This window comes from Ruegeria sp. CDSA193 (genome assembly GCF_059611885.1).
In genome coordinates, this window is record NZ_JBXWPN010000005.1 from 1 (window position 1) to 56,978 (window position 56,978).

Sequence of the window (56,978 nt, forward strand, 5' to 3'; positions counted from 1 at the left end):
CGCTGACGGCCCAGCTCGGACGTGATCGAGCCGAACAGCTCTGGGTCGCGCGCTGAGAGAGACTGGGTGAAAAAACCTTGAGTGCGTTGCGGGGCGTTCACTTTGAAACCTCCTAAAAGGGTTAGCCGGTCCAGCCAAGGCCAGCGGAAATAGCGTTCATCGATTGCAGCAGGGGAACAGGAACCGATCCTGCCTGAGGCTCGGTTCGAGCTTGTCGCAGCAATTCGACCTGCAGCGCGTGAATGTGGGCCAGTTCAGACCGTTTGCGATCAAACCGCTCGCACAGGCGAGGGAAACGGTGTCCGATAGTTTGTCCTCCCGTCAGAAATTGCACTGCACCGCAGGCGCTATCGTATTCCGCTTTGATTGACTGAAAGACGATTTGTCGGGTGTTCTCATCGTGCACTAGTTCGCCGTATTGTGCGGCGATGCCCATATCCGCCTGATAGAGCGATTTCTCCATCTCATCGACGGCAAGGCGGAACAGCCGGGAGTGCTGAAACATATCCTGCAGCACTTCATCACCGCGCGCGCCACGAAATTTGCGGAAGCTGGCCATTGCGGCCCCGAAACCATACCAGCCCGTGATCAGGTGGCGGTTCTGCGACCAGGCAAAAACCCATGGAATGGCGCGCAGATCATCCAGACTGGCCGCGCCAAAGCGACGTGCCGGACGAGATCCTATTTTCAGGCGGGCTAATTCCTCGACCGGGCTGGCCTGCTGGAAATAGTCCAGAAAGCCTGGCATCTTCAAAAGCGAGACATAGGTTGTCTGTGACAGTTCCGACAGAGCATCCAGCGCGTCGTCGAACTCGGGCCGTGCCAGGGTTTCGCCGGGATTGGCGGTATGACGCAACGTGCTTGAGAGGAGCAGTTCCAGATGGGCCGCGGCTGTTCCGCGGTTGGCGTATCTGGTCGAAACAACTTCGCCCTGTTCAGTTACGCGCAAGCGCCCGGAAATTGTTCCGCTGGGCTGCGCAGCAATCGCCCGCCCAGTGGGAGCGCCGCCCCGACTGACTGAGCCGCCGCGTCCATGGAAAAACGTGACCTTGAAACCTTGCGAAGCCAGTGCCGTCACGATGCGACGTTGGGCGCGCTCCAGCTCCCATGTTGAGCAGAAATACCCGCCATCCTTGCCGCTATCTGAATACCCCAGCATCACTTCGATTTCATTTCCATCGGTTTTGAGGCTGCGGCGGGCAAGCGGTACTGCCAAAACGTCCAGCAGGATCGCAGGGGCATTGCGAAGATCTGCAATCGTTTCGAATAATGGCACAACTGAGATATCCAGTGTCTCGGACCCGAAACCGGAATAGCGGGCCAGCAGGTACACACCGAGAATATCATCGGCAGACCGGGTCATGGACAGGATAAATGGCCCAATTGCCTTGGGGTCCGGCCCCGAGCGAACACTATGAACAAGCGCTAAAAGCGCCAGCATTTCCTGCGCCTGATCGCTCAGCGCCTCGCGGTTTTGATAGGGCAGGTTTTGATCTGCCAGCTCTGATCGCAGACGGGTAGACCAGTCGGGCGTGCCATATTCCGGTGCATGTCCGGATTGCGACCAAAGTTCCGTCAGAACGTCATTCGTGACGGTTGAATTCTGACGAATATCCAGGGTTGTGGTTCGGAACCCGAAAACCATAGCGGCACGGCACAGCGGACGGATATGCCTCTGTGCTAGGACGTCGGCGTTGACCGCGCACAAAGCCGCATCAAGTGCCCCAAGATCGCTTACGAATTGTGAAATGTGATCATAGCCGCCATCGGTCAGCCGATAGCGAATGGCATTGAGAGCTTGCCGGAACGGTTCGTTTCGATTGCGACCGCCGTCCGGAGTCCGGTCGATAATTTCTTGTACACGTGCACGGTTTGACTCAGGAAGCGGCAATATGAGCGCGCTAATGCTCAAACGGCTTGCAGCTTGATCGATGGCCTGACGATAAAGATCCTGAACCGTTTCACGGCCGCGTTGCAGGGCCAGTGCGGTCATCTCGGTTGTGACATTCGGATTGCCATCCCGGTCGCCGCCAATCCAGCTGTGAAAGCGAATGTTGGGTGTTTTGGCTAGAGTCTGACCCAACACATGCAGGCAGGCCTGATCGAACCGATCCATGACCTGCGGGACGGCGTCAAAGATTGCATCCCGGAAGAATTGCAACCCCCACTCGATCTCGTCGCGCAGGCTTGGGCGCGACAGGCGAAGTTCGCCTGTCAGCCACAAAAGATCAATCTCGCCTTCCAGACCATTCAGCAATTCGGTGCGTTCGGTCGGGGTCCATCGTTGCACTTCAAGACTGACAAGATTGCGGTAGATCCGCCGGTGAATTTCCAAAACGGTGACCCGTTTGGCCTCGGTCGGGTGCGCGGTTAGGGTGGGACCGGCGCATAGGTCAGCCGTCAGTTTTTTTGTCTGGCTGTCCGTTAATTGCAGTTCAGACAACACCTCGGCAAACCCGCCTTCGACCGCTTCCGCGCCGCTTAGGGTCTCGGTCAGGCGCCGGTCCCGGACATGGGCGTTTTCATCAATGATGCGTAACAGTTGGAACCAGATCGATAGGGCTTGCAGATACGGCGTTGCCTCGAGCCCTGTAGGGATGGGTTGCAACGGCATGGCCTCGGCCCATGTCGCCACATGCGGCGCCCGCTTCGACAGAATATTCCGCCACAACGCCCGCAGTTCCGAGCGCAATTCCTCGGCATAGCCCGAAGGGTCCGGGGTGGACGGAATATTGCGGGCCAGCGCTTGCATCAGATCACCTGGTCCCGCGGGGTGCGACCTGCGAAGAAGTCGGCCAGATTGTCGAGTACGCGAAAGCCCATGGCCTCGCGCGATTCTTTTGTGGCGCTACCCAGATGGGGTAGCATCACCAGGTTGTCGCATTGCAACAGATCCGGGCTAATGCGAGGTTCGCCATCGAACACGTCCAAAGCAGCCCCACCGATCGTGTCGAACATCAGCGACTGCACAAGCGCGTGCTCATCCACGACCTCACCGCGCGCAGTATTGATGAGGAAGGCGTTGGGCTTCATCAGATCCATTCTGCGCCCGTTGATCAGGTGCCGGTTTGCGGCCCCACCCGGGCAGTGCAGTGAGACGAAATCGCAGTGCGGCAGCAGATCGTCCACGGTATCGACCTGAGTTGCGTTGAACTGTTTCAATACCTCGGACGAGACAGTGCTGCGGTTCTGGACAAGAATATTCATGCCGAACCCATGGTGCGCGCGACGGGCCATTTCCTGACCGATGCGGCCAAAACCGATGATGCCCAGAGTCTTGCCGCTGACCTTGGTGCCGACCAGATGGGTCGGACGCCAGCCGGTCCAGCCGCCCGCGCGCAGCTCACGTTCGCCTTGGCCGGCGCGGCGGGCTACCATCAGCAGCAATGTCATGGCCAGATCAGCCGTGCATTCGGACAAGACATCCGGCGTATTGGTTACGGTCATACCAAGGCTGCGCGCAGCGGGTTCACAGATATGGCTGTAACCAACTCCATAATTGGCGAGGATTTTGGTTTGCGCCGCAGATACGTCCAGTGCCTCGGCGCTGAGCGTGTCGGTGACCGTGGGCAGAACCGCGTCATAGCGTTTCAACGCGTCGCGGATCTCGGCCGGGGACAATGGTTTGTCCCCGATGTTGAGTACGGTGTTATAGTTTTCGGCCAGTTGCGCCTCGACGGCGGCGGGCCAGCGACGGGTGACAAGGACCGAAGGTTTGACCATCACGCAGCCTCTCCCATGACGCGGGCGATGGTCTCGCCAATTACCGCAGGGTTTTCAGCAACAGTCACACCTGCCGCCGATAGGATTTCGACCTTTTCCGAGGCGCTTTCGCCAAATGCCGAGATGATAGCCCCGGCATGACCCATGGTCCTGCCTTTGGGTGCGGTCAGACCGGCGACATAGGCCACGACGGGTTTGGTGACGTGGTCTCGGATATACTCGGCCGCCTCGGCTTCCTGAGGGCCGCCGATTTCGCCGATCATGGCGATGACCTCGGTGTCCTCATCCAGTTCGAACCGCTCAAGGATATCGCGGAATGACGAGCCGTTGATCGGGTCGCCACCGATACCGACGCTGGTTGAGACGCCAATGCCACGCTCCTTCAGCTGCGCCGCAGCTTCATAGCCCAGCGTGCCCGAACGACCGATGATGCCGACATTGCCCGGCAGGTAGATATGGCCCGGCATAATCCCCAGCAGGGCCTTGCCAGGACTGATGGTTCCAGCACAGTTCGGGCCGGTCAGCACCATGCGATTGTCCTTGGGATAGCGATACATATAGCGTTTGACGCGGATCATGTCCTGCGCCGGGATGCCGTCGGTTATGCAAACGCAATAACGGATACCGGCATCTGCGGCCTCCATGATCGAATCCGCCGCAAACGGGGGCGGCACGAAGACAAGGCTGGCCTCTGCGCCGGTGGCCGTGACCGCCTGTTTGACAGTGTCGAAGACAGGCACGCCTTCTACGATTTCGCCGCCCTTGCCAGGGACGACACCGCCAACAACATTGGTGCCGTATTCCAACATATCCTTGGTGTGAAAGCGCGCCATACGTCCAGTGATGCCCTGAACAATAACGCGGGTGTCGCGGTCCAGAAGAATGCTCATTACACAGCCCTCATCTTGGTGTTTTGGGTCAAATCGTTTTGCCACGCACCAACGGCGCGTTCGGCAGCTTCCATCAATGTTGTTGCACGAATAATCGGCAGGCCGGACTTGGCGAGTATTTTCTGACCTTCTTCAACATTCGTCCCGGCAAGGCGCACGATGACTGGGATGTCGATATCCAGTTCCTTCAGAGCCTGCACGACGCCTTCGGCTACCCAGTCGCAGCGGTTGATGCCGGCGAATATGTTGACCAGAACCGCTTGGACGTTCTTGTCGGACAGTACCAATCGGAAAGCTTTGGCAACACGTTCTGGTGACGCGCCGCCTCCGATATCGAGGAAGTTTGCAGGCTCTCCCCCGGCCAGCTTGATCGTGTCCATCGTCGCCATGGCCAGACCGGCACCATTCACGATGCAGCCGATATTGCCGTCCAGCCCGACATAAGACAGGCCACGATCCGCCGCGCGGCTTTCACGGGGGTCTTCCTGGCTTTTGTCGCGAAGCTCCGCGACCTGCGGGTGGCGGAACAAGGCGTTGTCATCAAAGCTCATCTTGGCGTCCAGCGCCAACACGCGATCGTCACCGGTGATGACGAGCGGATTGATTTCAACCATGGTCGCGTCCAGCTTGTTGAAAGCGGCGTAACACCCTTGGAGGGTGCGGACCATGTTTTGGATCAGACGGGGCTCCAGTCCCAGATTGAAGGCAATCTCGCGCGCCTGAAACTCCTGCAGACCTACCGCAGGTTCGACGATGGAGCGGACAATGCTTTCAGGGCGTTCTGCGGAAATATCCTCGATCTCCATTCCGCCCTCGGACGAGGCGACGATCATCACGCGTTGGCTTGAGCGGTCGAGCACAAAACCCAGATAGATTTCCCGATCGATCGGAACGGCAGATTCGACGTAGACGCGATAGATGCCTTTGCCATCGGGTCCGGTCTGATGCGTCACCAGCTTGCGGCCAAACATCTCCTCACAGGCTGCGTATATTTCGCTTTCCGAATTGCACAGCTTTACGCCCCCAGCTTTGCCGCGGCCACCTGCGTGAACCTGAGCCTTTACAATCCACTTGTCGCCGCCCAGCTCACGTGCACGATAGGCAGCTTGCTCGGGGCTGTAGGCCAAGGCCCCCGAAGGGACTTCGACGCCGAAATTCGAAAGAAGTTCTTTCGCCTGATATTCGTGGATATCCATCTGCATTTCCTCCCGTTTATGCAGCGATAGATGTGCCGTAGCGGCTTTCCAGAAGCGCTTCGATCGCTTCGAGATTCACCGAACCACCCATCTCGCGGATTGCTTCGGCAAACAAATGCACGATGCGGCCGATCGACTGATGATTCAGTTGGTTCAGGATGCCGATGCGGACCTGAACAGGTGCGCTGAGGGTTGGCCAGATGCCAAAGCCCCGGGCCCGGCAATTCTGCACCAGCTCCATTTCGCGGCCTGCAAGTTCAGCGGGCAGGTTCAGCACCACAAGGCTGGACATGTCCGAGGTGACCTCGCAGCCCATCGCAATGACGGCATCGCGCAGCACGGCCTCGTGCGTTTTGTAGGCATGCGCGCGCTTCGCTAGCCCCTCCTGCAGGGTCAGGCGTAACGATTCATGAAAGGCCGCGACGGCATAGCCCGAATGTGTTCGGTGATATGTGCCTTTTTCAACATCCTGGCCATCGACGATGCCCCAGTGGCGGGCCTCGAAAATGGGATTGTGAACATAGCTGTAGGCACCCGTTGCTTTCAGGCTGTCGATATATGCGTCGGTAAAACTGACGGGAGCATAGGTAAGCGGCAAGCAGCACAGGCCCTTTTGCGGACAAGAGGCCCAGCCCGCGATGCCCGGATAATCATCAACCCGGAAATCTTCGACACCCAAAGACGAAACGGCGTCGATCAGACCCATTGCACCATGGTGCTCGCAGGCATCCGAGAAACCGCGCAAATCATTGATGCGTCCTGATCCCGTTTCCCAATGTGCCATAAACGCCCATTTGGGCTTGTGTTCAGCCAGTGCGGCTTCGACCATGTCACCGGTCACCGACTGACCATGCGGCACGTCGATGATCGTGACACTGGCGGCCTGCGGATCCAAGGGGTTGGCAGCATGTTCGTCCGGTGTCGCTGCCTTGATCCGAAGGGTCAGTGTATCGATGCCCGAAAAGGTCCCGTTGTTGAACGCAACAACCTTGTCACCGGGCATGACAGCCGAGAACATGGTGTCCAAAGCGCTCCAACCAGTGCCCGCGACCGCAAAGGTGTATATGTTCGTGGTGCCCCAGATTTCGCGCAGCATGTGCTTGCATTCGATCATGCCGCGCAAAACGTCGCCCTGCATGTGATCCGCAACTCCGGCGCTGGAAAAGGCTTGTAGAACGCGCGCGTCTGTATTGCCTGGCCCGGGGCCTGCGGCCAGCGTCTCGGGGATTTCGAGCGTTGGATAAATCTGGAAAGTCATTGCGATCCTCCTTGATCGTTGGGGTGGTCAACCACGCCCAGACATCTCGTTGTGGATCAGGAAAGCCTTGCTTGCGTCATCGCGCAACGTAACTTACTACTGCTTTAGGACTTCTAATGGGATGGGGAAAAACCTACCTGTATTGGCAAGAATACCGAAGTATACCAAGTTTTGCCCTATACGAATGGGTAGTTTCTTGAGGATTTGGATGTAAAATCAATGACAGAGCCTTCACAACAACCGATTGACGTCATGCTTGCCGACAACAATCCGCTGGTCTTATCGGCCATGTCAGAGATTTTTGAACGTGATCCGCGATTCTCTTTGGTTGCCACATCGGCGACTGCTGAAGGGTTCCTGGGCGCGGTCATGAGAGTTCCGGTCCAGGTGTGTGTGATCTCCTGGAGCTTGCCGGTTCTTGGCGCGGCCAAATTGATCGAGGTTTTGCGAGAACAGGAAGGCGCGCCCCGTTTTGTCATTTACGGCGATGATGTCGGAGATGTTCCGCGCCTTGCAATGCAGGCAGGAGCTGCGGGGTTCTCATCCCGGTCTGGTGAAGTTGAAGCGTTGCTGGAAACCTGCGCGGACGTGGCTGCTGGCAAGATGGTGTTTCCCTTCATCGATGTCCGCCAGATGCAACAGAATCCGATCCACAGCCTGTCGCGGAAAGAGCGCGCGATTCTGGAAGCTCTAGCCAAGGGCATGTCCAACCGCGAGTTGTCCAAAGAGCTTCAGATATCGACCAATACCGTGAAATTTCACCTGTCAAACATTTACGAAAAACTATCGGTTAAAAATAGGACGCAGGCCATCGCGTATTACTATTCGTCTAATGCGGCCTCACATTAGATAGATTTGCCCAAATGCTCCAATGGTGTGGTCATTCTGTTGGTCGCGTGATCGGCCTTTCTTAGGGACCCGTGGGGAATTGGGTGGCGGTTTCGGAAAAGCTCTGATCGACGGCGACGGTCGCAATGCAAACCTGAACATGTTCTTCGATAGCTCTGCGCGCGAAAGAGGTCACGGCTGTGTCCGACGCGGAGGCATCGTAGATTACAGTTGGTTGAGCTTCGATACTATATCGAGTTGGAAACAGAAACACGTCAATCTCATCATATAATTGCTGCTTTTTTTCGCCATATAGCGGGCCGTCCCATCTGATCTCGTCTTTGGCGACGGCGGCTTTGATCGAGGTCAGGTCTTGCTCCAGTGGGCCGGCCCGGCCAGGATCATTTCGACTTTAACCCCGAGAGAGAGTGCAGAGATCCGGCTGCTTCAGGAAAATCGTACAGCCCTTTCTCGCGGGACAGGTTGCTTAGAAGCCCGACCCGCAAATGGCCAGGAGACTGCAGGCTGGTCTGTGTTTGGGGGAGAAAAACGCGTTTTCGGCGACGTGCCATTTTTGATTGCTTCGGTAAGCGTGTAGGCGCCAAACAAGGTCAGGATAGTCGGAACATAGGCCATAATGGCGTCTGTTTCACGATGAGCATCCAATTGGGTCAGCTCGGTGCAGTAAGGTGCTGATCCAGTTTCTTCAGGCCAAAAGTAAGGAGCCAAGTTCAGGATGGATGATTTGGCCTTAGCCATATGGTTCCCAAACTTCCGTGCCTGCTTCTGGGTGGTTCTATGGGGTTCACATGCTCGCTTGAAAGTTGCAATGGCTCTGGGCCCGCTAGGCCAGATTTTGTCCTTCACGGGCGTGATGACTGAACAACAGCTTGTTTGATTGGACATCGGACAGAAAATCCGCAGTGCGCCCAGACAGCGCTCGATAAAAGGTTAGAAGACCGGGTTCGATTTCTTTGGCAATGTCGATGCAGTTTTGGCGTAGCTCATCGGTGCGCTCCAGCGGTTCACGCGCACGTATGGCCGACAAAAGTTGAGCATGCGCATCGCGTAAGTTCTGGAATGCCTCGCTGTCGAGCATGTCCTGATCGCCAATCAATATGTAAACGGGCTCCAGGTTCTTTTTTCCTTTCAGGTCCACAAACCCAGCTTCCAACATCGCCAACTCTTGTTTGCCTAGAATGTAAACTGAATTCGAAACCAGGATGTCATAGTCGACATGTCGGCAGCTTTGTTCGATCCTGGCGGCGACGTTCACCACATCTCCGATCACAGTATAATTGAACCGCCGCCGCGACCCGATATTGCCCACACAGGCCTGTCCTGTCGCGCAGCCAGTGGCCAGCGCAATGGGTGGCCGTTCGCGCATGATTTCGGACCTATTGAACTGTGCCAATGCACCGCGCATCATCAAGGCTGCCCGTGCAGCGCGACAGGGATGATTTTCGACCGGAAGCGGAGCGTTCCAGAACGCCATGACTGCGTCGCCGATGAATTTGTCGATTGTGCCTCGCTCGTGCAAAATCTGATCTCCGACCTGTGAAAACAGCTCATTCAGAATGGCGACGAGCTCCGTGGCCGAAACCGACTCGGATAACGGGGTAAATCCACGGATGTCGGCGAACATGACGGTGATCTCTTGTGTTTCTCCACCAAGGACCAACTGATGGTCCGAGCCTTCCATTTCATCCAAAATTTCAGGAGCGACATAGTGAGAAAAAATCTTTCGGATCGCTCTTTTCTCGCGCTCGGTCGAAATGAATAGATATCCGGCCAACAGCCCGAAATTCGCCATCCCACCAGCAAGTGGGAAGGTTGCATCAAATAATACGAGTTGATTTTGAAAGGCCATCCAGCTGATCAGCACAACTACGGCTGCAGATACGCCACCCGCAATGAAGGATGCGACCGCACCAAAGCTGGACATGACGGCGACGACCACTAACCCCAGTAAGACGAATGAGACCAACTCAAGCGCAGCGGTCACATCGGATCGGCTGAGCATTTCGCCCGTTAGGACCTGTTCAAGTAACTGCGCGTGGATCGAGACGCCGGGCACGGATTCTCCGAGCGAGGTCTGGTGCATATCAAACAGACCCGCCGCAGAGGTGCCAACAAGAATAATCTGGTTTTCGATCCGGGACCGCAGCGCAGGATCATCCGGATTCGTCATAACGTCATTGGCAGAAACATACAGTTCAGGCTGGTCTCGCCTGTACCGGATCCAGACTTCGCCGTTCTGAGTTGTTGGCAATCGAAAATCGCCCAGTTCAAGCGCCAGCATGACACCGGATTCATCGGGCGCGCCCTCGGCGAAAATGACTGTTTCCCCCATGGCCACCCTAAGGGCCTCAATTCCCAGGCTTGGCAGGGCGCCATCCGGTCCCCCCCAAAGTACCGGGACCCGGCGGACCACACCGGTCCCACCAAGTGGTGAGACATTCACGCCCCCAATGCCTGTTGCATCTGAATAAAGTGGCGGAGCAGGTGGGGTCCAATGCGGAATCTGGACGAGCCCTGAGGTCGGAGACTCACCGATCTCGATGATCCCCGCCTTGGATATGACGGGCTGACCATCATCGGCCACACGGGCCGCTACACCCAGAACAACCGGCCATTTGGCGATTTCGGCTCCGAAAAAAACATCGTTGTCCAGGTTTTGGGCGTCTTCATCTACCGAGAGCACCTCGGCCAACGCAGGGTCTTCCAATAATCGAGCAGGCGAATAGCGGTCGGGTTCGACAAACAGCATGTCAAAAGCGATGACCGCAGCGCCATTTTGGCCGAGGTTTTCAACCATCTGAGCCATGAGATTGCGCGGCCATGGCCATTGCCCCCAGTTGGCCAGTGACTGTTCGTCTATGTCGACAACACGGATTGGCAGGTCGGGGGTGTAATCGCGTGGGGCCATGCGCTGAAGGATGTCGAAATATATCAGCCGAGTCATGCGCACGGGAAATGGATCTATGACCCTGACAAAGCATCCAAACAGGATCAGGCACAAACCCACAAGGCGAAAACCCCTGCGGCGAGTGCTCCGTTCTTTCGACTTAACCGTCACGGTTGCCTCCGAAGACAGTGGTCGCTTTCACTGCCCGACATTACCGATTACCCATATCAGCCGATGCTCAGTTAACAGGTCTATTCGGTTTCGTATCCGGCGCTGCACCGCCTTCTATACTGGGCGCCTCAACGGGTGCAGATGCTACCGAAGCCTTCACCGCTTGCCGCTGCGGGGGCGCTGGGCGGGGCTCGGGAGCGTCGGATTTTTCGATGGGCTGCACTGGTGCTGATTCTCCGGCGCAGCCTTCGATATTCACGCGCAGCGGACTGAGAAGCCGTTCCTGAGACTGAATGAACGGAAATCCATTTTTCACTGCTTCGTCGTACTGTGCCTGATCGGCCGGGCGGCCCACCTTGCCTTTTTGACTGGTGGCAAACAGGCTGCATTGACGTCCAGTTGATCTGCAGCCGCCTTTCAGGCCGCACATCTGCACGGTGCCTTCCAGCACCAGCATCGAGCTTTGGGTGCCAGGCACAACCCACATGTCGAATATGGTCCCACGCACAGCCATTGTCGCAGTGGGGGTCTGGATGGAATAGGCACGTTTTCTGCTGTTGCCCGAGATGAAACGAAAGCTTCCACCCAAGGCCTGAACGGCAAAATTCTTGGCCTTCTTCTTGTTTCGCAACATGGTCACATCCAGCGCCATCTTTGCATTAGGCCCTATCGCGATCTTCGTTTCGTCAACAAAGATCAGCTGAACTACCCCTCTGCTGTCTGTGGATATGGAATCACCCGAGGCAACTTCCATGCCTTCAAGCAGTGGCCGGGAATTCCCGGCTCGGGTAATTTCTGCGCCTTGTTTGACGCTTACGACAGTACCAATGTTGGCCAGGATCTGCGACGGCAGTATCAAAACACAACAGGAAACACACAACACTCTTAACCAGACCAAACTAATTATCCCTTCCCCAAGGTTATTCCAGAGCGCAATGCGCCCGCTGCCCGGTCTGTGCCTCGTGGAATTTATTTCTTTGTATTATTTGTAAAAAATCTAAGCAAATATGCCTTAATGCCTATGTGTTTGGCAAGTTTTCTATGAAGCTGGAGAAAATTCCCACCTAATTGGGCTGACCCGGAGCTTCGGAAACTCTCTGTTTGTACATTGCCGGTGTCTCGGACAGGGCCCTTTTCAAATCAGTGTTTCGTTGGGCCGTCGCTCGCTTTCCCAGCCGATGTCTCTTGGGTCTGATCGCCTTATGGAAGGCCCGGCAGACACGCATTGCGGGTGACGTTTCGCGGCTGCCTTTGATCAAGCCAGAAAGCCATAGACATCATGGATTTGACTTTTTGAAGATTTTTTCACGAGGTCCCTTGTATTTCTTGGCGCTTATCGAATACACCGGCCAGCGGAGACGTGGCCGAGTGGTCGAAGGCGCTCCCCTGCTAAGGGAGTAGGCCCGGAAGGGTCTCGAGGGTTCGAATCCCTTCGTCTCCGCCACCAAATCTTCATATGATGTTTTTGTGATGGCTTACACGTTTTGAAGGCTTTACCCGCCACATCCGCCAAGAAATAACGTGATCGGAAGGTCGGGTGTTCCGTTTCCAGCACTCAATGACCCGGCCCTTCGAAATCCTCGCGGGACGCGGTAGGTTCGAAGCTTGCTCTCGTGATCGACCATTGGTGCCTGGATTGTTAGCAAATCCGCTTATACCACCGAAACCGGTACCGTTGGTGTTGCAAGAGCCGGCACTACTGGGGTGTTTCTGAATTCGGATGACTGTTCGGTATGAGGCTGCTGGCGCTCGAAAGGTTGACCGCCGGTAAAGTTGATTCAGCGGACAGGTCCTATTTGCCGATTTGACTGCCTTGGAACAGACTGCGGATTATCCGCTCAACTCCAAACTGGCCAATGGAAAACTCTGCAGAATTCTACGCGTCCATTCCTTTGGGGCGGCGCAAAGGGCTGTGGACAGACCGTCAGCTAAGGCTGCATTGGGTGCGGAAATGGAAACAATGTGGTTGCTTGGGCTTGGGCCGAATGGGTTCAGGATATGGCCGTGGTCGCCCGGCAAGAGCGTGCCTGCAACCGATGATGTGGCTACTGAGCGTTCTTGCAAAGTGATCTTCTTGAGGACTGTATTATTGTGACCCGCAAGGCCGACCCGCCAGTCTTGCCCGTCACTTCGCTGACCCATTGCCGCGATTTCTCCCATGTTAACCAGAACATCGCGTAAGCCAAAGGACCGTAACAGCGCCGCAATGCGATCGGTGATTGCGCCTTGTGCGATACCGTTCAATGTCAAGGCTGAGACACCGGGCTCCGGCAACTGGATAGCATCAGCGTCATATCGGACTCGGTGCCAGCCGACAGTTTCTTGGGCGGCAGTCAATTCAGATGCGCTGGCGCGCGCGGCCATCGCCCGCCAGACGGGTTGTATTGTGGGGTCAAAAGCCCCGTCTGATGCACTGTGAAGGGTCGAACACAGGCTCAGTACATTCAACAGCTCGGGGGCCGGCTGCTGCAGCAACCCGCTTCGGTTCAGCTCTGAAATCTGTGATCGCGATCGGTACAGACTAAAGATATCTTCCAGCCGGTTCAGTTCAGCTTCGATTGATGTCAGCAGGGGCGCCGCCTCTGCCTCAGAAAGGCCAACAAGGTCAAGGCTGGCCCTGGCCCCCAGCGCGATGCCACGCCAATGCGCGACTGGTGCGCCAGATGCGGCCGCCGGTAGCGCGGCGCATGCCGCAGACATGATCAGAAAACGACGTCGGGACAAACGGCTCATGCTGGTGTCTCCAGTTTCAAGTCCAGATCGACGGGGCCAAGCACTTCGGCGTCGGGTATGTCAGTCAGGGGCAAAGCGGACCCTCCGTACAGGATGATGAAGCTGTCCGCATCGGTCGGGTCGGCAAAGGGCACGACCTCGCGCGCGCCCATGCCGCCGGCGACATTGGCTCCGACGACGAAAGTCGCACCTTCGGCATTGATCCAGTTGGATTGACCTGGTTGATGCCAGCTTGGGGCGGTTCCCATATCGCTGACATAGATTGCAACAATGGCTGCCTCGCGTTCGGGGCTCTTGAGATAGGCAACCATATCGCGAACCTGTGCAAAAAACAGTGGTGTGGGATAGCCGTCGAGGTGAATCTGCCCTTTTGGACCGCCATGTTCAGCAATATTCATCTGGCAAAAAAAGCTGAGTGCGTCTGGCGTCAAATCGACTGGGTCAGGCGCGGCAATCTGTTCTTCCTTACAGGCAGTCAGGGCGAGTAGAGCAATCAGGAAAAGACGCTTCATGGCTCGACCCTTCGGAACGCGAGCCGGGCAAGTGCAAGGCCTAGCAGGGGCCAGATCAGCAAAGACAACGGGGCGGCCCAGACGGGCAGAGCCTGCGCAGCGCCGGTCATGCCGGATGCCATCGCGACGCCCTCGGTTGCGGCGATATTCCACAGACGGAAAGCGTCGGCCGGGTTGGCCACCATCACCCATGGAAAGACGGATTGAGTGAAGGTGCCGCCCTTGTCCATGACGACGGCCCCCAACAGGCCCAGATCATAGAGGACGACAAAAACCAGCCAGAGCCCGGCCGACAGACCTGCTGCCGCCGTGGCCCCCTTTGCCAGGGCGGACAGCAAGTATCCCAATGCCAGAAACACGGCGCCCAGCACGATCGAAGTGAGGATAAGACGGACCAGAGCCAACAGGCTTTCTGGACCGGCACCACCGAACCATGCTGCCACCGCGCCAGCCGTGCCAAATCCGATGGTCATCGCAAAGGCAAGCGCCGACAAATGGGCGGTGAATTTTCCCAACAGGATTTCTCCGCGCCCGGCGGGATAGGACAAGAGCAGCGATAAGCTGCCCCGATCCACATCGCCTGCGATGGCGTCAAAGGCAATCATCAGTGCCAGTAGGGGGGCAAGATAGACCGACAGCGTCGTCATCGAGGCAACCGAGACAGTCAGCATATCAACGCCAAGCGTGCCTGTGGGTGCACTGCCTGCAAAGGTAAGTGCCAGCGCGAATAACACCATGATCAGTGTCGCCATCAGCAGCCAGCGGTTGCGGCGCAAGATCAACATTTCAGTGCGGGTGATGGCGAGGAAGCGGGTCATGGCCTCTTCTCCTGTGCATAGTAGCGATAGAGATCTTCCAGCTTAGGAGGTGTCATTTCCACATCTGCCACCGCATCGCCCAATCCGGCGATCCGGCGCAGGGCCTCCATCTTGTCGTCGACGGTGCAGAGCAACTCAACGGACGCGCCATTGATCCGGCTGCCGCCCAGTTTGGCGGCCAAGGCGTCAGGGTTAGAGCTGGCGCGCACCTTCAGGCGGATTGGCAGACCCGCCAGCGCCGAAAGGTTGTTTAACGTGTCATCGGCCACCATCCGGCCCCCGCGCATGATTGCGATCCGGTCTGTGCGGGCCTCGACCTCAGTCAGGGCATGCGATGCGATCAGGACGGCGGTGCCTTTTGCGGCCAGTTCGTCGATGATGGCGTACAGATCCTGCCGAGAAATCGGGTCCAGTCCGCTTGTCGGCTCGTCCAGCAATGCCACTTTCGGCTGGCCCAGCAGCACTTGCGCCAATCCCAGACGTTGCCGCATCCCCTTGGAGTAGGTCCCGATCCGTCGGTCCAGCGCGTCGCTGAGGCCAACACGTTCCAGCAGGCCGGGCACATCGGCCTTGGATCCCGAGAGCTGCGCGAACAGAGTCAGCTGTTCCCGGCCCGTAAGCGCCGGGTGGAAGGACACCGCCTCGGGCAAATACGCCGTATCCCGTCGCGCCTGCGCACTGCCAGGAGTGGCGTTTCCGATCCGAATGGCTCCGCCTTCAATCGGGATCAGACCAAGGATGGATTTGATCAGGGTCGATTTGCCGGCGCCGTTATGACCCAGTAGCGCCACGCGCTGACCAGGGGCAAGAGACAGGGTGATGTCGTCAAGAACGCGGGTTTTGCCTCGGTCCTTACAGACGTTGTTTATCGTCAGGGCCTTATCCGTCATGAGGCACCTTTTTCATAGCTGAGGGTTCAGGGGCTCGCATCAATGGATTGCTGTCCATCACACCCCCCGGCAATAGTGCCGGGAAGGCTGATTGCGACCAGCGCACCAGCTGCACGGCAGGGGAGCCGAGCAGCAGCTTGGCTGCGGGTTGGGTCCACAGCACATGGTCCATCGAGTCATTGGGGCGATAAGGGGCATCAGCGACGCCGTTGCCATCCACATCATAGGCGGCGAAATCGGACCAGTAATTGCCGCGCCCATCTTCAGACCACTCGACCCACTTGGTCGAAACGTATTTCACCTGAGTCCGGTTTCCGACAAAGGCGTTGCCGACGATACGGTTACGTTCTGACCCAGCAGTGAAGTGAATGCCGATGCCGCAACCCTCGAACCAGTTGTCGGTGAATTCGTTCTTGTTCGAGTTATACAGGAAGGTGCATTTCTCCTTTGCACCCTTAACGACATTCCCGGAAATCACGCTCTTGTTGGCATAATTCAGCATCACACCATGTTCGCGATCATCAATCGACACATTGCCGGTGACTTTGACATTGGTCGTGAACATCACCGCATAGCCCAGATCATTGCCGATCGAGACGTTATCGCTGACCACCGAGTCGTCGGCATACATGTAGTGCACCGCAAACCGCAGATCGCGGAACAGGTTTCCAGTAAAGGTGTTCTTCTTGGACGAGTTCACAAAGATCCCATCGCGCCCGTACCGGATATCATTGTCTTCGACCCGCGCACCCGGTGCGTTCCAGACATAGACGCCGTTGCCGCGGTCATTCATCCGCTTGTCCTGACGCCCTTCGATCCGGTTGCCGCGCACGACGCTGTCCTTGGCGCCGTGGATGTCGATGCCATAGAGATTGCCCAGCAACACATTGCCTTCGATCACCGGCGCATGGGCCGTTTTGACCAGCTGAATGCCACTGTCGATCCCATCATGGCTCGAGCCCGAACCAATCACGGTCAGACCGCGCACGGTCACGCCCGGTCCGGTCACGGTGATGACGCTGCCGACGCCTTGTCCGTCAATGGTGGCCTGCCCCAGCCCATCAATTGTGACGGGCCGGTCCAGAACCAGTGTTTCCGAATAAACGCCGGGGCTCAGGCGAAGGGTGTCTCCATCCGCCGCCTGCGCCAGTGTTTCATTGATGGCCCCCGCCCGGTTGGGCACATCCCAATCCGCCGCCCAAAGGGGCGAGCCGAGCAGGAGCGGTATGAGCAGTGGCCAATGCATGGGTTATGCTCCCTGCGGCTCGACCAGCATCCGGCCGCGCATTTCCATGTGCAGCGCGTGGCAGAACCACTGGCAATAGAACCAGTGCACGCCCGGACGGTCAGCGGTGAAGGTGACCGAAGCGGTCGCCATCGGCGCAACTTCCATCGCGATGCCGTAGTTGCCAAGACAGAAGCCGTGGGTCACATCGTCCACGTCATCCAGGTTGGTGATGTAGACTGTTACCTCATCACCCTGTTTGACGGTGAACTTCTCAAGGCTGAAGGTTGGGGCCTGCGAGGTCATATAGACCCGCACCTTGTTGCCGTCCCGGATCGGTTCCTCGGCACCATCTTCCAGATCGATGCCATCGGCCTCAGCCTGTTTGCGGGCGTCCTCCCAGGTGATGTCGTTACGGTCCCAGACGTTGACCGGGTTGACGATGTCAGCGCGCACCATGATCGAGTCATGCGGCTCCGCAAAGGTCGGTCCGTCGTGAACCACCTTCATCTCGTTGGTTGAGATATCGATCAGTTGCTCGTTCTCAGGCTTAAGCGGACCCGTGTTCAAGAACCTGTCTTTCGAGAACTTGTTCATCGAAATCAGCCACTTGCCATCAGCCTCCTTGGTTTCACCCATGGTGGTCGAGTTATGGCCCGGCTGATAATGCACATCGACCTTCGAGATGATCGGATCTACATCGGCGCCGCCGTAAGCCTCGATTGCCTTGTCGAGGTTCCACTTCACGATCTGACTGTCCAGGAATAGCGTGGTGAACGCGTTGCCCTGGCCGTCATAAGCAGTGTGAAGCGGGCCAAGACCCAGCTGCGGCTCACCCACGATGCAGGACCGTGGATCGGCATCACTTTCGAACAGGGCGTCCAGTTTGGTGACATCCATGATCGATACGGTCGGCGACAGTTTACCGTTGATGCAGACATGCTTGCCGTCAGGCGCAGTGTTGATGCCGTGCGGTGAGTTCGGGATCGGGATGTAACGGGTGTATTTCTTGTTCTGACCCTTACGGCCGTCCAGAACCTTGACGCCTTTCAGCTCCTGATAGTCACCTGCTTCGATACCTGCTTCGATTTCGGCGAGGTTGAAGACAACAACATGGTCCATCTCGTTCTCGGTCATCTCGGCCAGGTTCATACCCATTTCCGAGTTGTACGAGGTCGAATAGGCGTACTTACCCTGATAGTCGCAGTCGGTGTTGTCGAGGTTACCCGACACGATCACCTGCCATGCCACTTCCATGGTGTCGCCGTCTAGCGCGGTGAAGATGTTCACGTATTGCGACGGATCGTCCAGCACAGTGCCGTCATTGACCAATGGAGTTTCATCTTCGCCATTGGCAAAGACATAACCAGTGCGCGGGAATTTCTGCGGACGCAGACCATGAATCGCCTTGGCGTTCGGGATTTCGGTGATCTTGTCGCATTTCATCACGTCGCAGCGTACGCGAGCAACGCGCGTGTTGGCTTTGTCGTTCATGAACAGGTAACGGCCATCGTAGGTGCCGTCGGTGAACGACATATGCGGGTGGTGCAGGTCACCGTTATCGTAGGTTTTCATGCCGCGCTTGGCGAGGAATTCCTTGGTTTCCGGCAGCAGGCCATCGGTCATGATCTTCAGCGATTCATTGGTCTGACCCCAACCGGTGGCCGAACAGCGGTTGAACACCGGCACCCGCATCAGCTCGCGCATGGACGGGAAGCCCAGAATGCGCAGCTCACCGGTCTGACCCGAGGACCAGAAACCGTAGTATTCGTCCAACTCACCAGGTTCGAGATTGGCATTGGCCGCAGCGCTGGCCTGTTTTGCGGTCATCAGGGTTGATCCCAGACCGGTTCCGGCCAGCACGGCGCCAGTGGCGGTCGCCCCCAGCATACCGCGGCGTGTGACGGTTAGTTTGTTGTCATGTTCCGACATGATCGTTCCTCCTTTTAGGAAACGGTTTTCGGTTTGGCGTTTGGATGGTTCGCCGGTGGTTGTCCGAGTGGGGTCTTGAGATCGACCGACCCTGTCTTGGCCCGCCGTTTCAGTTGGCGGATAACGACGGGACATTTGTCCTCGGACTGGTAGAGCACCTGACAATGCAGGCAGGTGACGCACTCGTTCGGATTGATCTCACCTGTGGGGTGGATCGCCTGAACGGGGCATTCATTGGCACAGGTCTGACAGGGGGTGCCGCAGTCCTTGTAACGGCGTAGCCAGTCGAACATGCGCATGCGGGCCGGGATCGCCAGTGCTCCGCCCAACGGGCAGAGATAGCGGCAATAGAACCGCTCAACGAACAGGCCGATCCCCAACAGGGCCAGCGCAAAAACCACAAACGGCCAGTCGCGCATGAATTTCAGAATGATCGCGGTCTTGAAAGGCTCGATTTCGGCATACTTCTCGGCCAGCGGGATGGAGACAAAGCTGAGGCCGAAGAGACCCAAGAAGATCATGTATTTCGCGGGCCACAGCCGTTCATTCAGGCCCCAGGGCAGGGTCCATTGCGGCACGCGAAAAGCCCGCGCGATCTTGTTGGTCAGTTCTTGCAGCGCGCCAAACGGGCACAGCCAGCCGCAATAGGCACCACGTCCCCAGAACAACAGGGCGGCTGCCACGGCGAACCATTGGATGAACACCAGCGGGTCCAGTAGGAAGGCATCCCATGAGAAACCCGTGCGCAAACTGCCCGCCAGTGCCATCAGGTTCACCACGCTCAACTGGGCATTCGCGTACCAGCCGATGAAGAACAGGGTCATTGTCAGATAGCCGATGCGGAACCAGTAAAAGACCCGCGCGTTCATCGTGGCATGGAACTGGAAAAAGAAGGTCGCCGTCAGTATCAGCAGCATGACGCCCAGACCGGCAATCTCGACTGTGCGATCCTTCCAGATACGTTTCCAAAGAGCGGCTTTGGCGGCGGCTTCACCTGCGGCGTCATCCACAACGGTGGGGGCTACGACTGGCAACAGGTACTGCTCAGGCAGTTTGTAGCCCAAATCGAAGGTCAGGAATGTCTTTTCAACCGCACCGACGGCGCGTTGCACCAACAGTTGCAGGCGGAAGGGTTCGGCCGGATCAAACTCTGCCTCAGCGGGGATTTTGAAGATATCCAGCTCGGTGAAACTGGGCGCATCGGCGGCCGCCACTCTGCCCAGACGCTCTTGCTGTTTATCAAAGAAGCGTACCGAATTATCACCTTGAATCAGCTGAATACGGTCGAAAATCCCGCCACGCACATAGCCTGACCCCTTGAAGCTATAGGCGCCACGACCCAGCACCAGGATGGCTTGCTCGCCCTCGCCCAGCCACTCGGTCAGGTTTTGATACTCGGCCTCGCCCAGCAGCGACTTGCCGATCGACGGGACTGAAACCAACGCCAGATGCATGTCGATGAAGGTGTCGTCGGGCGCGCCCCGTTCACGGCGCCTGATGGCGCGCTGGTCGCCGGTGGCCTCGAACGCAGCGTTGACCTGACCGACATCCAGTGTCAGGCGTCGGACCGAGCCGTCACCCGAAAGCGTTGTCCAGTCATAAGTGGCGTCTTGTGCCATATCGACTTCGCGCTTCGGCCCGTCGGCCTGCAGCGGTGACAAGCCACCCAGCCCCAGCGCCCGCGCTACCTTGATGCCGCCACGCACGAGACTGTCGTCGATCACCATGATTGTGACAGTCGCGCCCGAGATAATGTCGAGGTCATGGCCCTCACCGCCTGTTTCAGCCTCAACCCTAAGGTCCAGGCCGGCATAGCCTTCGGTCAGTTCGACCATGCGCGCGTTCGGGATCCCGATCAGTACGATGGGTTCCGAATGCTTGACCAGCTTAACGCCAGTAAGCACTGCATCATTGTCGATCGCTGCAACGACGTGAATGGGTTTGCCGGAATAGCCTGTGGTGCCCACGAAATCCGAGGTCAGAAAGGCCCAGGCAATCGTTTTGCCCCCTTTCAGGATCGGCGCAACCGGAATGTCTTTTCTGATCGGGCCAAATGCCTCGGCGCCGGGGATCAAGTCCGCGGGCTCAAGTTCTGGCAGAAAGCTGGCTAGGCTGTCGGCATGTGCGCTGATCGCCATCAGGCAGGACAGAAAAAAGGCCAGCAGGAAATGGATTGCGCGACTTACGACCACGACGCACCTCCGATGATTGGGGTGGACGCCATGGACGCGCGCGGGGCGCGTTCGGTTTTAAATTCTGGTGCAGGGGGAGGACCCCGGGTTTCTGGCCACAGCCGGTCAGAGCCATTTAGCTCGAAGGACCTGTTGTTTTGGCAAGATAAGAATTGAACCCTTCCTCGTTGCGTCACTTCCAGCGGCATGGGCAGAGGTGCGGCACCGGTCACGGCGCACAGCGCGCAATCGGCGCATTTGGGGCAAGGTGCGGTCGGGTCTGCATCGCCTTTTTCAAGATCAACCTCGACCCAGACCGCGCCGCCCTCCGAGCAGATCTCAACCCACATGCTTTGTCCGGGACTCGCCAGCGCCGGGCTAAGCAGCTGCAAAAGCAGAAGGATTATACCTGCCACCGCACAAGCTGCGCGGGACGCGCAAACAGCTGAAATGTGCAAAGGATTTTGGGCGGGCATGGAGAATCCAACTCGGTGATCTTTCCCAAGTCCTAAGAGATTCCCGAAAGCAGATACTTGACTTCGGTTAGGCCTTTGGAGAATCCGACCTAGCCGTCTGCTTCGTCCATCAAACTGCGTACCCAGCGCCCTGCAAACCGGCAGGCAGGTACACCCAATGGGATTGACCACAGGATGGCGGTGACAGGCTCAATCACTCCGAATCCGGCGCTGTTGGCGATCAGGCCAGCCAGAAAAAGGTTTATGGCCACGGTCAGCGCAGACGCTGGATACAGCAACATGGCCAGTTTCCACACCGGCCATTTGCCCTCAGTGGCTGGTTCCTTCCGAGAAGGTGATTTTGTTCCAGACATTGTACTTTCCCGAAGGTTTGCGCATCGGCAGACGGCGGACCTCTTCCAGTGTTTTTGCATCATAGATGATCACCGCGCCGTCATCTTCCCAGATCGAAACCAACGCATGGCTTCCGTCCTTGGTGAATTCCACATGGGCCACGGTTTTGCCCGGCGCTGGGCGCAGGGTCCGCACGATCTCAAGGCTTTGCTTGTCGATCACATGCATCACATCCTTGTTGGGCCCAAAGAAAACATCGGCCCAGACATATGGCGAGTTTTCATGGCTGCGCATGAAAAACCCCGGCCCTTCGGTCTTGATCCGCTTGACCGTTTCCCATGTCTCCATATCGATCACCGAGACGGTGCCATCAGTCAGGTGCGGCGTTGCCATCACAGTTGTATCGCCGCGCCGCCAGGTAATCCCGGAACCCAGATGCGGCATGCCGGGCAGATCCAGGTCAGCCACTTTTTGGCCAATGACCAGATCAATCACCTGACCGCCGTTCCCGTCGCGAGATGCGCCCATGACGTATTCATAAGTCTGGTCGAAAAAGAAATCGTCCAGATAGTCGGGCGTAGTGATCTTGCGTACTGGGAAAGGGTTAGGGTTCTTGAACTGCCCTTCGATACGAAAATCGTGTGCCAGCCCGGATTGGGGTGGATTGGCGCCATAGAAGACCTCCCAAATCTCTGGCACATCCTTCAAGGCCAGCACAAAGCTTTCCCGTGGCGGAGCTTGATAAACGGCCGAAACGCGGCTGGGATTACCTTTCCTGCTTTTAATCTCGATCACTTTTGCCACCGAAAGATCCCGGGTGGACAAAAGGGTCAGGCTGTTGGGTAGGTAATTCGCCACCGCCAGCCATTTGCCATCGCCTGACATGGCAATGTTGCGGCTGTTTAGTCCCGCCCGCACGCGACCCACCTGTTGCAACGCCCAGATGTCATATTTCTGGACCCAGCCATCGCGGGACATGATGAACACGTAACGTCCATCGGGGCTGAACTTTGGGCCGCCATGAACGGCAAAAGGAGTTTCAAATCTGTCCAAAACCTCAAATGTGTCACCGTCCAGAACGCTGACATGGTGGTCTCCGGTTTCCACCACCAACGTGATGTTCATCGGATCACTGGACCAGACGGGCGCATCAATCTCGACATAGTCTGCGTCCAGCGTTCGGCTGGCCATGATGTCCGCCTCGGCCCAGTCCGGGGCGGTCTCGAGCGGGGATTTCAGCCAACCTGCCAACTCCTCGATCTGCAGGGTGTTCAGATTATGCGCAAAGGCTGGCATCTGGGTGGCGGTGCGCCCTTCGGCGATCACGGCGGCAACCCGCGGCCCGCGCATGCGTTTTAGCGTTTCGGGTATCAAGGCCGGACCAACACCGCCCAGCCGGGTGTCACCATGGCAGGACGCACAATGTTCGGCATAGTCGGACTGGGCGTCGGCCCATGCGGCGCTGGTCAGCAGAAGCGCGCACAGTGTTCCAAGCGTCCGAGCCCTAAAAGAACTGATGCGCCGGATCATGGCTTTTCCCCCGGAAAGGTGTGACCTGCAGGCGTTTGCCCGCTTTATCCACGCCAATTTCATCGTTTGACAGGTAGCAGGCCGGGTCCTCGGCCCAGGGATCGCCCGTCAGCTGCAGGGCCCGAATGCGCGTGTTGCCACCGCAAACATCCCTGAGCTGACAAACTCCACAGCGCCCTTTCAGCGGACGCGGGCGAGTGCGCAGCATGGCCAGCATCTTGTCGTCCCCGGTCCACAACTCGGAAAACGGCGTCGTTTTCACATTCCCGACCGTGTAATCTGACCAGTAGGTGTCGGGATGGACCCGACCAAGATTGTCGATATTGGCCACCCCCAACCCGCTGGAGTTCCCGCCCCAGGCCGCCAAATGCGCACGTATATGCGAGGTCTTTTCGGCATCAAAATGCGTCCTGACCCAGTTCAGAAAATATCCGGCGTCGGCATCGTTATTGCCGGTGACGATATCCAGCGGGCGCCCGCCCGAGGCAGCCTCCCACGCACGGTCCAATAACAGATCCAGACCTTTGCGCGTGCGCAGATGCTCGGCATCCTCGCCCCTGTTCTTGTCGCCGCGACCGGCGTAGACCAGATGAGACAGGTAGAATTTGTCGACCCCCTCATCATCACACAACTGCAGGAGATCGGGCAGATGGTGCTGTGTGCCCTCGGTCAAACAGAATCGCAAACCAACCTTGATGCCGCGTTTCTTGCACTCGCGCACGCCGCGCAGGGCATCTGAAAAGGCGCCCTCGACACCTCGGAACCAGTCGTTTGTGGCCCCGATCCCGTCAAGTGATATGCCGACATAGTTAAAGCCGACATCAGCGATCATATCGGCGGTTTCATCGTAAATCCGCGTGCCATTCGTCGACAGCGCCAGCATCGGCACCAATTTGCGCGCCCGGTTGGCGATATCAAAGAAATCGAACCGATCCAGCGGTTCCCCCCCCGAGAGGATCAGGGCCGGGACGCGAAATTGGCCGAGATCCTCAAGGGTTACCATGGCTTGCTCGTGGCTGAGCTCACCCGGGAACGCGACATCCGCCGAAACAGTATAGCAATGGCGACATTTCAGGTTGCAGCGCCGGGTCAGATTCCAGATGACCACCGGCTTAACCGGGCCGGGGCGGCGCTTGCGCACGGGGGTCGGGGTGACCAGTTGCTGCATGTATTCAGTCAGGCGGAACATGGCGTTTGGCCTTTCGGTTTCAGGCGCAGCCCGGTCTTTTTCAGGATGCGCGTTGAATACAGGATGTCCTTGGCCCGGCAGGCACTGCCCAGAATACCGGCAATCTCGGCCCGTTTTTCTTCGACTACACCCCTGTCTTTGCCATGCACCATGGCGAACAGGTTGTAAGGCCAGTCGGGCAGGGCACGTGGACGTTCATAGCAATGGGTGACAAAAGGCAGACCGCCAATATGTGCCCCCAAATCAGCGATTTGACTGTCATCGACGTCCCAGACTGTCATGCCGTTCGAAGTCATGCCCAGTTTGTAGTGGTTCGGGGCTGCGGCGATACGACGTATAACGCCGCGCGCCTTAAGTTCTACGAGGCGATACAGCAGCGCTTGTTCGTCCATCCCAAGGCTTTCAGCGACCCGAGCGTAGGGCGAAGGCACCAGGGGCAATCCGCCCTGCAGAACCTCGATAATCAGTCTGTCTTTTGCGTCGATCATGCCGCCACCCGGAAGCCGATGAAGAATTCCTGCAACTTGGGAAATCTGAGAACTTCGATCCCCGTCTCTTGTTCGATCGCATCGGCGCAGGCCTCAATCCCTTGGGGCGTTTCGGTGGCCAATACGAACCACATGTTCAGCCGGTGCGTACGTTCATAATTATGGGCAACTTCGGGATGCGCATTGACTTTGGTCAGGACGGATTCAAATGCCTCTGTCGGTATGGCCATGGCACATAGGCAAAAAGCCCCGCCCATCGCGGCCGCGTCAAAGAACGGGCCAAAGCGCGTGATGACCCGTTCATCCTTCATCCGTGATAGGCGAACCAACAGATCCTGTTCCGAAATCCCCAGTTCTTGGGCCACCATCGCATAGGGTTGTGAGGTCAGAGGTAAGTCGTCCTGCATTCGGTTCAGGATTGCCCGATCAGTTTCGTCCAGGGTCATGCCGCTGTCTCCTTGGGTTGGATCAGCGCGCCGGTCTGTTTGAAACAGCGAGTCGAAAACAACACCTTGTGCTGCGCGCCAAACAGCTCAGGCAATGCCGCAGCCCCGGCCAGGACGTTTCGCGCTTCGCTGCGCGAGCGGGCGTGGATCATGGAATACAGGCGGTAGGGCCAGATGTTTTCAACGGGTCGACGCTCATAACACAGTGTCACGCCAGGGTATTTTGCCAGCGCAGGTCCGGCACGATCGACCTGATCAGTTGGCATATCCCAGACCACCATTGCATTGGCCGACCAGCCCAGTGCCCGGTGTCTTACGATCACGCCAAGACGCGAGACAATTCCAGCCTCGTGTAAGATCCGGATCCGCGTCATGGCGTCCTCTGGTTTACGGTCCAAAGAGGCGGCCAGTGCTGCGTAAGGTTCGCAAACCAGCGGTAAGCCGGAACTAAGCGCCTGCATCAACGAGCGATCACCCTTTTGCAGAACGGAACAGTCCACCTTGCGCGGTGCTGGTACGTTGCGTTGCTTGCCTGTCATTCGAAAGCCCAAATCAACATTGAACGGCCGAACCAGACGCAAGTCCAAAACCTGCAAACCGGTTTGCAGGCCAATCCGGGCCAGAGTGGCGTCCACATGCGCGCGATCAGGGCCGGTCGCTACAAACCAGAGGTTCCATTTGTCCTCGCGTTGATAATTGTGGTTCACACCGGGCTCTGCGTCGATCAGGGCGGCAATGTCCTCCAGATGCTCCTCGGGTGCGGCCACCGCGGCCAGAGTGCTGGCCGTCACCGCGCCCGGAGTGATCGTGGCCCCGACCCGGGTGATCCGGCCGGTCGAACGCATTCGCGCCAGACGGTTCAGCACTTCAGCTTCGTCCAGCCCCAGCGCCTTGGCCACTGGCTGAAACGGGCGGTCGACAATCGGAAATTCGCGCTGAAAATCGTCCAGCAGGCGACGGTCGATCGGGTCAGTGATATGTTGCATGGGTTACAACCCTGTTCTGTGCGCGCGGGCGGTGAAAAAGATACCCGAGGGGCTGTCCGCCGCGATCTCGCACAGCTTTTCAAAGCTATGCGTGTCGTAGACCACGACCTTGTTGGCGTCGCGGACACTGATCCAGACCTCATGCCCGCGTGCCGTGAACTCCATATGCAGGACGGCAGGGCCCGGAGAGAATTCGTGGATGACCTGTTTGCTGACGCTGTCGATGACCTGAATTGTATCGTTCAATGGATGGGCAAAATTCACCCAGACCTGTCGCCCATCCGGGCGCGCCATGGCAAAGACCGGCTGACCATGGGTTTGGGTGCGGCCTGTTTCTGTCAAGGTTTCGGCGTCAATCCAAAGAACCTCATGGTGGCCGACCGCGGGCAGGACAAATTCGCGATCCGTCAGTGCCCAGCCCTCAAGATGAGGCATCTTGTATACCGGCATCTCTTCCTGTCCGCGCCCATAGCCCGGCAGCACGCGGATCGGTTTTGGATTGTCTGCCCATAGGTCCAGTGCGGTCAGCCCGTCCTCGCCAAACAGACCGGTGATATAAGTGCGACCATTGGCGGTGATCAGCGCGTCATAGGGGTTCTTACCCATATCGGTGATCTTTGTGATCTCGGGCGCGCCATTTGCGAAATCAGCAATCCAGGTCTCGCCCGTGTCCCACATGGAAAACACGAACCGACGGCCCGGCGCATCGACAAGACCTATGGTTTTGCTGTCGGTGGGGATGTCGGCAACCAGTTCCAGCGTATCCGCGTCGAACACGCGTACGCCACCCGGCTCATAGTTCGACACCGCAACCAGTTGGCCGTCATCCGAAATTGCGCCGCCAATGGAATTGCCAGCCTGCACGACCCGATTTGCAATCTGACGGGTCACTATATCAACCTTGGTCAGCCCGCCATCGCGGCCAAAAACATAGGCAAAGCGTTCGTCGGGTGAATAGACCAGGGAGGCGTGGGACAGATCGCCCAACCCTTCGATCCGTGCCAATGCGGCCCGGTCCGACTGGTCCACCAATAAGACCGACCCTTTTGCCCGTTCGATCACAAGGCCCAGATCTCCGGTGGCGGTGGGGTCTGCATTGGCAGGTGTCATCATCATTAGGGCAACGATGCCAAGGGCAAGTTGTTTCATTTTGCCTCCTGTTCCAGCAGGTATCGGGCGATCCATTCGGCCTCTTCTTCGCTGATCAGGGGGCGCCAGGGGGGCATAGCCGTGTCGGGGATGCCGTCTAGTATGACCCCCGTCAGGACGTCTGCCTCGTAATGTTCCAGAGTTTCCGGTCGCAGATCAGGACCAAGCCCGCCTTTCAGGGACAATCCGTGGCACGAGCCGCAATCCTGGTGGACCAACCGTTTCAGGGCGGTTGGGTCGATGGCGTCAGCTGCCAGAGCGGAAGTGGCAACCAGAACGACGGCAGTCAGAACAGTATGCGCGGCCCAGCCCGGCTGCTTGCGGTCCATATTCGCCAGGCTACCCATGCGCCCGCTCCAAAATCTCGGTCAGGGCCTGATTGGCATAAAGCGAAACGACCTTTCCGATAATGAATAAGGTAGGGGCCTTCAGATCCGCCTTGCGCACATCCGCGGCAATCTGGTCCAGTCGGGATACAAGGCGGCGTTCAGAGGCACTGGTGGCCTGCCCAACAGCCAGGACCGGGGTGGATCCGGGTAGGTTCTCGGTCATCAAGCCGATGGCGATCTGGCCGATATTGGCCACGCCCATATAGACGACCAGCGTTGTATCCGGGTCCGCCAGCCGTTTCCAATCCAGATCAAGAACCTTGTCGGACTGCCTGTGCCCGGTGACATATTGAACCGAGGTCGCCAGTCCGCGATGGGTCAGGGGCACGCCGGTCGAACAGGATGCGCCTTGTGCCGCCGTGATGCCCGGTGCGTATTCGACCGTAACACCGTGTGCCATCAGAAAAGCGGCCTCTTCCGAGCCGCGACCAAAGATCATCGGATCCCCGCCTTTCAGCCGGGCCACAACGTGACCTGCGCGTGCGTGTTCCAGCAGGATTTCGTTGATGCGATCCTGAGGAACAGTGTGGCACTTGGGGGCCTTGCCGACGGCGATCAGCCGCGCGCCCTCGGTGTGCATGGCCAGAATTTCATCCGAAACAAGGCGGTCATAGACCACCACGTCCGCCTCCTGCAGCATACGCAGGGCGCGCATGGTGATCAGTTCGGGATCACCAGGGCCGGCACCAATCAGAAAAACCTTACCGCTCATGTGCAAACTCGCTTGTTCTGAATGTCTTCGGAACCCGGTGTTTTGGTCGTTTCCATGCGCGAATATGGGACGTTGCTGGGGGAACCGGGCGTGTCATGGAAACAAGTTGGCGCACAGGTAAACCGACCTCCTTGACTTAAGTTAAGGAGCACGGAAATTGCGCCCGCGCATCTTTCAGCCTGCCGCTTATCAGGGCTCTACGGTGACCATTCCGAACATGTTCTGTGTCTCCCAATGTGGTCCGCACAGGTAATCCTGGGCGCCGGGAACAAGAAATGTCAGATCAACAAATTCCTCGGGGAACAGGCGGTCACTCTCGGCTTTGCTGCCATCTTTCAGCAGGACGCTATGGCTGGTGCGTTTGTCTACGTTCACCCAACGCACTGTGGTCCCCGCTTTGACCGTCAGTTGGGCTGGGCAGAAATTGTATTTGTACATCAGCACAACCTCTGCATCTTCCACATCTGAAGACGGCTGACCGAACAGATCCACGTAGCGGGTTTCTGCCTCGGCGCAGATCTCAGCTGTGTCTTCGTCAGCGGCCAACGCAGGTGACGCCAAAGCCAGAAATGCAGGAAGAAGTAGGCGGATCTTCATCGTCCAAGTCTCCATACCAAATACAATGGGGCCGGTTTACCCGGCCCCATCAGTCATTGTCCGACCACGTTGATATTGGCACTGTCGTCGTCCAGCGCGAAGCTTGTGTTCAGCGTCACGTGGTGGAATCGTGCCGCGGCAAAGTCATCGTGGATTGCAAAGCCGACCGTATAGGTCTTGCCCGGTTCCAATGGCACATCACCCGGTGCGCCCGAGTTTAAGGGCCGCGAGAACGTGACGGTCCAAATACCACCCGACAAGTTGGCCGAGGCGGCGATTTCGCCATCATTGACTATGCGCTGTTCCAGAAGATAGCCGTTGCTGGCGCTGCCATCAGCATAGACGCGCATCAGATCCAGATAGGTGCCGTCATCCAGATATTGCGCGATCTGCGCTTCGGCCTGCAATTTGTCCCAGCCACCCAGAGCTTTCCCGCGCCGGCCTTTGACTTCGACCTCGGTGCGGCTTTCGCTGATATATTTGGTCACAGTGTCCTGAGTGGCCAGGCGGCCTGCAACATCGCCATTGGCGACAATCGCATCTGCACCCGGATCAAACGGCATATAGGTGTTGTCCGCGTGGCACGAGGCCCAGCAGCCCACCTGATCCCCCATTTCGATCCCGGTTCCGGTGATCATCATGGCGACCTTGATCTGGTTGTCCGGGTCCATCTTACCGCCATCCACAAATGGTGCAGGATTGTGGCCTGCATCCGGCCATTGCAAGCGGATATAGAGGTTTTCGGCATCATGGGCCGCCTGAACAGTTGCGTCGATTACACCTCGTTTTCCAGGGATCGGGGTTGGTTCCAGCTCGCCGCCTGCGACGATCTTGTTTCCAATCATGTCCAATTCCTTGGCATGACAAGTCGAACATTGGTCGCCACCTTTTGTCAGTGGCCGGGCGCCGCCGTGGAACTTGCCATTCTGAACCCATTCAAACGAAGCCTGACCGGGATAAAACAACTTCAGATCCGCGCTTGCGATGCTGGTCCAGTCGATATCGCCTCCGATATCGCTGCCACCGCCTGCCGGGGCTGTAGATTCTTCACCGCTTGATTTGGCGCGCTCTTCGGCGACTGCAGCGTCCACAGCGGCTGCGATCTGGGCTTGCACCGCCTCTTGTTGTGCTGTCTTGGCCGATTTTTCGGCTTCGGCCTCAGCCGCCTCCTTGGCTTCTACACGGTCGAGACTGGCCAGATATTCTGGCGGAATTGCACGGATGAAATCAGGATTCGGGGCTTCAATCTGTTCCAGATATTCATCTGTGGCCCTGTCGCGGATGTTCGAATGCGCAATCCCTTTGTGGCAGTCGATGCAGGTCTGGCCTGTCTCCATTGCGTTCAAATGTTGCTGGCGCGCGCGGGGGCGCTGGAACTCGGGCATCATCGATTCAAAGTCATGGCAGTTGCGGCACTCGCGCGAATCTGTGGCCTTCATCCTTTCCCATTCATTCATCGCCAGATGGATACGCTTGGCTTCGAACTTCTCGGGTGTACTGATCGAGCCAACCACCTTGCCATACAGTTCTTTGGACGCCTTGATCTTGCGGATCATCTTGTGGGTCCAGTCCTTGGGTACGTGACAGTCGGAACAGACCGCCCCGACCCCCGATCGGTTCACATCGTGGATGGTCCCGGTGTATTCTTCATAGACGAAATCGCGCATCTCATGGCACGAGATACAGAACTCTTTGGTGTTGGTTGCTTCCATGGCGGTGTTGAACCCACCCCAAAAGACGATCCCGGCGGCAAAGGCAGCGGCAATACCGGCCACAGGCATTCCCCACAGGAAATACCGACGCCAGATCGGTGGTTTCTTATCTGGATCGGAGGTCATGTCCGGGCTCCGTTTTGGCTGTGTTGACTGGCGCGGCGTGTCAGGCCTGCGCATTCGGCTGATGGATGAAACAAGGACAGGGCGGGCGAGGGGCCCGCCCTGCTCCGAGTTGATCGAAACCCGTCAGGTGACGTGGTTCGACCGGTTGTAGACGTTGAACTTGCCGGTCGGGGCGTACAGCCCTTCGATGCGACCGATCTCTTCCAATGTCTTGGCGTCAAAGATCACGATCTGACCGTTGGGTTCTTTTGAATCCGACAGGTTCCACTTGGACACCCAGACCTCGGTTCCATCCGCGTTGAATTCAAAGTGAACAGCGGCGCTGCCTTCGTCTTCGGTGATCTGGATGGTTTTCACGATCTCGCCGGTCTCTTTCGAGATGACCTGCACAGATTGCTGCACTTCCGGTTCCGGGTGTTTGGTCTGGTCAGCCCAGATATAGTCCGATTCCGGATGTGTACGGACGAACAGGCCCGGGCCGTCTGTTTCCACTTCGTAGCAGATCTTCCAGGCGTCATCGGGTCGGTTTTCGGGGTCGTTGCCCCAGACCGTCACGGTGCCAACCCCGAGGTGGGTTGTGCCAGCTACCGGCCCGCAATTCGGGTCAATCCAGTTTGCGCCCGGACCGGGATGCGGCAACGCGGCCGTGTCGATCATCGCCTCAAGCTTGTGGGTCTCGGTATCTACAACCACCATCTTGTTCGATGCGTTTGCAGCGATCTGGAAATACCGGCCCGTCGGATCGAAGAATCCGTCATGCAGGAACTTGGCGCTGTCGATCTTGTCGATCCGCAGATTGTCTAGATCAGTATAATCTACTTGCCACAGTTGCCCCAGCTCTTTGACGGCAACGATCCAGGTCGGCTCATTTGGAGTTGTGTAGATAGCGGCCACGCGAGCCTCTTCCACATAGTCCCCGTCCACGTTCACGCCGCGGGTCGATACAACCTTGACCGGCTCCATCGTTTGGGCGTCAACGATTGCAAAGTGCGGCGGCCAATAGCCCCCGCCGATGACGTATTTGCCATCGCCGGAAACAGCAACGTCGCGGGCATCATAGGCAATCTTTACCTCAGACACCAACATCTTGTCCGGCGTCTGCCAGAGGTCGATCTTGGTCATCTTGCCGTCGCGGCCCATGGTGTACCAGAAACGACCGGGCTGTTCCGGCTCTTCCAGCGAATGGTGTTCGGATGCTTTCAGAACGTGCACCGCATAGCCGGTCGGAATATGTGTCAGCACCTCTTTGGTGTCGCCATCGATAACAGCGACTTTGCCGACGTCGCGCTCGATAACAACAAAGAAGTTTTCCCAGTTGCGGCCATGCATCGGCTCGGTTGGGTAGTCCTCTTCTTCAACATATATCTTGCGGGTCGCCATCATCTGGTCCAGCGACATTTCAGGTGGTTTGGGCGGCTCCATCATGATGTAAGTCGCCATGTCTTTGATTTCCTGCTCGGACATGATGTCCGAGAAGTTGTTCATCCCGCCTTCGGTGCCCCAGGCGATGATCTTCTCAAGCCGCTCTTGCCCAAGCGCAAGTGTACCGCCTTCGGTCACGGCGCCGTCAGCTGCGGTTTTCTTCCAATGCGGTTCAAGGTTCTTGCCAGTGGCGCCTTTACGCAAGACACCGTGGCACCCCGCGCATTGTTCAAAGTAAAGTTGTTTGGACGCTTCAAACGCTTCTTCGTTCAAAGTTGGCTCTTCGGCGAAAGCTGGTGCAGCGACACTGCCCAGCAACATCGCGAAACCGACCCCGAAGACGCGGCCCGTTTTGGTATAGCTGATTCCAAGTGACATGATCACTCTCCATTTGCTGGTGAGGCGGTCCAAGCGTGGGGCATCGCGCAAGGGTGCTCCTTGACGAAAGTCAACACCAGCCGCGCAATTCAGGTGGCGGGCAGGGAAAAACGTCAATTTTTCGGCTGGGAAAATCTGTATCTTTGGCACACTTTTTCGGCCGGTTTGATTTTTGTTAAGTCGTGCAGCCGGGCGGCTTGCTAGGGCTTGGAAAACACCAAGGAGAGCAGCCATGCCCGCAATCATCACCCGCGTGTTTGGTGAAGGGTTTCGTGTATTCTTTCTGTCCGCCGGCCTCTATGGCCTCTTTGTCGGAGTGGTTTGGGGGCTGTGGCTGACGGTGCCATATGCAGTGCCGGATTATGGCATGGCCCCGCCCATGTGGCACGCGCATGAGATGATCTTCGGCTATGCAACAGCCGCGCTGGGCGGGTTCTTTCTGACCGCAGTGCCAAATTGGACCGGCGCACCAGATGCGCGTGCGCAGTTCATAACGTTGGCCGCCGGATTGTGGTTGGCTGGTCGGATGGCGATGTGGTTTTCGGGGATGCTGCCTGCGGCGCTTGTGGCGGTGGTCGACCTGGCCTTTGTACCGATTCTGGCGGCCAAGATTGCAACCCAGCTCATCCGGAGGCCGAAACCTCAGAACATGCTCTTTCTGCTGTTGCTCAGCTTTATCTGGATTGCTGATCTGTTCACGCATCTTGAATGGACGGGGATAACAGATGACACATTGCATACCGGGCTGCGCGCGGGGTTGCTGGCGCTCTGCGCGATGATTGCCATTCTTGGCGGACGGATCACCCCGGCCTTTACCCGAAACGCCATGAGACGCGCGGGCGTTCCCGAGGCGAACTGGCCAATATCTGTGCCAATTCTGGACAAATCAGCGATGGCGGTTGCCCTGACCCTGCCACCAATCGTTCTGGTGCTGGGGTCAGGTGCTGTGGCTGGATCGATGGCGCTGGTTCTAGGGGTGGCGCAGGTTTCGCGCATGGCCCGCTGGCGCGCGGGCTGGGCTGCGCGGGAGCCGATCCTATTGGCACTGTATCTTGGGCTTGCAATGCTGGCGCTGGGACTGATCCTCTGGGGGCTGTCAGTGCTGGGTTTCGGAAACGAGATCGCAGCCCTACACATCCTGGGCATCGGATGCGTCGGCGGCATGACCCTAGCGGTCATGAGCCGCGCCGCGCTTGGCCACAGTGGTCGCGCGCTGGTGGCACCCGGCCCAATGGCGGTGGCCTATGGTCTGATGGCGGTGGCGGCCCTGTCTCGGTGGATTGGGGCAGATCTGAATGCAGGTTACATGGTTGCGATGCTGCTGTCGGACGGGTTGTGGGTCAGCGCATTTGCGCTTTTCCTGATCGCGATGTGGCCCGCGCTGACGGGTCCCAAGGTGCAACGGTCAGCGTGATTTGATTTCCTTTTGCAAGTCTTGACTTTCGTTAAGGATATACCGTGCCCATCCCGTCATTTTAGCCAGACTAGCTAATCTGCGCAAAGGAGAGCGCAATGCGAGAAGTCATGACCAAGAGCATGGCACGCAATATATTCTATGGCGGGTCACTGTTCTTTATCCTCATCTTTCTGGCTCTGTCGGCCCATTCTCACTGGTATATCGTGAACTCTGAGAACGCAGCAAAGCTCGATGAAAGTGTTATCAGGGGCAAGCACGTCTGGGAAAAACACGCCTGCATCAACTGTCATACCATCCTTGGCGAAGGTGCATACTTTGCACCAGAGGTTGGCAATGTGATGACACGTTGGGGCGTGCTGGACGACCCGGAATCGGCCTTTGAAGCCCTCAAAGGCTGGATGGAGGCGCAGCCGACAGACATTCCCGGTCGTCGTCAGATGCCCAATTTCAACCTCAGCGACGAAGACATCCGTGATCTGACCAACTTTTTGATCTGGACGGACAATATCGACGCTCAGGACTGGCCGCCCAACGAGGCGGGCTGAGAAGGGAACAGAGCAATGAAATACGAATCCCAAAAAATCGCCTATGCCTACTTTGCGGTGGCAATGGCCCTGTTCGCGATACAGGTTCTAGGCGGCCTTCTGGCCGGCTTTATCTATGTATCACCCAATTTCCTGAGCGAGCTTTTGCCGTTCAACATCGTGCGGATGCTGCACACCAACTCGCTGATCGTGTGGCTGATCCTCGGGTTCTTTGGTGCGGCCTATTTTCTGATCCCGGAAGAGGCCGAGCGTGAGATCCATTCGCCCATGCTGGCCTATCTGCAGCTGATCATTCTGGTGGTCGGTACACTGGGCGTGGTCTTGACCTATACGTTCAACCTGTTTGAAGGAAACTGGCTGCTGGGTAAAGAAGGGCGCGAGTTCCTAGAGCAACCCAAATGGGTCAAGGCCGGCATCGTCGTGGCCGCACTGATCTTCCTGTACAACGTGTCGATGACCGTTCTGAAGGGCAAGAAGACCGCGATCACCAACATCTTGTTGCTGGGCCTTTGGGGTCTGGCGCTGCTGTTCCTGTTTGCCTTTTACAACCCGGGCAACCTGTCCTTGGACAAGCAATACTGGTGGTATGTTGTCCACCTGTGGGTCGAAGGTGTCTGGGAACTGATCATGGCCTCGATCCTGGCCTATCTGATGCTGAAGCTGACCGGGGTAGACCGTGAGGTTGTCGAGAAATGGCTCTATGTCATTGTCGCCGCCGCGTTGTTTTCGGGTATCCTTGGTACAGGTCACCATTACTATTGGATAGGCACACCAGGGTACTGGCAGTGGATCGGCTCGATCTTCTCAAGCCTCGAAGTGATCCCCTTCTTTGCGATGATGGCCTTTGCCTTTGTGATGGTCTGGAAGGGCCGTCGGGACCACCCGAACAAAGCGGCGCTGCTGTGGTCGCTGGGCTGTGCCACATTGGCCTTCTTCGGTGCCGGTGTCTGGGGCTTCCTGCACACGCTGCACGGGGTGAACTACTATACCCACGGTACGCAGATCACTGCGGCTCACGGTCACCTGGCGTTCTATGGTGCGTATGTCTGCCTCAACCTGGCAATCTTCAGCTATGCAATGCCGATCCTGAAGAACCGCGATCCTTATAATCAGGTTCTGAACATGGGCAGCTTCTGGCTGATGTCCAGCGGTATGGTTTTCATGACCTTTGTGCTGACCTTTGCTGGAACAGTGCAGACGCACATGCAGCGGGTGGTCGGAGATTACTTCATGGATGTGCAGGATCAGGTCGCGATCTTCTATTGGATGCGCCTTGGCTCTGGCATCGTCGTGGTCTTGGGTGCGCTGCTGTTCATCTACTCGATCTGGGTTCCCCGGAAAGAGATCATTGAAGCCGGCGCGGCCGAAACCCCAGCGGAGTGATGGATATGGATGGCTCCATGAAACTGAGAACGGGGGCGGCTGACGCCCCCTTCTACCTGCCACAGGGTGATGAATGTGACGTGTTCGCTGCTGCCTATACCAACAACCTGCCGGTCCTGCTGAAAGGCCCGACAGGTTGCGGCAAGACCCGGTTTGTGGCGCATATGGCCGCCAGCCTTGGCCGCCCGCTTTACACGGTGGCCTGTCACGATGACCTTGCCGCTGCGGACCTGATCGGGCGCTACCTGCTGAAAGGCGGGGAAACGATCTGGGTCGATGGCCCCCTGACCCGCGCGGTGCGCGAAGGCGCGATCTGCTATCTGGATGAAGTGGTCGAGGCGCGCAAGGACGTGACCGTCGTGCTGCACCCGCTGACTGACGACAGGCGCATCCTGCCGATCGACCGCACCGGTGAGGAGCTTGTGGCCGCGCCCGGTTTCATGCTGGTCGCCTCATATAACCCGGGATATCAGAATATCCTGAAAACCCTGAAACCCTCGACCCGGCAGCGGTTCATCTCACTGGAGTTCGACTTTCCGTCGCCCGAGATGGAGGCAAAGGTCGTCGCTAAGGAAAGCGGGCTGGCGCTGGAACGCTGCAAGCCGCTGATCCGCTTGGCAGGTAAACTGCGCGGGCTCAGGGGGCAGGATCTTGAAGAGGGCGTTTCCACCCGTCTGGTCGTCTATGCCGCCACGCTGATCGCGCAGGGCATGTCCACCGACCGCGCGATCCTTGCCGCCATGATCGAACCTCTGACAGATGACGAGGACATCAAACGCGGGCTCCTCGATCTTGTCACGGCTGTCTTTGGGTGAGGCCGGCCGATGGTCAGGATCGATTTTGAGCCATGGGAACCCGAAGAAACGATCGGGAAACTGTGGCACTCCCTTGCCAGCCGTCTCGATGCACCCCAGGTGCATGTTGGAGCCGCGGTCGACCTTTCTGAGGTCGCGGGGCGGCTGGCAGTCCTTTTTCGCGGGCTTGGGGGCAGCCCGGGCGTTGAATTGCGCCCGGTCTCGCCCGAGGTTTCACACCATCGCCTAAGCTGGCGCCGTCGGTTGGGTACCGAAGTTGAACTGATGCCGCGCGCTTCGTTCGATGGCGAAGTGCTGCGCCTCCCGGACCGTCTGGCGGTGTTTCCCGCGCGCGCGGCGAACGGAGCGCTGTATGTTTGGCTGGCCGCCGCAGCGGCCCATGCGGGAACCCGGATCGTCGAAGGTGATCCGTTGCGCGCCGATCTGCACGCGCTGAGCGCTGCACAAACCATGGTTAATGCAACCTTGGACAACGCCCCCGGCTTGCGACCGCTTTACACCGAGCTTTGCAAAGGTGTTCTGCATGACCGCAACAAATCCGGCCTCCCGCCTGTGGAAACAGCGGTTGAAGAACTGATCCGCCATCGGCTGGGCGACCCCGCGCCTTTATCCCCGAAGGCCAGGCAATTCATGTCATTTGACGATGACCTGACTGCCCCACGCGGATATCAACATTTCCGCCCTGTCCCTCTGTGGCCGGAATTACGCGCTGTTGGTTTTTCAGAGCATAACGATGTCGAAAACCCCGATACCGAAGGCCCGCCCGAGGAATCGGGTGAGAAAACCCACCGTGCCCGGCGGCGCAAATCCGATCAGGCTGAACGCAGTGACAGTTTTATCCTTCATAAATTCGAGGCGATCCTCAGCTGGGCCGAGTTTCTGAACATCAACCGTCGCATTGATGACGATGATCCCGACAATGCCAAAAAGGCCGCCGATGATCAGGATGAGATCGGTTTGGGCCAGATTTCCAAGGCGCCACCGACCAAGCTGAAATTGCATCTGGACCTGGCACCCGAGGATGTGAATCGCGAACGTCTGTCGGGCCGTATTCTCTATCCGGAATGGGACGTGCGCACCGGGCAATACCTGCCCGATCACGTCAACGTTCTAACCTCGGACGCCGATATTCGTGAGGATGCCGCCGAGTTTGGAAAAGACCCCGCCACCGCCCGCCGTATCCGCGCCGTCAAACGCCAGTTCGAAGCGCTGCGCCCGGGCCGCGTGATGACCCGAGGCCATCTGGACGGCGATCAACTTGACATAGAAGCCGCCGTTCGGGCGCAGGTTGACCGCTGTGCAAACGGTGAAGGTACCGAACGCATCTGGCAACAATCCCGCCCCGAGGCACGCGATCTGGCGGTATCTATCCTGCTGGATGTCAGCCGCTCGACCGAAAGTGCCGTGACTGGCCGCGCCGTGATCGACATCGAACGCGAGGCGCTGGCAGCGCTGGCCTGGGGCCTGAACGCCTGTGGTGACGATTTCGCCATTCACGCCTTCAGTTCACTGAAACGACAGCGGGTCTATGTGCAACGCTGCAAACGGTTTGATGAGGTGATGGGCAGCCAGGTTGAACAGCGCATCGCATCGTTACGCCCGGGGCACTATACAAGGCTGGGTGCCGCGATCCGCCATTGCTCGGCCGATCTGGCCACCCAAACGCGTAAGCGCCGGTTGTTACTGGTGATCACCGATGGCAAACCCAATGATCTTGACCACTACGAAGGCCGCCACGGAATCGAAGACACCCACATGGCCGTGCGCGAGGCGCGCCGAGCCGGGCAATCGGTCTTTGGCGTCACCATCGACAGGACAGGTAAAAGCTGGTTCCCGCGGATGTTCGGGCAGGGCGGCTTTGCCGTCATCCCGGACCCGCATCGCCTGACCATGGCGCTGCCGCAAATCTACCGCCAACTGGTCGGCGCATGAGCGAAGCGTCCCTAATCGACGAGTTGCCCGGCGAATTACTGATGTGGGTTCTGATCATTTCGGAACTGCTGGTCTTTGGTGCGGGCCTGATCGCTTTCATGGGCGTGCGCCTGACCGATCCGGCGGGCTTTGCCGAGGCGCAATCGCATCTGCACCGCACCGGAGCCGCGCTGAACACTGCGGTTCTGGTCACCTCTGGCTATCTGGCCGCGCAAGCCTTGCATTGGCGGCAGATTGCGCGTCGGACTGCTGCCCGCCTGGCGTTAATCGCAGCTGCCGCGCTGGGCGTTGTATTCCTGATTATCAAAGGCGTGGAATACGCGGACAAGGCTGCACAAGGAATTACCTACGAGACCCATCCGTTCTTCCTGTTCTACTATCTGCTCACCGGCTTCCACGCGGCACATGTGTTGGCTGGGGTTGTTATCCTGCTGCTGGTCGCCTGGCGGGACAATCCCCGCAACATCGAGGCCGGCGCCCAGTTTTGGCACATGGTCGATCTCGTCTGGATCATGCTGTTCCCCGTGATCTACCTGTTGGGATGACGGGCATGACCCAAACCTCACCGGATCAAAACAGCTCCCGCTGGATGCTCCCAAACCCACTCACCCGCGCATGGCTCAGCCTGTTGGTTCTGAGCACCGCTTCGGCCCTGCTGACGATACTCCCCCTGTCCTCACCGGTGTTGAGCGCAGGCATTTTGATCCTGGCCCTGTCCAAAGCCCGCATTATCCTTGCACGATATCTGGACCTGACGCACAGCCCGGCCTGGCTTAGCGGTTTCACCAATGTACTGACCGGATTTGCGATGGTGATCTTCGGCCTCTCACTGTTTTGACATGAAAAAAGCCGCCCCCGTGGGGCGGCAGTTCTCCAAGCGCAGGGACGCCTCAGTTATTGTGCGGCCATCGGCATTCGCGCGATCTGACACCGTTGCCACAGGGCCGATAAGGCACCGACCAGATGGTCGATATCTTCGTTTGTATGAACCGGAGAGGGGGTAATTCTCAGGCGTTCGGTGCCTTTGGGAACGGTCGGATAGTTGATCGGCTGAATATAGATCCCGAATTCTTCCAGCAGCGTATCCGAGATGAATTTGCATTTCACCGGGTCACCTACCATCACCGGGATGATGTGGCTGGGATTGGGCAAATGCGGGATGCCTTCGGCGTCCAGTTTGGCGCGCACCTGCGCAACGCGGGTTTTCTGCAGATCGCGCTCGGTATTGGATTGCTTGAGGTGTCGGATCGAGGCGGCAGCGCCTGCTGCTATTGCGGGCGGGAGGGCGGTGGTAAATATGAACCCGCTGGCAAAGCTGCGGACAAAGTCACACAAGGCAGCGGATGCCGCGATGTAACCGCCAACCACGCCGAAGGCCTTGCCCAGCGTCCCTTCGATGACAGTCAGGCGATCCATCAACCCTTCGCGTTCGGCGATGCCACCACCGCGCGAGCCATAAAGGCCAACGGCGTGGACCTCGTCCAGATAGGTCATCGCACCATATCTATCCGCCAGGTCGCAAATCTCTTTGATCGGAGCGATATCCCCATCCATCGAATAGACAGATTCGAAGGCGATCATCTTGGGCGCATCTGGATCGGCTGCGGCCAGCTTTGCCTCGAGGTCCGCCAGATCATTGTGCTTCCAGATCACTTTTTGTGCCCGCGAATGGCGGATGCCTTCAATCATGGAGGCATGGTTCAAAGCGTCCGAGAATACGATCAGACCTGGGATCTTCGCAGCCAGCGTCCCAAGTGCCGCCCAGTTCGACACATAGCCAGAGGTGAACAGAAGGGCGGCTTCTTTCCCGTGGAGGTCGGCCAGTTCCTGTTCCAGCAAAACGTGGTCATGTGTCGTGCCCGAGATATTGCGTGTGCCCCCTGCGCCCGCGCCGCAACGGTCGAGTGCATTGTGCATTGCCCCGACTACATCAGGATGCTGGCCCATTCCCAGATAGTCGTTGGAACACCAAATTCGTACGTCGCGCTGTAAAGCGCCATCTGTCTGGCGTGCATTCGGGAACGCGCCACAGCGGCGCTGTAGATCAATGAAGATGCGGTAGTTGCCTTCGTCGCGCAGATGCTCAAGGCTTTCGCCAAAAAAACGCTCGTAGTCCATCTCGAACACTCCTGGGAATACTGGCTTTCCAGCAAGACTATGTGCCGGGCCCGCTACGCAACATGACAAATGTCAAGCCGCAGAAAGGAAAGGCTGGCTTGGAAGCCGAAGGTTTGGCATAGCCTTAAGAGGACGGACGTACTGATCGGGTACGCAACTAGAAAAGAGGGGAAAGCTTCGTGGCGCATGAGGCACTAAAAGCGATCGCCAAGCAGTCACTATTGCTCAAGAGCTTTCCCGAGCATCATATCGACACGCTGTTAAGTCACGCGATCTGGCGGAAATATGATCGCGGAGAGACGATTTTTCTACAGGAAGAAAAAGCCCAGGCCATTCATGTGGTTCTGTCGGGCTGGGTAAAGCTGTTTCGCATGTCCCCTACCGGTGCCGAAGCAGTTGTCAGCGTTTTCACCCGCGGCGAAAGCTTTGGCGAAGCGGTCGCCTTGCGTAACGTTCCCTATCCGGTTTCGGCCGAGGCAGTTTCGGCCTGTGAGATCATGCACATTCCAAGTCCGGTCCTTTTGTCCCTTATGCGAGAGGACCCGGAAATTGGGGTGTCAATTCTGGCAGCTACCTTTACCCATCTGCATTCTCTGGTCGCCCAGCTTGAGCAGCTTAAGGCCCAGACCGGCGCACAGCGGGTGGCAGAATTTCTTCTGACTCTCTGCGAAGCCGAGATGGGGGACTGCATTGTCGAGCTGCCCTATGACAAGATGTTGATTGCCGGGCGCCTGGGCATGAAGCCCGAAAGCCTGAGCCGCGCCTTTTCCCGGCTAAAGCCGTTTGGCGTTAAAATTGACCGGACACATGCCCTGCTCTCGGACATTCAAGTACTGCGAGACTATGCAGAAAGTGACCCCTCCGAAAAGTGACCGAATTTATTGGCCGGTGCTTTGCCGGGTGCGCCAAAGAGCCCCGAGAACGTGCTTCTTTGTTCAGGCTAGGACATGCGCATCGATCCCGTGAACGCGATTCCCTGTTTCCGGATAAGGGCCTTGTGCAACGTCAGGTAGTCCAGAACTCCAAAACAAGCTGGTTTTGGTGCTTCCTGGATCCACGCAGCTGAGTGATATGCCGCCAAGTTCCAGTCGGCATCTTCCGTCTGTACTTAGGGTCGAAATCGAATGGGAAACTCTAACCTTCAGGGGCTTCTACGATGTCAAAAATCCGTTCAACGACTATCTATTCGGAACCGGCATTCTGACAGCGCTAATTACCGCTTTCCTGTCGATAGTCATTTCTTTTGCGGCTTCGGCGGAGGAAGATTGTCTCAACATCTTTGCCCACATGCGGGATGTTTTGCTTTCGGTTCTAGAGTTGATCGAAACTGAGCGGCTGCCTGAAACCAACACCTTTATCCAGCATAGTTTTGGCGGATCCAAATTTGCAGCACACGGTGATAAGCATGTGAGCACCGAATACGAACAGCATGGTGCAAAGGCTTATATGCAGGGACCCGTGTTTACCACCGGGTCAGCGCATCTTCGTCTTCGTCCTTGGCCGAAACCCACTCCGCACCAGCGGTGGTGATTTCTTTCTTCCAGAAGGGGGCGCGGGATTTTAGGTAGTCCATCAGATATTCGGCCGCCTCGAACGCATCCTTGCGATGCGGTGCGGCAGTGGCCACCATCATGATCCGATCCCCCGGAGCGAGCCTGCCATGCCGATGGATCACCAGCACATTGCCCAGCGACCAGCGGTCTATTGCTTCTTGCGCAATCTGGGTCAAGGCCCGTTCCGTCATGCCCGGATAATGCTCAATCTCCATCACGTCCAAATCGCCCGTGGCCAGATCACGCACAACACCGGTAAAGGTCACGATTGCGCCATTTGCAGCATCGCCCGCCGCAAAGTCATTTGCCTCGGTACCTAGGTCAAACGGGTCTTCCTGCACCACGATGCGCATGACTTCAGCCACCTGTCATTGGTGGGAAAAAGGCAACCTCACGAACGCCCGCCAACGGGGCGTCAAAATCCGACAATTCCTGATCCAGCGCAACGCGTAAGGCCGACAGATCCGCAAAGGCCGCTGCATAGCGATCCTCGCGCGCGCTAAGTTCTGCGACCAGATCGGATACGGTGGCGGCCTCGGTTTCAACCCGTTCTTTCGGCAGGCCAATCCGTTCGCGGACCCATGCGAAATACAGCACATCCATCCCTTAGTTCTCCTTCAGGTGTGGCATGGCTTTACGTAGGTAGTCATAGCCGGTGATCAATGTCAGCGCTGCTGCGATCCACAGCAGCCACAGGCCGATCCGACTGGACCAGAACATCCCTTCAAGATGCCAGCGCAGGCCGTTCAGGTCGTCTTCTTGCCCGGTCAGAATCTGGTCGATCAGCGTTGGGTCCATGCCGAAGCTGGCCATCACAAAGTAATGCTCGAAGATGCCCTGTGAAAACAAGACGGCTATCGCCACCATCTGGGCCGTGGTTTTCCATTTGGCAAGTTTGGTAACTTTCAGCGTCCCAGCCGTATCACCCAGATATTCGCGCAGGCCTGACACAAAGACCTCTCGGAACAGGATCACAGTGGCAGGCAGGACCAGCCACGGCGTCCAGTGTTCGGCCGAATACCCGACCAAGATCATCAGCGCGATCACCACCATCGCCTTATCGGCAATCGGGTCCAGCATGGCGCCAATTTTTGTTTCCTGCTTCCACGCTCGTGCCAGATAGCCATCGAACCAGTCGGTTAAGGCGGCTGTCAGAAACAGGATCAACGCGAACCAGTCGGCATAGGGCCGGGTGAAATACAAAAACATCACGGCCAGCCCCGGGGCTGCCAGCAGACGCAGGACGGTCAGAATATTGGGCAGGTTCCACTTCATGCAGCGGACCCTACATCGCTAAAATCCAACAGAAAAGATAGACAGTCAAAAAACCGTACTTGTCCCATGAACTTGGTCAAAGCGCCGCAGGCAGCGCGTGGTGCGTCCATGCCCCTTGGAGTTTGTTCTTTTTGCGGTCAGGTTCACCGCACGTATCCGGGACAGAAGGCACATCATGACAGCTCATATACAAACCGATGCCCGGTCAAATCTGACCGGCAGCCTGTGGATGATCGCTGCAATGGCGGGGTTTGCGCTGGAAGACGCGCTGTTGAAAGCGGCTTCGGGTGCCGTACCGATCTGGCAGGTGATGGTTCTGTTCGGGGTGGGTGGGGCGCTGGTCTTTGCGGCGGTTGCACTGGCGCGCGGCACGCAACTGTTTCAGCCGGATGTCCTGTCGCGCCCGATGAAAGTGCGCGTGCTCTTCGAGGTATTCGGACGGTTATTCTATGTCTTAGCCATTGTGCTGACGCCTTTGTCCTCAGCTACTGTGATTTTGCAGGCGACTCCGTTGGTCGTGGTCGCTGGCGCTGCGCTGATCTTTGGCGAAACAGTTGGCTGGCGACGGTGGAGCGCGATTCTGATCGGTCTGATTGGCGTTGTAGTCATCCTGCAACCGACCGGAGACAGCTTTTCGGCGCTGTCCATTCTGGCGGTGCTGGGCATGTTGGGCTTTGCCGGTCGCGATCTGGCCAGCCGCGCAGCCCCGGCGACACTGGGGACTGAGGTTTTGGGCTTTTACGGCTTCCTCAGCATCATCGTTGCCGGTTTGGCCTATCGCCTGTGGGAGGGCGTGCCAATCGTCCCGCTCGATCTGTACAACGGTCTGTTTCTGACCGGTGCGGTGCTTATGGGTGTGATGGCCTATGCCTCGCTTATGAAGGCGATGCGGATCGGAGAGGTCTCGGCCGTGACGCCGTTCCGCTATACGCGTCTGCTGTTCGGTATCGGTCTGGGCGTGTTCCTGTTCGGCGAGCAACTAGACCAGACGATGTGGATCGGCAGCGCGCTGATTGTGGCCTCGGGGCTGTACATCCTGTGGCGCGGGCGGCGGGCCTAGCCCTTGTCGTGGAAGAAATCATAGACCTTTTGCGCCAAGCCGGCCGAAATCCCCTCGACCGCTTTCAGATCGGCTAGGTTGGCCCGGCCAACTGCCTTGGCGCTGCCGAAATGAGCCAACAGGGCACGTTTGCGCGCGGCCCCCACGCCGGGGATTTCATCCAGCGGTGTGGCTCCCACGGCCTTGGCACGCTTGGCTCGATGGGTGCCGATGGCAAACCGGTGGGCCTCGTCTCTTAGGCGCTGAATGAAATAGAGCACCGGGTCGTTGCGTTTCAGCGCAAAGGGCCTTTGGCCGGTGCGGTGAAATTCTTCCTTACCATGGTCGCGGTCAACGCCTTTGGCGACACCGATCATGGGGATCTCCTCGACCCCGTGCTGCGCCATAATCTCATGGACGGCGCTCACTTGCCCGGCGCCACCGTCAATCAGCAGCAGATCAGGCCACATTCCCTTGTCACGGTCGGGATCTTCTTTTTGAAGGCGGGTAAAGCGGCGGGTCAGCACCTCTTTCATCATGCCAAAGTCGTCACCGGGGGTCAGGTCATCTCCACGAATGTTGAACTTGCGATAGGCATTTTTCATGAAACCTTCGGGGCCGGCCACGATCATGCCGCCCACGGCATTTGTTCCTTGAATATGGGAGTTGTCGTAGACTTCGATCCGGTTTGGCGGGGCATCCAGATTAAATGCCTCGGCGATCCCGCGCAACAGTTTGGCCTGCGTGGCACTTTCCGACATCCGCCGGGCCAGGGATTCACGCGCGTTGCGTATGGCCCCTGCGACAAGTTCTTGTTTCTCACCACGCTGGGGTACAAGGATTTCTACCTTGCGACCGGCTTTTTCGGTCAGCGCCTCTTGCATCAGATCGGCGTTTTCAATGGCATCTGACAGGATCAACTGACGGGGTGGTTCCTTGTTGTCGTAGAACTGACCCAGAAACGCCTCCATCACCTCGGCGGCTGACACATCTGCCCCGACGCGGGGATAGAAGTCCTTGTTGCCCCAGTTCTGGTTGGCGCGGATGAAGAACACCTGAACGCAAGCCTGCCCACTGTCCATATACAGGCCGATCACATCCGCCTCGGCCACACCGCGCGGGTTAATGCCTTGCGAGGTCTGCACCTGCGTCAGCGCCCGGATGCGATCGCGTAGGCCAGCGGCGCGTTCAAACTCCATCGCCTCAGACGCGGCCATCATCTGTTCGGCCAGCTCCTCTTGCACTTTGGTCGACCGGCCTGACAGGAATCGTTCCGCATCCTTGACGCTTTCACGGTAATCCTGATCCGAGATCAGCCCGACACAAGGCCCAGAACACCGCTTGATCTGATAGAGCAGGCAGGGACGGGTGCGGCTTTCGAACATCGAGTCAGAACAGTTGCGCAGCAGGAAGGCCTTTTGCAGCTGGTTCAGGGTTCGGTTCACGGCACCCGCGCTGGCGAAGGGGCCGAAATACGCGCCCTTTTCCTTTTTTGCTCCCCGATGCTTTTTGATCTGTGGAAAGACATGGTCCTTTGCCACCAGAATATTGGGAAAGCTTTTGTCGTCGCGCAGCAGGACGTTGTATTTCGGTTTGAGCTGCTTGATCAGGTTCTGTTCAAGCAGCAGCGCCTCGGTCTCGGTCCGGGTCGTCAGGAACATCATCGAGGCCGTGGCCGCAATCATCCGCTCGATCCGGCCAGAGTGTCCCGGTCTTGTATAGTTCGACACTCGTGCCTTCAGATTGCGCGCCTTGCCGACGTAAAGAACTCGGCTGTCCGCATCCAGCATCCTGTACACGCCAGGTGAACTGTCGAGCGTTTTCGCATATCGCTGGATGCAGGCGTATCCTGTCGACTGGGCGTCATTCTGAGAGCTGTTGGTGTCGTCTTGAGAGGTCATGGCCAAAATATGTGATTCTTTGACCATGGCTGCAATCTTGAGCGCTTCAGATCAAGGGAAAACAAATCCACGTATTCTGTGGATAACTGTGCAGATAACTTTTGTGGGGCTTGAATTTTCCCTTGTTTCATTAAGGATTCCTTGATTTGCTTAAAAAATAGGCACATATGTAATCTATTGAATTTAAACAGTAAAAATTTCTACACATGGCAAGTGTATGAAAAAAAAGACATTTTTGTAACGGATTGATAACAGAAATGAGAGCGGTGCAAAACTTCCAGCACCAAACGTTATTCCACGCCCAGAACATCCGGTGTCTGCCACCCCAAATGCTGTCCGCCATCCACGCAGAGAATCTGGCCGGTGACCGCATGAGCATCCAGGAAATACCCAAGTGCAGCGGTGATGTCAGAGGGGTTTGACCCACGTTCCAGAATGGTGTTGGCGCGCTGTGCTTTGAAGTGATCTTCGGATTGCCTGTGACCCTGCATCGTCGGTCCCGGTCCGATGGCATTGACGCGGATCGCCGGGGTTAGCGCCTGAGCTGCGGTACGGGTCAACGCCCATAGCCCCATTTTGGCGACGGTGTAGGACATGAATTCGGGCGTCAGTTTGCGGACCCGCATGTCGACCATATTTACAATCAGGCCCGTTGCCAGCGGCTCGCCCGTATCATCGGTTTCAGGTTCCAGACCCTGTTCAGCCATCGCCTGAGTCAAAACGAATGGCGCCCGCAGGTTGCTGTTCATGTGGCGGTCCCAGCTTTGCCGGGTGGCCGTGTGGATGTTGTCGTATTCAAATATCGAAGCGTTGTTGACCAGGCAGGTAATGGGTCCGCCCAGCGCCTCGGATGCGCGTGGCAGCAGGGCAGCCACGCTTGCTTCTTCTAACAGGTCGGCCTGCAGAGCTACCGCATTGCGGCCTAGGGCCCTGATTTCAGCGACAACCTTAGATGCCTCTTGTTCAGAGGAGGCGTAATGGACCGCCACGTCGTAGCCACGCCCGGCCAGATAAAGGGCCATTGCCCTACCAAGGCGAATTCCGGCACCGGTAACTAGGGCTCGGGTCATGCGGCCTCTCTTTGTGTCACACCAACAAGGAAATAACGTAAACCGCGTAAAGGCTTGTCAACAGAATTCCCCATCCGCGGGTGATATCCCGTTTGAAAAATACAAAGGGGACCAAAAGGAGTGATGCGCCCAGCATGACCCAAAGATCAAATCGCAGGAATTCTGGATCAACAGGAATGCGCCCAAACAGGGTTGCAATGCCGACGATGGCCAACAGATTGAACATGTTGGACCCGATAACATTGCCCAATGCGACATCGGCTTGTCGGCGCAGTGCTGCCATAACTGTGGTCGCCAGTTCCGGCAGGGAAGTTCCCACCGCTATAAGTGTCAGCCCGATTACAGTCTCGCTGACGCCGTAAGTGCGGGCAATGATTGTAGCGTTGTCGACCAGAAGATGTGCGCCCATCGGCAGGCCTATCAGTCCGAGCACCAGGTAGACTGAAATCTTCCAATAGGGCATGTCTGGATCGGCTTCTTCCAAGCCATCAAAATCGTCATCCTCGGCGCAGGCTTTGCCACAGGCCTTGCGATGGGCATGGGCTTCTCGGAAGGCGGTCCATAGAACAAAGCTGAGAGCAGCCAGCAAAATCGCGCCGCTGAACAGGTTGAACACGCCGCAGAAGGCAAGGCCGATGAACAGAACGGTTGCCAGCAACATGAACACATAGTTCTTGCGGCTGTCACATTCGCTGGTGTGCAGCGTGGCAAGCAGCGCAGGCAGGCCCAGCACCAGCAGGATATTGGCCGTGTTCGACCCCACAACGTTACCCAGGGCGATGCCCGGTGCGTTTTCCTTAATTGCGCTGATTGCAATCAGAAGTTCTGGCGCCGAGGTGCCGAATGCCACGATCGTCAAACTAACGATCAACGCCGGTACTCCAATCCGCAGGCTGAGGTTCACGGCACCGCGTACCAGCGCATCACCCGCCAGCAACAGGATCAACAAACCGAGACCGGATAACAGCCATGCCGTCATGCGCGGCCTCCTTTTTCGCAGGCACAGGGACCTTTACCGATCCTGAACCGATGACAGCGCGGGCATCTTGCGGATTGCAGTTTTTTCTGCCCCGGGAACCGCAGTTTGCCGAACATTGCCAGGACGCCCATGGCAATCAAAAAGAGGGTCACGATCTTGATAATCACGTTACAAACCGAAACGTGCGTATGCGGCACGCTCCTCAAGTCCGGCAACCGCGTCCTGTGCCAAGGAGGCGCCGAACCGTGACCAGAATGGCTTGCGCAGCCCGTAACGGCGGAATCTTACTTTATCGCCAAACCGGTCCTGCATTTTGGGTTTGAGATGCGCGATGCCGTCGATCAGGCCAAGTTCATGCGCGCGGCGTGCCAGCCAGACTTCGCCAGTGAACAGATCAGCACCCGTTTCAAGCTTTGCCCCGCGTCGTGCTTTGACATGAGCAGTGAAGTTTTCGTGGATATCGCGTAGCAGGCCTTCAAGCCTTGCGACATCTTCGGGTTTTTCCGGGGCAAAGGGATCCAACATGGATTTCGAATGACCCGCCGTGTGCACTCGCCGTTCGAAACCTTGCCTCTCAAGGAAAAGATGTGCGCCGAACCCCGAAGAGATCACGCCAATCGAACCCAGTACCGAACTGTCATCGGCGTAAATCTCATCAGCTGCCGCTGCCAACCAATAGCCACCCGAAGCTGCCACATCCTCGACAAATGCGAAGACGGGAACATCCAGTTCTTTCGAAAGACGCTGAATGCGCGCACCGATCAATGAACTTTGGACCGGGGATCCGCCGGGCGAGTTGACCTCAAGCGCGACGGCGGCAGGTTTGCCTTTGCGAAATGCTTTTTCGAGAACCGGTGCCAGAGTTGTGTCAGACATCGACCCGCGCCCGGACATGCCGATTGCACCCGACAAGCGCACGACCGAAACGGTTGGCTGTTTTTTGAGAAACGGCAGGCTGACCTTCATGGGTGCCGATGTAGAGTGCGCCCACGCGGTAAACAAGGGAGCGGCTGACCGTTATCGGTCGCGTGAACGTATTTACTGAAGGTGATGGGCAAAAATGCAACGCCGTCCATGGCCTAACTCCGGATGCGCCAGCCAGTTTTGAAGATCCATCCGATGATGCCCAGACACACGCCGGTAAACGCCAGTATGGCCAAAAGGCTGAACATGATCGGCACATCGGCCAGGCCGTAAAACGACCAGCGAAAGCCTGAGATCAGATAGACGACCGGGTTGAACAGGGTGATGGTCTGCCACAGCGGGGGCAGCATCGAAATCGAATAAAAGGTACCGCCCAGAAAGATCAGCGGTGTCACCACGAGTTGCGGAACCAAAGACATCTGCTCGAAATTGCTGGCCCAGATGCCGATGATGAAGCCCAGCAAGGAAAAGCTGAGGCAGGTCAGGACTAGAAATGTCGCCATGGCAAGCGGGTGTTCAATACGCAAATCCACAAAGAATGCAGAGGTCACAAGGATCACGACACCCACAAACAGCGATTTTGTCGCTGCCGCTCCGACATAGCCGATGACGATCTCGATGAAATTCACCGGCGCCGAAAGAAGCTCATATATCGTTCCCAGAAACTTTGGGAAATAGATCCCGAAAGAGGCGTTCGAGATCGACAGCGTCACAACAGATAACATGACCAGCCCCGGAACGATGAACGCCCCATAGGATACGCCTTCGACCTCTTGTATGCGGCTGCCAATCGCCGTGCCAAAGACAACGAAATACAGCGATGTCGACAGGACCGGAGATATGAAGCTTTGCGCAAGGGTGCGGAAGAACCGGGCCATTTCGAACCGGTAGATGGCAGTAATGGCGGACCAGTTCATGTGGCTTCTCCCGACACCATATTGACAAAGATCTCTTCAAGGCTGGACTGACGCGTTTGTACATCGCGTAAAATCAGTCCGGCCTCGGCCACATCGTTCAACAGGGTGGTGATGCCAGTGCGGTCGGCGTTTGTGTCGTAGGTATAAACCAGCGCGTCACCCTTGCCATTCAGTTTGAGATTGTGTGCGGCCAGACTGTCGGGGACGGTTTGAATGGGCTGGGTCAGCATGACTTCGATCTGCTTCTTTCCCATCTGCGCCATCAAAGTGTCTTTGTCCTGAACCAGTAGCAGTTCACCCTTGTCGATGACGCCGACACGGTCGGCAATGGCCTCGGCCTCTTCGATATAGTGGGTGGTTAGAATGATGGTGACACCGGCCTGCTTCAACTCGGCCACGATTTCCCACATGTCTTTGCGCAGTTCGACATCAACACCTGCGGTCGGCTCGTCCAGAAACAGAACACGCGGCTCGTGTGCCAGCGCTTTTGCGATCAGAACCCGACGTTTCATACCGCCCGATAGTTCTTTGATCGCGTTTTTGCGTTTTTCCCACAAAGACAATTTGCGCAGAATTTCTTCGATACGTGCGTTGTTCTGCCCAAGCCCGAACAGCCCGCGCGACAATCGCACAGTGTTCCAGACCTTTTCAAAGGGTTCGAGCGCGATCTCCTGCGGAACCAAACCGATCATCCGGCGTGCTGCGCGAAAATCAGTCTGGATATCGTGGCCGCCGACGGTCACGCTTCCTGAGGTTGGCGTCGTTATTCCACACACCGTCGAAATCAGCGTGGTCTTGCCTGCACCGTTGGGACCCAGAAGAGCCAGGATTTCTCCCTGCTCGATGTCCAGAGACACGCCCTTTAGCGCCTCAAAACCTCCGGCATAGGACTTTCGCAAATCCCTGATGGACAGAATTGTTGTCATGCGCCTCCCCCGTTCTGGCGGCGACACTACCCTGCGAGTTAGCCACAGAACAGGCCCAATTCACACATTTTACTCAGCTTTCCAATTGGCCTTTCCAGTCCGGGCTTGCATTTCCTGGCTGGCCCCGAAACCCTGCGCGGGCAGGAGGACTGGTATGTTAAGTGGAATTCGGATCATCGAAATCGAGGGCTTGGGCCCCGGTCCCTTTGCCGCCATGCTGTTGGCCGATCTCGGTGCAGATGTGATCACCATCCACCGCAAGGGTCAGGCCGCGACTCCGGGCATGCCCGAACAGTCAGTTCTGGATCGGGGCAAGCGGTCGATCAGCCTGAACCTCAAAGACCCGGCCGATCTGGATGTGGCCCGGCGCCTGATCGCCACAGCTGATGCACTGATCGAAGGGTTTCGACCCGGTGTGATGGAAAAGCTGGGCCTTGGCCCTGATATCTGTCGCGATCTGAACCCAAAGTTGATTTATGGCCGTATGACGGGTTGGGGACAGAACAGCCCCTTGTCCAAGAATGCCGGGCACGATCTGAACTATATCGCACTGTCCGGGGCGCTTTGGTATGCGTCGCAACCGGACCAACCGCCGCAAACCCCGGCCACTTTGGTGGGTGATATCGGTGGCGGTGCCATGTATCTGGTCGCAGGCATTCTGGCCGGATTGCTGAATGCGGGACGCACAGGAAAGGGCACGGTCGTGGACGCCGCCATTTATGACGGCTCGGCCCATATGATGAACCTGCTGATGAGCCTGCGCCAAACCGGAAACCTGTCAGATACTCGCGGACACAGCCTTCTGGACGGTCCCCATTGGAGCCGAACCTATGCCTGCTCTGATGGTGGATTTGTGGCGGTGCAGTGCCTGGAGCCGAAATTCTATGCCGAGTTCCTGCAGATATTGGACCTGTCTGGCGATCCCGAATTTCGGCAGCAATATGATGCTTCCACCTGGCCCGCGCTGACCCGGCGGCTGGCTGAAATCTTTGCTGGCAAACCACGTGATCATTGGGCGGCGCTGTTTGCAGCAAGTGACGCCTGTGTTGCACCAGTGCTCAATCCGTCCGAGGCGCAGAACCATGCCATGAACACAGCACGCCAGACCTGGCTTGCCCCCGACGGTATGCTACAGGCCGCCGCCGCGCCGCGGTTTTCCGAGCGGGAGTGGAAGCCCAGACCCAGCCCGCGCCGCGGAGATCATACACAAGACATACTGGCCGAGCTGGACGCCCGACCCAAAGCCTAGCGGTTGCGCACTGCGTCGATCATACGCTGAACGTTGTCGGGATCGGCATCGGGCGTGATGCCATGACCCAGATTGAAGATATGCGGCCCTTTGGAGAATGCATCGACAATCCGCCGGGTCTCGTCCACCAGCGCTTGACCGCCGGTCACCATATGCGACGACGCCAGATTGCCCTGTACGCAACCATCCACCTGGACATGCTCGGCGCCCCATTCCGGCGAGACCGAATTGTCCAGCGCGACGCAATCAACCCCCGTGGTTTTGGCGAACCCGATATAGCCATCTCCGGCCTCTCGCGGGAATCCGATCACCGGGATGCCGGGGTGACGTTCCTTGATGGCCTGGGTGATTACGCGGCACGGCTCGACCGCATATTTGCGGAACGCCTCACCCTTCAGCGATCCGGCCCAGCTGTCGAATATCTTGACTACCTCGGCGCCTGCCTCGATCTGGGCTGAAAGATATTCGATCGTGGCCAGCGTGATCCGGTCCAGCAGCGCTTCGAACAGCGCAGTATTCCCCTCGCGCAGCGCATGGGCGGGGCCTTGATCCGGGGTGCCGCGTCCGGCGATCATGTAGGTCGCCACTGTCCACGGCGCGCCAGCAAAACCGATCAAGGTTGTCTCGGACGGCAACTCCTGTGACAGGATGCGCACTGTCTCATAGACTGGCGAGAGTGTTTCGTGGATATCCTCGACCGATTTCAGCGCATCAAACTCGGATTGCTGCGTGATAGTCGACAAACGCGGGCCTTCACCGGTGACAAACCAAAGGTCCGCACCCAGCGCCTGTGGTACCAGCAGGATATCCGCAAACAGGATAGCTGCATCGAACCCATGGCGACGGATCGGCTGCAATGTGACTTCGGCCGCAAGCTCGGGATTGTAGCACAGCGACAGGAAATCCCCGGCCTGCGCGCGCGTTGCACGATATTCTGGCAGATACCGCCCGGCCTGGCGCATCATCCAGATCGGAGGCACATCCTGCACCTGTCCTGCCAATGCCCGCAGCAGTTTCTTTGTTTCGGCCATCTGTGCCCCCAATCGTCTGGTTTGTGGCAACGGGTCTTCCTTCGGCGGCAATTTGTCAAGCTCTGCCCCCATTGTCAGGGCAATGTGACGCGACTAAAGCTGTGTCCATGACATTGACCCTGCCTTCACCCGCCTCACCGCTGAAAATCGGCACCCGTGGTTCGCCCCTGGCGCTGGCGCAAGCCTATGAAACCCGGCAGCGGTTAGGCACAGCCTTTGATCTGCCCGAAGATGCATTCGAAATCGTGGTGATCAAGACCACCGGCGACAATCGCGCGATGATCGACGCGGACCGCCCGCTGAAAGAGATCGGCAACAAAGGCCTGTTCACCAAGGAAATCGAAGAAGCGATGCTGCGAGGTGATATCGACATCGCTGTGCATTCGACCAAGGACATGCCGGTCGAACAGCCCGCGGGTCTTGTGTTGGACACGTTCCTGCCGCGTGAAGATGTGCGCGACGCTTTTATTTCGCCCAGCCTGAACTCTATTCATGACCTGCCCAATGGCGCGGTGGTTGGCACCTCGTCTTTGCGCCGCCGGGCTCAGCTGTTGAACCGGCGCCCTGACCTGAATGTGGTCGAGTTCCGTGGCAACGTGCAAACGCGCCTGAAGAAACTGACCGATGGCGTAGCGGATTGCACGTTTCTGGCGATGGCAGGTATCCGGCGCCTGAATATGGACGACGTTCCCGCAACTGCTATCTCGCCCGAGGATATGCTGCCCGCTATTGCACAAGGTACAATCGGTATCGAACGCCGCAGTGACGATCCCCGTGCTGCAGGGATGTTGGAGGCAATTCATCATAGCGAAACCGGGTATCGACTTTTGGCCGAGCGCGCCTTGCTGGCCGCGCTTGACGGGTCCTGCGAGACTCCGATTGCCGGGCTGGCTGATATCAGTGGTGGCATTCTGCGCCTGCGCGGAGAAGTCCTGCGCCCGGACGGGTCTGATTCTATCGCCGAAGACGCCACTGGCGTGATTGGTGATGGTGCAGAAATGGCGCGCGCAATGGCCGAAAAACTACTGACAAAGGCCGGCCCCGGGTTCTTTGATTGGAAGAATTGAAGATAAATTTATTTAATGTGAACTAGTTCACTGTCGCGCTCTCAAAGATCAGGCATTAAGGATGCACACCGATTGAGAAATCGGGTTGGTCTCGAAGAAGTCGAAAGTTTTTGTTAGTCTGTCCATTTTTAAGTGGTATTCGAGGGGGCGAGACCAAACCCCGACATTCAGTCAGTAAGGGCCGCTGTCTCATTAAGACGGCGGCCCGTTTACTTTTGGGTGCCTTAAATCGCCGCGACGTCTTGAACCGCTTGCACAATCGCGGCCCGCTGGTGAAGCGATGTCAGTACATATAATTGCCTGGCTTCAAGACTGGATGCGCGGGTCAGTGGAATGATCCTCGTGCCATGGGGCTAGAAAATTCGTCGCATTTTCTTAACCAGCGTAAAGTGCAAGCGTTGATAGTACCTGTAAGAGGCGTAGAGTGCATCAGCGCACCGCTTCATAGTGACGATTACCGGAGACCAAGATGGCCGAGACTTTCGACGAAGATCTATTCCTCAGAGGGCTGGAGCAACGCAAAAGCACCCTGGGCGCGGAATATGTTGAGAAAAACCTGGCCGCGGCCGACGAATTTACCCGGCCGTTTCAAGAGGCAATGACCGCTTGGTGCTGGGGTTTCGGCTGGGGCGACGATGTGATTGACGCCAAGACCCGGTCAATGATGAACCTGTCCATGATCGGCGCGCTGGGCAAGATGCACGAATGGGAACTCCACTGTCGCGGCGCCATCAGCAACGGCGTCAGCAAAGAAGAAATCCGGGCCATTATTCACGTGATCGGCATCTATTGTGGCGTGCCGCAGGCGCTGGAATGCTTTCGTGTCGCGCGCAAGGTTCTGGACGAGGCAGAGACAACCTCTGAGACATGATCATGAATTGAGCTGTGCCCAAGCTTCATCAAGCTGAGGGGATTTTCGGGCCCGGTTTGGCAGGTGTCTGAAACACACAACGGCGCCCTATATTTGCGGGTGTCGCAAGTTGCCGATTCCTCTGGTTCTCTTAGTCCGCGTTGTTGATCCGGCCGCGTAATTCTTCGGCCTCCTGCCGCGCGGCGCGCAACCCGTCCATGGCAGCGCCCAGTTCCGCCTCGGTCTGGGTGAGCTGATTGGTTAGCTCGGCCTCACGCTGTTGCAGATAGGTGATGGCCTGATCGCGGGTTTCTTCGGCCTCATGCAATTCCTGGCTCATGCGATCCAGATCGGCGACGTCGCTTTGGCGAACACGAGACAGACGATGGGCCAGCCAGTTGGCGAACCACCCCATGCAGAAGGCTGCGAACAGGATGATGGCGGTGGCAATGATGAATTCTATTCTGTTCAACTTACTGATCCTCTGCGCCGGTATCTGCGGCGTCTTCTGGCGTCTCTGTCTCGGCCTCCAGCGCCTCAAGCCCGGTCTCGGAATTGGCAATGGGCTCGGGCCGGATCAGGCGGAATTCAATGCGACGGTTTTCTTCTCGGCCTGCCTCGGTATCGTTGTCTGCGATCGGTTGCGTTTCACCATATCCCACGGCCGAGTAGCTTGACGTTGGGATGCGGCGTCCGCGCAACTCATTCAGGATCGACTGAGCCCGCGCCTGGCTGAGTTGCTGGTTCATCTCTTCGCGGCCCTGACTATCTGTATGGCCCTGAATTTCAATCCGGGTGG

At 57.6% G+C, this 56,978-nt stretch carries 52 protein-coding genes and 1 tRNA gene (1 of these 53 running past the window's edge); 14 read left to right on the plus strand and 39 right to left on the minus strand.

The features are described from left to right. Window positions 1-121: 121 nt before the first annotated feature. From AC2FLG_RS10310 to AC2FLG_RS10330, 5 genes are read right to left on the minus strand one after another with little or no spacing between them, the layout of a single operon-like run. Entirely contained in the window at window positions 122-2,752 is a 2,631-nt protein-coding gene (locus AC2FLG_RS10310; RefSeq protein WP_496706096.1) for a phosphoenolpyruvate carboxylase, read from the minus strand. Then, window positions 2,752-3,723 (minus strand): 2-hydroxyacid dehydrogenase, encoded by a 972-nt coding sequence (locus tag AC2FLG_RS10315; protein ID WP_281972635.1) that lies wholly within the window; start codon window positions 3,721-3,723, stop codon window positions 2,752-2,754. The genes AC2FLG_RS10310 and AC2FLG_RS10315 overlap by 1 nt, the downstream gene beginning before the upstream one ends. Next, window positions 3,723-4,613, minus strand: a complete 891-nt coding sequence (sucD, locus tag AC2FLG_RS10320) for a succinate--CoA ligase subunit alpha (RefSeq protein WP_496706098.1) — start codon at window positions 4,611-4,613, stop codon at window positions 3,723-3,725. The genes AC2FLG_RS10315 and sucD overlap by 1 nt, the downstream gene beginning before the upstream one ends. After that, window positions 4,613-5,809 carry a malate--CoA ligase subunit beta gene (locus tag AC2FLG_RS10325; protein ID WP_281972633.1) on the minus strand — a complete coding sequence of 399 codons (1,197 nt, stop codon included), beginning with the start codon at window positions 5,807-5,809 and terminating at the stop codon, window positions 4,613-4,615. Before AC2FLG_RS10325 ends, sucD begins: the two co-directional genes overlap by 1 nt. A gap of 16 nt (window positions 5,810-5,825) precedes the next feature. Next, on the minus strand, window positions 5,826-7,067 hold the full coding sequence (locus AC2FLG_RS10330; protein ID WP_281972632.1) for a pyridoxal-phosphate-dependent aminotransferase family protein: 1,242 nt from the start codon (window positions 7,065-7,067) through the stop codon (window positions 5,826-5,828). A 219-nt stretch (window positions 7,068-7,286) separates the two neighbouring features. On the opposite strand from AC2FLG_RS10330, the gene AC2FLG_RS10335 reads away from it, so the two are divergent. Further along, a complete protein-coding gene (locus AC2FLG_RS10335) occupies window positions 7,287-7,916 on the plus strand; it encodes a response regulator transcription factor (protein WP_246097171.1) in 630 nt (209 codons plus the stop codon). A gap of 823 nt (window positions 7,917-8,739) precedes the next feature. Here the strand turns inward: AC2FLG_RS10335 and AC2FLG_RS10340 are convergent. After that, window positions 8,740-10,860: a CHASE2 domain-containing protein gene (locus AC2FLG_RS10340; RefSeq protein ID WP_496706100.1), complete on the minus strand. Its 2,121-nt coding sequence runs from the start codon at window positions 10,858-10,860 to the stop codon at window positions 8,740-8,742. A 181-nt stretch (window positions 10,861-11,041) separates the two neighbouring features. Further along, window positions 11,042-11,833 carry a FecR family protein gene (locus AC2FLG_RS10345; RefSeq protein ID WP_246097172.1) on the minus strand — a complete coding sequence of 264 codons (792 nt, stop codon included), beginning with the start codon at window positions 11,831-11,833 and terminating at the stop codon, window positions 11,042-11,044. 495 nt (window positions 11,834-12,328) lie between these two features. Here AC2FLG_RS10345 and AC2FLG_RS10350 point away from each other — a divergent pair. Then, window positions 12,329-12,418 (plus strand) — tRNA-Ser (locus AC2FLG_RS10350). Between the two features lie 386 nt (window positions 12,419-12,804). Here the strand turns inward: AC2FLG_RS10350 and AC2FLG_RS10355 are convergent. The 19 genes from AC2FLG_RS10355 to AC2FLG_RS10445 form a co-directional block, all read right to left on the minus strand. Further along, a complete protein-coding gene (locus tag AC2FLG_RS10355) occupies window positions 12,805-13,707 on the minus strand; it encodes an FAD:protein FMN transferase (protein ID WP_496706101.1) in 903 nt (300 codons plus the stop codon). Beyond that, window positions 13,704-14,219, minus strand: a complete 516-nt coding sequence (locus AC2FLG_RS10360; protein ID WP_142635212.1) for a nitrous oxide reductase accessory protein NosL — start codon at window positions 14,217-14,219, stop codon at window positions 13,704-13,706. Before AC2FLG_RS10360 ends, AC2FLG_RS10355 begins: the two co-directional genes overlap by 4 nt. Beyond that, on the minus strand, window positions 14,216-15,037 hold the full coding sequence (locus AC2FLG_RS10365; protein WP_271948643.1) for an ABC transporter permease: 822 nt from the start codon (window positions 15,035-15,037) through the stop codon (window positions 14,216-14,218). Before AC2FLG_RS10365 ends, AC2FLG_RS10360 begins: the two co-directional genes overlap by 4 nt. Then, window positions 15,034-15,927 (minus strand): ABC transporter ATP-binding protein, encoded by an 894-nt coding sequence (locus tag AC2FLG_RS10370; protein WP_271948641.1) that lies wholly within the window; start codon window positions 15,925-15,927, stop codon window positions 15,034-15,036. The genes AC2FLG_RS10365 and AC2FLG_RS10370 overlap by 4 nt, the downstream gene beginning before the upstream one ends. Beyond that, window positions 15,917-17,173: a nitrous oxide reductase family maturation protein NosD gene (locus tag AC2FLG_RS10375; RefSeq protein ID WP_496706103.1), complete on the minus strand. Its 1,257-nt coding sequence runs from the start codon at window positions 17,171-17,173 to the stop codon at window positions 15,917-15,919. Before AC2FLG_RS10375 ends, AC2FLG_RS10370 begins: the two co-directional genes overlap by 11 nt. Before the next feature lie 3 nt (window positions 17,174-17,176). Next, a complete protein-coding gene (gene nosZ / locus AC2FLG_RS10380) occupies window positions 17,177-19,084 on the minus strand; it encodes a TAT-dependent nitrous-oxide reductase (protein ID WP_281972625.1) in 1,908 nt (635 codons plus the stop codon). Between the two features lie 14 nt (window positions 19,085-19,098). Next, a complete protein-coding gene (locus AC2FLG_RS10385) occupies window positions 19,099-21,222 on the minus strand; it encodes a 4Fe-4S binding protein (RefSeq protein WP_496706403.1) in 2,124 nt (707 codons plus the stop codon). A 598-nt stretch (window positions 21,223-21,820) separates the two neighbouring features. Further along, window positions 21,821-22,012, minus strand: coding sequence for a hypothetical protein (locus AC2FLG_RS10390; protein WP_496706105.1), 192 nt, complete (start codon window positions 22,010-22,012; stop codon window positions 21,821-21,823). Between the two features lie 28 nt (window positions 22,013-22,040). Continuing rightward, window positions 22,041-23,594: a cytochrome D1 domain-containing protein gene (locus AC2FLG_RS10395; protein WP_496706106.1), complete on the minus strand. Its 1,554-nt coding sequence runs from the start codon at window positions 23,592-23,594 to the stop codon at window positions 22,041-22,043. Further along, window positions 23,569-24,783, minus strand: a complete 1,215-nt coding sequence (gene nirJ, locus AC2FLG_RS10400; protein ID WP_496691877.1) for a heme d1 biosynthesis radical SAM protein NirJ — start codon at window positions 24,781-24,783, stop codon at window positions 23,569-23,571. The genes AC2FLG_RS10395 and nirJ overlap by 26 nt, the downstream gene beginning before the upstream one ends. Continuing rightward, complete coding sequence (gene ahbB / locus AC2FLG_RS10405) at window positions 24,771-25,271, minus strand: siroheme decarboxylase subunit beta (RefSeq protein WP_496706108.1); 501 nt, start codon at window positions 25,269-25,271, stop codon at window positions 24,771-24,773. Before ahbB (AC2FLG_RS10405) ends, nirJ begins: the two co-directional genes overlap by 13 nt. After that, window positions 25,268-25,717 (minus strand): Lrp/AsnC family transcriptional regulator, encoded by a 450-nt coding sequence (locus AC2FLG_RS10410; protein ID WP_496696565.1) that lies wholly within the window; start codon window positions 25,715-25,717, stop codon window positions 25,268-25,270. Before AC2FLG_RS10410 ends, ahbB (AC2FLG_RS10405) begins: the two co-directional genes overlap by 4 nt. Then, a complete protein-coding gene (gene ahbB / locus AC2FLG_RS10415; RefSeq protein ID WP_496696563.1) occupies window positions 25,714-26,703 on the minus strand; it encodes a siroheme decarboxylase subunit beta in 990 nt (329 codons plus the stop codon). The genes AC2FLG_RS10410 and ahbB (AC2FLG_RS10415) overlap by 4 nt, the downstream gene beginning before the upstream one ends. A gap of 3 nt (window positions 26,704-26,706) precedes the next feature. Then, a complete protein-coding gene (locus AC2FLG_RS10420; RefSeq protein ID WP_496706110.1) occupies window positions 26,707-27,852 on the minus strand; it encodes a cytochrome D1 domain-containing protein in 1,146 nt (381 codons plus the stop codon). Continuing rightward, a complete protein-coding gene (locus AC2FLG_RS10425) occupies window positions 27,849-28,199 on the minus strand; it encodes a c-type cytochrome (protein WP_496691873.1) in 351 nt (116 codons plus the stop codon). Before AC2FLG_RS10425 ends, AC2FLG_RS10420 begins: the two co-directional genes overlap by 4 nt. Continuing rightward, entirely contained in the window at window positions 28,192-28,953 is a 762-nt protein-coding gene (cobA, locus tag AC2FLG_RS10430; RefSeq protein WP_281972619.1) for a uroporphyrinogen-III C-methyltransferase, read from the minus strand. Before cobA ends, AC2FLG_RS10425 begins: the two co-directional genes overlap by 8 nt. A gap of 189 nt (window positions 28,954-29,142) precedes the next feature. Then, complete coding sequence (locus AC2FLG_RS10435) at window positions 29,143-29,550, minus strand: cupredoxin domain-containing protein (protein WP_496706112.1); 408 nt, start codon at window positions 29,548-29,550, stop codon at window positions 29,143-29,145. Between the two features lie 53 nt (window positions 29,551-29,603). Beyond that, on the minus strand, window positions 29,604-31,388 hold the full coding sequence (locus AC2FLG_RS10440; protein WP_496706114.1) for a NapC/NirT family cytochrome c: 1,785 nt from the start codon (window positions 31,386-31,388) through the stop codon (window positions 29,604-29,606). 123 nt (window positions 31,389-31,511) lie between these two features. Next, the gene (locus AC2FLG_RS10445) at window positions 31,512-33,188 is read right to left on the minus strand and encodes a cytochrome D1 domain-containing protein (RefSeq protein WP_142635247.1); all 1,677 of its coding nucleotides are present in this window, start codon (window positions 33,186-33,188) and stop codon (window positions 31,512-31,514) included. A 232-nt stretch (window positions 33,189-33,420) separates the two neighbouring features. Between AC2FLG_RS10445 and AC2FLG_RS10450 the strand changes: the two genes are divergently transcribed. The 7 genes from AC2FLG_RS10450 (at window position 33,421) to AC2FLG_RS10480 (ending at window position 40,118) form a co-directional block, all read left to right on the plus strand. Further along, entirely contained in the window at window positions 33,421-34,602 is a 1,182-nt protein-coding gene (locus AC2FLG_RS10450) for an NnrS family protein (RefSeq protein ID WP_496691870.1), read from the plus strand. Window positions 34,603-34,700: 98 nt separating this feature from the next. Beyond that, window positions 34,701-35,150, plus strand: coding sequence for a c-type cytochrome (locus AC2FLG_RS10455; protein WP_142635251.1), 450 nt, complete (start codon window positions 34,701-34,703; stop codon window positions 35,148-35,150). 15 nt (window positions 35,151-35,165) lie between these two features. Next, window positions 35,166-36,533 (plus strand): cbb3-type cytochrome c oxidase subunit I, encoded by a 1,368-nt coding sequence (locus tag AC2FLG_RS10460; protein WP_496676741.1) that lies wholly within the window; start codon window positions 35,166-35,168, stop codon window positions 36,531-36,533. Between the two features lie 5 nt (window positions 36,534-36,538). Further along, window positions 36,539-37,348, plus strand: a complete 810-nt coding sequence (locus AC2FLG_RS10465; RefSeq protein WP_416383916.1) for a CbbQ/NirQ/NorQ/GpvN family protein — start codon at window positions 36,539-36,541, stop codon at window positions 37,346-37,348. A gap of 9 nt (window positions 37,349-37,357) precedes the next feature. Further along, a complete protein-coding gene (locus tag AC2FLG_RS10470; RefSeq protein ID WP_496706116.1) occupies window positions 37,358-39,280 on the plus strand; it encodes a nitric oxide reductase activation protein NorD in 1,923 nt (640 codons plus the stop codon). Next, window positions 39,277-39,825: a cytochrome c oxidase subunit 3 gene (locus AC2FLG_RS10475; protein WP_496706118.1), complete on the plus strand. Its 549-nt coding sequence runs from the start codon at window positions 39,277-39,279 to the stop codon at window positions 39,823-39,825. The genes AC2FLG_RS10470 and AC2FLG_RS10475 overlap by 4 nt, the downstream gene beginning before the upstream one ends. A gap of 5 nt (window positions 39,826-39,830) precedes the next feature. After that, complete coding sequence (locus AC2FLG_RS10480; RefSeq protein ID WP_496701018.1) at window positions 39,831-40,118, plus strand: cytochrome C oxidase subunit IV family protein; 288 nt, start codon at window positions 39,831-39,833, stop codon at window positions 40,116-40,118. Window positions 40,119-40,174: 56 nt separating this feature from the next. Here AC2FLG_RS10480 and hemA read toward each other — a convergent pair whose 3' ends face one another. Next, window positions 40,175-41,398, minus strand: coding sequence for a 5-aminolevulinate synthase (gene hemA / locus AC2FLG_RS10485; RefSeq protein WP_496701016.1), 1,224 nt, complete (start codon window positions 41,396-41,398; stop codon window positions 40,175-40,177). A gap of 179 nt (window positions 41,399-41,577) precedes the next feature. Here hemA and AC2FLG_RS10490 point away from each other — a divergent pair, with 179 nt between their 5' ends. Then, window positions 41,578-42,270, plus strand: coding sequence for a Crp/Fnr family transcriptional regulator (locus tag AC2FLG_RS10490; protein ID WP_271948599.1), 693 nt, complete (start codon window positions 41,578-41,580; stop codon window positions 42,268-42,270). Window positions 42,271-42,860: 590 nt separating this feature from the next. Here AC2FLG_RS10490 and AC2FLG_RS10495 read toward each other — a convergent pair. Genes AC2FLG_RS10495 through pgsA form a run of 3 tightly spaced genes read right to left on the minus strand, consistent with a single transcriptional unit; the run spans window position 42,861 to window position 44,226 of the window. Then, window positions 42,861-43,304 carry a molybdenum cofactor biosynthesis protein MoaE gene (locus tag AC2FLG_RS10495; protein WP_142635265.1) on the minus strand — a complete coding sequence of 148 codons (444 nt, stop codon included), beginning with the start codon at window positions 43,302-43,304 and terminating at the stop codon, window positions 42,861-42,863. 4 nt (window positions 43,305-43,308) lie between these two features. After that, complete coding sequence (gene moaD / locus AC2FLG_RS10500) at window positions 43,309-43,554, minus strand: molybdopterin converting factor subunit 1 (protein WP_142635267.1); 246 nt, start codon at window positions 43,552-43,554, stop codon at window positions 43,309-43,311. A gap of 3 nt (window positions 43,555-43,557) precedes the next feature. After that, window positions 43,558-44,226 (minus strand): CDP-diacylglycerol--glycerol-3-phosphate 3-phosphatidyltransferase, encoded by a 669-nt coding sequence (gene pgsA / locus AC2FLG_RS10505; protein ID WP_142635269.1) that lies wholly within the window; start codon window positions 44,224-44,226, stop codon window positions 43,558-43,560. Between the two features lie 175 nt (window positions 44,227-44,401). Between pgsA and AC2FLG_RS10510 the strand changes: the two genes are divergently transcribed. Beyond that, window positions 44,402-45,286 (plus strand): DMT family transporter, encoded by an 885-nt coding sequence (locus tag AC2FLG_RS10510; RefSeq protein ID WP_496701014.1) that lies wholly within the window; start codon window positions 44,402-44,404, stop codon window positions 45,284-45,286. Here the strand turns inward: AC2FLG_RS10510 and uvrC are convergent. The 6 genes from uvrC to AC2FLG_RS10540 all read right to left on the minus strand — a co-directional run bounded on the left by uvrC (window position 45,283) and on the right by AC2FLG_RS10540 (window position 51,982). Continuing rightward, the gene (uvrC, locus tag AC2FLG_RS10515; protein ID WP_496706121.1) at window positions 45,283-47,166 is read right to left on the minus strand and encodes an excinuclease ABC subunit UvrC; all 1,884 of its coding nucleotides are present in this window, start codon (window positions 47,164-47,166) and stop codon (window positions 45,283-45,285) included. The genes AC2FLG_RS10510 and uvrC overlap by 4 nt on opposite strands. Before the next feature lie 290 nt (window positions 47,167-47,456). Next, complete coding sequence (locus AC2FLG_RS10520; RefSeq protein WP_496701012.1) at window positions 47,457-48,236, minus strand: SDR family oxidoreductase; 780 nt, start codon at window positions 48,234-48,236, stop codon at window positions 47,457-47,459. 16 nt (window positions 48,237-48,252) lie between these two features. Beyond that, a complete protein-coding gene (locus AC2FLG_RS10525) occupies window positions 48,253-49,215 on the minus strand; it encodes a calcium/sodium antiporter (RefSeq protein WP_142635277.1) in 963 nt (320 codons plus the stop codon). Between the two features lie 168 nt (window positions 49,216-49,383). Beyond that, on the minus strand, window positions 49,384-50,181 hold the full coding sequence (locus AC2FLG_RS10530) for a S49 family peptidase (RefSeq protein ID WP_496706122.1): 798 nt from the start codon (window positions 50,179-50,181) through the stop codon (window positions 49,384-49,386). A 113-nt stretch (window positions 50,182-50,294) separates the two neighbouring features. Then, on the minus strand, window positions 50,295-51,056 hold the full coding sequence (locus tag AC2FLG_RS10535; RefSeq protein ID WP_142635283.1) for an ABC transporter permease: 762 nt from the start codon (window positions 51,054-51,056) through the stop codon (window positions 50,295-50,297). Continuing rightward, window positions 51,053-51,982: an ABC transporter ATP-binding protein gene (locus tag AC2FLG_RS10540; protein ID WP_142635285.1), complete on the minus strand. Its 930-nt coding sequence runs from the start codon at window positions 51,980-51,982 to the stop codon at window positions 51,053-51,055. Before AC2FLG_RS10540 ends, AC2FLG_RS10535 begins: the two co-directional genes overlap by 4 nt. A gap of 154 nt (window positions 51,983-52,136) precedes the next feature. On the opposite strand from AC2FLG_RS10540, the gene AC2FLG_RS10545 reads away from it, so the two are divergent. Then, window positions 52,137-53,231, plus strand: coding sequence for a CaiB/BaiF CoA transferase family protein (locus AC2FLG_RS10545; protein WP_271948584.1), 1,095 nt, complete (start codon window positions 52,137-52,139; stop codon window positions 53,229-53,231). Here the strand turns inward: AC2FLG_RS10545 and hemE are convergent. After that, the gene (gene hemE / locus AC2FLG_RS10550) at window positions 53,228-54,262 is read right to left on the minus strand and encodes a uroporphyrinogen decarboxylase (RefSeq protein WP_496706123.1); all 1,035 of its coding nucleotides are present in this window, start codon (window positions 54,260-54,262) and stop codon (window positions 53,228-53,230) included. The two genes, AC2FLG_RS10545 and hemE, sit on opposite strands and share 4 nt — an antisense overlap. A gap of 107 nt (window positions 54,263-54,369) precedes the next feature. Between hemE and hemC the strand changes: the two genes are divergently transcribed. Then, window positions 54,370-55,329, plus strand: coding sequence for a hydroxymethylbilane synthase (hemC, locus tag AC2FLG_RS10555; protein ID WP_271948580.1), 960 nt, complete (start codon window positions 54,370-54,372; stop codon window positions 55,327-55,329). 469 nt (window positions 55,330-55,798) lie between these two features. Continuing rightward, complete coding sequence (locus AC2FLG_RS10560; RefSeq protein WP_496706125.1) at window positions 55,799-56,200, plus strand: carboxymuconolactone decarboxylase family protein; 402 nt, start codon at window positions 55,799-55,801, stop codon at window positions 56,198-56,200. A gap of 130 nt (window positions 56,201-56,330) precedes the next feature. On the opposite strand, the gene AC2FLG_RS10565 is transcribed toward AC2FLG_RS10560, so the two are convergent. After that, window positions 56,331-56,651 carry a hypothetical protein gene (locus tag AC2FLG_RS10565; protein WP_142635291.1) on the minus strand — a complete coding sequence of 107 codons (321 nt, stop codon included), beginning with the start codon at window positions 56,649-56,651 and terminating at the stop codon, window positions 56,331-56,333. A gap of 1 nt (window position 56,652) precedes the next feature. After that, window positions 56,653-56,978, minus strand: the 3' portion of a protein-coding gene (locus tag AC2FLG_RS10570) for an OmpA family protein (RefSeq protein WP_496706127.1). It continues 1,573 nt past the right edge of the window; only the last 326 of its 1,899 coding nucleotides appear in the window; its start codon lies off the right edge, out of view; its stop codon occupies window positions 56,653-56,655.

What these genes read in the sequence shown, in the direction of transcription:
- AC2FLG_RS10310 (WP_496706096.1), bottom strand. Translation starts at nt 2,752, where the DNA reads ATGCAAGCGCTGGCCCGCAATATTCCGTCCACCCCGGACCCTTCGGGC.
- AC2FLG_RS10315 (WP_281972635.1), bottom strand. Translation starts at nt 3,723, where the DNA reads ATGGTCAAACCTTCGGTCCTTGTCACCCGTCGCTGGCCCGCCGCCGTC.
- sucD (WP_496706098.1), bottom strand. Translation starts at nt 4,613, where the DNA reads ATGAGCATTCTTCTGGACCGCGACACCCGCGTTATTGTTCAGGGCATC.
- AC2FLG_RS10325 (WP_281972633.1), bottom strand. Translation starts at nt 5,809, where the DNA reads ATGGATATCCACGAATATCAGGCGAAAGAACTTCTTTCGAATTTCGGC.
- AC2FLG_RS10330 (WP_281972632.1), bottom strand. Translation starts at nt 7,067, where the DNA reads ATGACTTTCCAGATTTATCCAACGCTCGAAATCCCCGAGACGCTGGCC.
- AC2FLG_RS10335 (WP_246097171.1), top strand. Translation starts at nt 7,287, where the DNA reads ATGACAGAGCCTTCACAACAACCGATTGACGTCATGCTTGCCGACAAC.
- AC2FLG_RS10340 (WP_496706100.1), bottom strand. Translation starts at nt 10,860, where the DNA reads ATGACTCGGCTGATATATTTCGACATCCTTCAGCGCATGGCCCCACGC.
- AC2FLG_RS10355 (WP_496706101.1), bottom strand. Translation starts at nt 13,707, where the DNA reads ATGAGCCGTTTGTCCCGACGTCGTTTTCTGATCATGTCTGCGGCATGC.
- AC2FLG_RS10360 (WP_142635212.1), bottom strand. Translation starts at nt 14,219, where the DNA reads ATGAAGCGTCTTTTCCTGATTGCTCTACTCGCCCTGACTGCCTGTAAG.
- AC2FLG_RS10365 (WP_271948643.1), bottom strand. Translation starts at nt 15,037, where the DNA reads ATGACCCGCTTCCTCGCCATCACCCGCACTGAAATGTTGATCTTGCGC.
- AC2FLG_RS10370 (WP_271948641.1), bottom strand. Translation starts at nt 15,927, where the DNA reads ATGACGGATAAGGCCCTGACGATAAACAACGTCTGTAAGGACCGAGGC.
- AC2FLG_RS10375 (WP_496706103.1), bottom strand. Translation starts at nt 17,173, where the DNA reads ATGCATTGGCCACTGCTCATACCGCTCCTGCTCGGCTCGCCCCTTTGG.
- nosZ (WP_281972625.1), bottom strand. Translation starts at nt 19,084, where the DNA reads ATGTCGGAACATGACAACAAACTAACCGTCACACGCCGCGGTATGCTG.
- AC2FLG_RS10385 (WP_496706403.1), bottom strand. Translation starts at nt 21,222, where the DNA reads ATGGCGATCAGCGCACATGCCGACAGCCTAGCCAGCTTTCTGCCAGAA.
- AC2FLG_RS10390 (WP_496706105.1), bottom strand. Translation starts at nt 22,012, where the DNA reads ATGTTGCTGTATCCAGCGTCTGCGCTGACCGTGGCCATAAACCTTTTT.
- AC2FLG_RS10395 (WP_496706106.1), bottom strand. Translation starts at nt 23,594, where the DNA reads ATGATCCGGCGCATCAGTTCTTTTAGGGCTCGGACGCTTGGAACACTG.
- nirJ (WP_496691877.1), bottom strand. Translation starts at nt 24,783, where the DNA reads ATGTTCCGCCTGACTGAATACATGCAGCAACTGGTCACCCCGACCCCC.
- ahbB (WP_496706108.1), bottom strand. Translation starts at nt 25,271, where the DNA reads ATGATCGACGCAAAAGACAGACTGATTATCGAGGTTCTGCAGGGCGGA.
- AC2FLG_RS10410 (WP_496696565.1), bottom strand. Translation starts at nt 25,717, where the DNA reads ATGACCCTGGACGAAACTGATCGGGCAATCCTGAACCGAATGCAGGAC.
- ahbB (WP_496696563.1), bottom strand. Translation starts at nt 26,703, where the DNA reads ATGCAACATATCACTGACCCGATCGACCGTCGCCTGCTGGACGATTTT.
- AC2FLG_RS10420 (WP_496706110.1), bottom strand. Translation starts at nt 27,852, where the DNA reads ATGAAACAACTTGCCCTTGGCATCGTTGCCCTAATGATGATGACACCT.
- AC2FLG_RS10425 (WP_496691873.1), bottom strand. Translation starts at nt 28,199, where the DNA reads ATGGGTAGCCTGGCGAATATGGACCGCAAGCAGCCGGGCTGGGCCGCG.
- cobA (WP_281972619.1), bottom strand. Translation starts at nt 28,953, where the DNA reads ATGAGCGGTAAGGTTTTTCTGATTGGTGCCGGCCCTGGTGATCCCGAA.
- AC2FLG_RS10435 (WP_496706112.1), bottom strand. Translation starts at nt 29,550, where the DNA reads ATGAAGATCCGCCTACTTCTTCCTGCATTTCTGGCTTTGGCGTCACCT.
- AC2FLG_RS10440 (WP_496706114.1), bottom strand. Translation starts at nt 31,388, where the DNA reads ATGACCTCCGATCCAGATAAGAAACCACCGATCTGGCGTCGGTATTTC.
- AC2FLG_RS10445 (WP_142635247.1), bottom strand. Translation starts at nt 33,188, where the DNA reads ATGTCACTTGGAATCAGCTATACCAAAACGGGCCGCGTCTTCGGGGTC.
- AC2FLG_RS10450 (WP_496691870.1), top strand. Translation starts at nt 33,421, where the DNA reads ATGCCCGCAATCATCACCCGCGTGTTTGGTGAAGGGTTTCGTGTATTC.
- AC2FLG_RS10455 (WP_142635251.1), top strand. Translation starts at nt 34,701, where the DNA reads ATGCGAGAAGTCATGACCAAGAGCATGGCACGCAATATATTCTATGGC.
- AC2FLG_RS10460 (WP_496676741.1), top strand. Translation starts at nt 35,166, where the DNA reads ATGAAATACGAATCCCAAAAAATCGCCTATGCCTACTTTGCGGTGGCA.
- AC2FLG_RS10465 (WP_416383916.1), top strand. Translation starts at nt 36,539, where the DNA reads ATGGATGGCTCCATGAAACTGAGAACGGGGGCGGCTGACGCCCCCTTC.
- AC2FLG_RS10470 (WP_496706116.1), top strand. Translation starts at nt 37,358, where the DNA reads ATGGTCAGGATCGATTTTGAGCCATGGGAACCCGAAGAAACGATCGGG.
- AC2FLG_RS10475 (WP_496706118.1), top strand. Translation starts at nt 39,277, where the DNA reads ATGAGCGAAGCGTCCCTAATCGACGAGTTGCCCGGCGAATTACTGATG.
- AC2FLG_RS10480 (WP_496701018.1), top strand. Translation starts at nt 39,831, where the DNA reads ATGACCCAAACCTCACCGGATCAAAACAGCTCCCGCTGGATGCTCCCA.
- hemA (WP_496701016.1), bottom strand. Translation starts at nt 41,398, where the DNA reads ATGGACTACGAGCGTTTTTTTGGCGAAAGCCTTGAGCATCTGCGCGAC.
- AC2FLG_RS10495 (WP_142635265.1), bottom strand. Translation starts at nt 43,304, where the DNA reads ATGCGCATCGTGGTGCAGGAAGACCCGTTTGACCTAGGTACCGAGGCA.
- moaD (WP_142635267.1), bottom strand. Translation starts at nt 43,554, where the DNA reads ATGGATGTGCTGTATTTCGCATGGGTCCGCGAACGGATTGGCCTGCCG.
- pgsA (WP_142635269.1), bottom strand. Translation starts at nt 44,226, where the DNA reads ATGAAGTGGAACCTGCCCAATATTCTGACCGTCCTGCGTCTGCTGGCA.
- AC2FLG_RS10510 (WP_496701014.1), top strand. Translation starts at nt 44,402, where the DNA reads ATGACAGCTCATATACAAACCGATGCCCGGTCAAATCTGACCGGCAGC.
- uvrC (WP_496706121.1), bottom strand. Translation starts at nt 47,166, where the DNA reads ATGACCTCTCAAGACGACACCAACAGCTCTCAGAATGACGCCCAGTCG.
- AC2FLG_RS10520 (WP_496701012.1), bottom strand. Translation starts at nt 48,236, where the DNA reads ATGACCCGAGCCCTAGTTACCGGTGCCGGAATTCGCCTTGGTAGGGCA.
- AC2FLG_RS10525 (WP_142635277.1), bottom strand. Translation starts at nt 49,215, where the DNA reads ATGACGGCATGGCTGTTATCCGGTCTCGGTTTGTTGATCCTGTTGCTG.
- AC2FLG_RS10530 (WP_496706122.1), bottom strand. Translation starts at nt 50,181, where the DNA reads ATGAAGGTCAGCCTGCCGTTTCTCAAAAAACAGCCAACCGTTTCGGTC.
- AC2FLG_RS10535 (WP_142635283.1), bottom strand. Translation starts at nt 51,056, where the DNA reads ATGAACTGGTCCGCCATTACTGCCATCTACCGGTTCGAAATGGCCCGG.
- AC2FLG_RS10540 (WP_142635285.1), bottom strand. Translation starts at nt 51,982, where the DNA reads ATGACAACAATTCTGTCCATCAGGGATTTGCGAAAGTCCTATGCCGGA.
- AC2FLG_RS10545 (WP_271948584.1), top strand. Translation starts at nt 52,137, where the DNA reads ATGTTAAGTGGAATTCGGATCATCGAAATCGAGGGCTTGGGCCCCGGT.
- hemE (WP_496706123.1), bottom strand. Translation starts at nt 54,262, where the DNA reads ATGGCCGAAACAAAGAAACTGCTGCGGGCATTGGCAGGACAGGTGCAG.
- hemC (WP_271948580.1), top strand. Translation starts at nt 54,370, where the DNA reads ATGACATTGACCCTGCCTTCACCCGCCTCACCGCTGAAAATCGGCACC.
- AC2FLG_RS10560 (WP_496706125.1), top strand. Translation starts at nt 55,799, where the DNA reads ATGGCCGAGACTTTCGACGAAGATCTATTCCTCAGAGGGCTGGAGCAA.